Source organism: Halomonas sp. ATBC28, from assembly GCF_005937175.1.
GTDB lineage: Bacteria > Pseudomonadota > Gammaproteobacteria > Pseudomonadales > Halomonadaceae > Vreelandella > Vreelandella titanicae.
Genome location: NZ_VCQL01000020.1, coordinates 1 through 57,671, shown reverse-complemented (window position 1 = coordinate 57,671; position 57,671 = coordinate 1). Strand labels below are relative to the sequence as shown.

The window sequence follows — 57,671 nt, the reverse complement described above, 5'->3', positions numbered from 1 at the left end:
CGTGGGTTCATGACATCACGCAGCCAATCGCCGAGTAGATTGATCGACAGCACCAGTACCACCAGAACTGCACCCGGGATCAAGGTGATCCACCAGGAGCCGGACTGGATGTAGTCAAAGCCCGATTTGATCAGTGAGCCAAGCGAGGGGTGGGTCTCTGGCATCCCCAGTCCCAGAAACGAAAGCGCCGCTTCAGAGATAATCGCGTTGGCAATCTGCACGGTAGAGATAACGAATATCGGTGACATGGTGTTGGGCAGCACGTGGCGGAACATAATCCGTTTGCTGCGTAGGCCCATCACGCGGGCGGCATCAACGTACTCTTTGTTTTTCTCTGCCAACACTGAGGCGCGCACGGTACGGGCATACTGGGGCCATTCGGCCAGGCCGATAATCAGGATCAGCATCATCACCGCGTACTGGCTATAGAAGGCGCTACCCATGGTCGCTTTGACCAAAGCGCCCACCACGATAGCGACCATAAGTGTCGAGAATGACAGCTGAATGTCTGCCAGGCGCATCAAAATCGTATCGACACGACCGCCCAGGTAGCCCGCCATTAGGCCGAAGGTGACCCCTAGCAGCGCCTGCAAAATAACCGCACCGAAACCAATCAGCAGCGATACGCGGGTGCCATATAGCACAATCGACCATAAGTCGCGCCCCTGGGCATCGGTACCTAGCGCGTAACGCTCATCTGCACCGTCAATCCAGAAGGGCGGCAGTTCAGATGACATAATGTCTATCTGGGATAGGTCGTAAGGGTTCGTGGGCGCCAGCAGCGGTGAGGCAAAGGCGGCGATAACCATGCAGATAAACATAGCCAGGCAGAGCTGGGCGGTGCGGTCACGCTTGAAGCTGTACCATATATAGGAGTCGCGCAGGCGTTCCCAGCGGCTGGGTGAGGCGCTCGCTGGGGAGGAATTGTTGGTGGTGCTCATGCGGGCTTCCCAGTCAGTTTAACGGTGGGGTTCACCATGCCGTAGATGAGATCCACGATGGTGTTAGTGACGACAAAGATCACGCCGACGATCATCAGGTAGGTCACAATCAGCGGTATATCGGCGCGGTTGATCGCATCCAAAAACATCAAACCCATGCCGGGCCATTGGAAAACGGTCTCGGTCAAAATGGTGTAGGCCACCATGGTGCCGATCTGTACGCCGCCCACGGTAATCACTGGTAGCATGGTGTTTTTAAGGGCGTGAACGAAATAGACCCGGCGCATAGAGATGCCTTTTGCGCGGGCATACTTGACGTACTCCGACTGCAGGACTTCCATCATTTCGGCGCGAATCAGACGGATAAACAGCGGTAGCATAATGGAGGCCAGTGAAACCGCCGGTAGCACTAGATGCTGTAAACCGTTCCAAGTTGCCAGGTTGGTGTCCCAGTTGCCCACCACGTTAACGAGATCATAACCACGGCCGAAGGAGGGCATATTGCCTTCGGTGGAGAAGAAGTCATTCAGCCATGCGCCCCAGCCGGTACTTTCGGGGAACAGTGTGACGGTGACGCCGATGGCGAAGATTTGAATCAGTACGATCGCGGTCAAGAACACTGGAATCGAGATACCGATAATCGATATACCCATAAACAGGCGTGAAATCGGTGAGCGCGGTTTGATGGCGCTATATACCCCAATGGGTACCGAAAGCAGCACAATAATCAGCGTCGCGGCAAATACCAGCTCCAGGGTGGCGGGTAAGTGGCGAGCAATTACTTCTAACGCCGGTTCGCGATAAAAGTACGAGTAGCCAAAATCGCCTTGAACGGCGTTTTTAGCAAAACGAGCGTACTGCACCAGGAAGGGGTCATTGAGGCCAAAGCGCTCGCGAATCTCTTCACGCTCGCTCTCCGGCACTGACTGGCCAACCATCTGCTGTATGGGGTCACCCAGGTTATCCTGAATGGCGAAGGCCAGCACGCTGATGACAAACATCACCAAAATCGCGTGCATCAGCCGCTTGATTAAAAAGGCAATCATGGCGTACGCCACCTATATGAGGGGTTCATCAAAGGGAGTAGGGGCATGTTATGCAGAGTTCTCACAGACGCGAACTGCCAGCTAAAAGGCTTCGCCCCCTAAACGCTTAGGGAGCGAAGCATCCTTGCGGTTTACTTGTTGGCTGTTAACGCTGTAGTGACTCTTTTCTAGGCATTTAATCAATCAGCGCTGTGAGCGCTTAATCGTCGCTGCGATTAATGACCAAGTCACCCAGGTAGGGGAAGTCAAGGGCGTTGACTACAGGCTCAATCTCAACCCCTTCAGCGGCCGCGTAAGCAAGGTTCTGCCAGTGCAGTGTGATATAGCCGACGTCTTCATAGAGCATGGCTTCGGCTTCGCGCAGCATTTCGTTGCGTTTTTCCAAATCGGTTTCACTATCGGCTTCGGTGACGAGTGCGTCGATCTCTTCGTTGCAGTAGCCACCGTAGTTGTATTGGCCAGCACCGGTCTCTTCATCGAAGCAGAAGGTTAGATACTGGAAGAAGTTAGCGGTATCTTCGGTATCCGCGTGCCAGCCGATCATCGCCATATCCGATTGGCGGGTATCGTACTCAGGCCAGTACTGCGCCAGGGGCATGGTACGCAGGTCAACGTCAATATTGATTTGTGCCAGCATATTGGCGACCGCTTGGGCGATCTGGGCATCGTTTACGTAGCGATTGTTGGGGGCAATCATTTCAACGCTGAAGCCGTCTGCGTAGCCCGCTTCGGCCATTAGCTCTTTGGCGCGTTCAATATCGTAGCGTGGCGTTAAGTCTGGGTTGTGACCGGAGTAACCTTTGGGTGATATCTGTCCGGCGGGCGTCGCGAAGCCGCGCATTAAGCGGTCGGCAATGCCTTCCTGGTTAATAGCCAGATCAACCGCTTGGCGAACGCGGGCATCCTGGAAGGCTTCAACGCGGTCTTCGTTCATTTGGAAGCCAATGATACGCGTACCGTCAACCTCAACCAGATTAACGCCGTCGGCCTCGCGTACGCGATCCAAATCGTTGGGAGGCACGGCATCAATAAAGTCGACACCGCCAGAGAGCAGGGCGGCAACCCGTGAGGCGTTCTCAGCGATGGGTGTCAGCACGATATTAGAGACATTGCCTTCGCTTTCGGTATCCCAGTAGTCTTCGAAGCGCTCAAAATCTACCCGTACACCCTGACGGCGGTCAGTCACCATGAACGGACCAGTACCGGAAACATTGCGCGAAGCAAAGGAGTTGCCAGCTTTAACGATCTCACCTTTGTCGTTGCCGCCCTCGGTTTCACCGCTATAGAACTCGCTATCCATCGGGAAGATGTAGGTAGCCAGGTTGAGTAGCAGCGGGTAAGGTTCGGTGGTGACAATTTCAACGGTGTAGTCATCAACGGCTTCGGCGCTGGCAACCGGCTCAAAAATAGCGCGATAGTCAGGGCTCTCTTTCAGACGCTCAATGGTCCATACCACGTCTTTGGCGGTGAATTCGTTACCTGAGTGGAAGGTAACGCCTTCACGCAAGGTCATGCGCATGGTGGTTTCGTCGACCTGCTCCCACTCGGTGGCTAAGCGCGGCTCAAACTCAAAATCTTTTGTCCAGCGCACCAGCGGATCAAATGCCATATGAGAAAAGCGCAAGACGCCGCCAGAAAGCTGCTCGTGGATATCGAGGGTTTCAGGGTCGGCGGAGTAGCCAATACGCAGCGTTTCAGCACTTGCGGTCATCGGTAGTAACGTCGTACCCGCAACCACTGCACCAATAACGGAAGCCAGTAAGGTTTTCTTGAGCGTCATCATCGTTCCCTTAAATCATTGTTTATTTTTCGTTTTACCGCCGTTTTCTTGGCTAGAAGCACCCTTCCCGCCAGGAAAGCGTCGGCAAAACAGACACGGTCAGTTGTTAAGCCTATTTACAACACAAGCGCACAACCTAGGCTTACAACATAGAGAGTGCCTATCGCGTCATACAATCGAAATAATGACAGGCATCATTCGTCTACTGAATGATGGGGCTAATAGCGGCATGCTGAAGGCTTGTTTTAAGACGAAAGTAGTAAGCGAAAAGCGACACATAATAGGGCGGAAAATCTTATGTGGAAAAAAATTGGGATAGCGTTGATGGGGGGTTGGCTACCTATCACTGGTTTTGCCACTGAGCCTGTGGGGCAAAGTCCTCCTCAAGGTGGCTCTGAGCGCGCGGCGCCTGAAATAGCAGGGTCGTTGGATGATGAGTTGCGGGAGTGGTTTATTTTACACCATGGTAATGACTCAAATGCCTCATTCGTAGAGCTAGGCGACGATATCAATATTGATATCGCTGGCTCTGTTGACGATGAGAAGTGGGACGGCGAGGAGGCGCTCTCTATTAGCCTGACCGTGAACGAAGGGCAGTTGATCAATGCAGTGGTTATTTATTCCATTGGGGCTTCTATTGCCCCGCCGCTGTTCACCTCTGAAGGGGGGGAAGTAGTAGTAACACTGACTCACTATGACCGTACCAGCCAAACGGTTCGCGTAGCTGGGAAAATTGAGGGGGCGCTGGGACTGCAAGTCGAGCTAGGTGAACCGCCAAGCCAGGAAGAGGGCATTGAGATCGACGTGGTGTTCGATGTAGAGGCGCAAAAAGTAGAGTTCTAATGCCTAGGTCGACGTTTGCCGACCTGGTGACAAGACCTCAGTGGCTATCCATGTCCATCAAAAGCGCTTAACCGAACTGCTGGTGCAGCCAGGCATTAATAGTGTCAGATTCGTACATCCACTCTTCACGCCCATCGTCGTGGGTGATTCTCAAGCAGGGCACTTTGACTTTGCCACCCCCTTCCAAGAGCGCCTGCTTATGGGCAGGATCAAGTTGAGCATCACGTACCTCAATGTTTAAACCCAGCCGCGCTATCTCTTTGCGCACCTTGATGCAGAAAGGGCAGGTGCGAAATTGGTACAGCGCAAGGTTCTGGCACGCTTGATCCACCTTGGCTTGCTCTTCAGGCGTACGCTCTACTGACTTAGGCGTGGAAAGCTTCTCGGAAATCAGCATGACCGGGGCGAGCACCAAGCGAAGACCACGAAAGAAATAGCGAATTAAAATGCGCATCGAAAAAGGCTCCTGTGCTGAGATGTTGGCTTACATCAGCGTGACAAATGGGAAGAAAGGGATCGTCATCATTAGTAAACAGTGGCCGCATCCTGCAACAACTAAAGGGATTTGTCACTTGAGTGGTGCTTTGTCAGCGTTTATGGCGATGAATAGATGAGCAAATAGCCTCAACATGCTAGGCTGCTTAGCTATTTTTTAAACCGGTTTTTAAACCGGTGGCTATTTTTACGCCATTTTTTGGCTTTTAGTAAATTGGTTTACGGGCGATTAACGGGGCGAGAGCCATGCATCTGCATATTATGGGTATCTGCGGCACCTTTATGGGTAGCCTGGCACTGCTGGCGCGTGAAATGGGGCACCAGGTGAGTGGCTCCGATCAGAATGTTTACCCACCCATGAGCACCCAGTTGGTTGATGCGGGCATCACCTTAATGGAGGGCTACCACGCCGAGCATCTGTCACCAGCGCCGGATCTTGTCGTGGTGGGCAATGCCTTGTCACGGGGCAATGAAGAGGTTGAAGCGTTACTCAATAGCGGCCTGCCGTATACCTCGGGGGCGCAGTGGTTGGCGGAGCACGTGCTGCCCGGCCGACGCGTCATTGCCGTGGCAGGTACCCATGGTAAAACCACCACCGCCAGCGTATTAGCCTGGCTTTTAGAGAGTGCCGGCTTAGCGCCGGGGTTTTTAATCGGTGGCGTGCCACGTAATTTTGGCGTATCGGCGCGTTTGGGTGATCCGCAGGCGCCGTTCGTGGTGGAAGCTGATGAGTACGACACGGCTTTCTTCGATAAACGTTCCAAATTTGTTCATTATCGTCCGCATATCGCCATCCTCAACAATCTTGAGTTTGACCACGCCGATATCTTCCCCGACTTGGCAGCCATCGAGCGCCAGTTCCATCACCTGGTGCGCACCGTGCCTAGTCGTGGCCACTTATTAGTTGCTGATGAGCAGCCTGCCCTTGAACGTGTGCTGAGCCAGGGCACCTGGACGCCGGTAGCGCATTTTGGCGATCAGGCCGCGAGCGAATGGCAGCTTAAACTAGAGCGCGCCGACGCCAGTCGCTTCCAGGTGATTTATAGCGGTGGCGAGCCCGGCCTGGATGAAGACGGAGTCGTTGAGTGGGCGCTTACCGGCGAGCATAACGCACGCAATGCGCTGGCAGCGCTGGCAGCGGCGCATTTGTGTGGGGTTGATCTAGCCCGTGGCTGTGCGGCGCTGGCGCGTTTTGAAACGCCCAGGAGGCGTCAGGAAGTGCGTGGTGAAATCAATGGCATTCAGGTGATCGATGATTTCGCCCACCACCCCACGGCGATTGCCGCGACGCTCAAAGGTCTACGTGCGGCCACCACGAAAGGACGCCTGCTGGCGGTCATCGAGCCGCGCTCCAATACCATGCGTTTAGGTGCTCTGCGCGAGCGGTTACTCGAGAGCGTGGCTGACGCTGATGGCGTTTTTTGGTTTCAGCCCGCCGGGCTCGACTGGTCGATGGACGAGCTGGTTGCCACGCAAGGTGCGCATGCCCAGCTGTTTAGCGATATTGATACGCTGGTGGCAGCAGTGGTCACTCAAGCGTCACCGTTGGATCGCATTGTGGTGATGTCCAACGGTGGCTTTGAGGGCGTGCATGAACGCTTGCTCGCCGCATTAGCCGCAGCCAAGGAGGGGAATGCGTGACAGATAGAGCCGACGCATCGTTCAAAAAACCGATTACCGTGGCACTCACCGGCGCATCCGGGGCTCAATACGGTTTGCGCTTGATCGATGTACTAGTCGCCGCAGGCCATGAAGTGTGGGTCATGATTTCGAAAGCTGCGCACATGGTCATCGCCACAGAAACAGATATTGAGCTACCCGCCCAGCCCCAGCGTTTAGCCGAGGCGCTGAGTGAGCGCAGTGGGGCACAGCCTGGTCAGATCCGCTGCTTTGGCCGCGAAGACTGGATGGCGCCGGTGGCATCAGGCTCTGGCGCGCCCTCCACCATGGTGGTGTGCCCGTGCTCTACCGGCACGCTTTCTGCCGTCGCAACGGGGGCTAGCAATAACCTGATTGAGCGGGCGGCGGACGTGGCGATTAAAGAGCGCCGAACGTTGGTGCTGGTGCCACGAGAAAGCCCGTTTTCGCCGATTCACCTAGAGCACATGCTGACATTGAGTCGCTTGGGAGTGGTCATCTTACCGGCAGCCCCAGGATTTTATCACTGTCCACAAACCATTGATGATCTGATTGATTTTATTGTCGCGCGTATTCTTAACCAGTTGGGAATCGAGCATTCGCTGGTGCCTCGCTGGGGAGAGGTTGGAGATAAGGATGAGTGATCTATGATGTCGTGGGCCACGCTGTCGGTTTTTGTGCCAACGTTTCTGTTTGTCTCGCTGACCCCAGGTATGTGCATGACCCTCGCCATGGTGCTGGGCATGACCCAAGGCGTTAAACGCACGCTGTGGATGATGGTGGGCGAGCTGCTGGGCGTTGGTTTAGTGGCTGCCGCCGCAGGCGCGGGGGTAGCTGCGTTGATGCTGCGTCAGCCAGAGCTGTTTGTGCTGTTTAAGTGGGTGGGCGGCGCTTACCTGGGTTATTTGGGTATTATGATGTGGCGTTCCCGTGGGCGCATGGCGATTCCCAGCGAGCTGGATGCGGGTCCACCCGCTAGCCCCCTGCAGTTAGCCATGCAAGGGTTTGTTACCGCGGTGGCAAACCCGAAAGGGTGGGCATTTTTTATGGTGCTGCTGCCGCCTTTTTTGGATAGTAGTCGCCCACTGCCGGGGCAGCTCAGCCTGCTGATAGCGGTCATTTTGACCATTGAGTTTGTCAGCATGCTGGTCTATGCCACCGGCGGCAAAACGCTACGCAATGTGCTCGGTAAAAGCGGCAATGTCCGGCTCCTGAATCGCATCGCCGGAACACTGATGATTGGGGTAGGCCTGTGGCTTGCCTTGGGGTAAAGCGGTGTCGATTTAAAGCTAAACCGGTGGGAATAAGCCGACGCGAGCGCTGATAAGCACTAGCGATGCCAGGCTGAGCAGAAGCCACGGGCAGGGTCGCATCGACGGGCGCGACTGCTGCTGCCAATGAAGTAGCGTGAGTGCGCAAACGACCAAGCCGAGTAGCGCGCCTCCCACCAGATCACTGAACCAGTGCACGCCCACCACCAGTCTTGATAGCGCCATGGGCAGCGCAAGCGCTAGTGCTATCCAGTACACCCAAAAGCGTTTTTGACGGGGTATCTCGGCCGCAACGAACGCCGCTGTAAGGCCAACGAGCACCACGGCGGTGGAAGTGTGGGCGCTGGGGTAGGAGAACGAGCCCATTAAGTAGTCCGGTGTCTCTGGGCGAGCACGACCAAACAGCCCTTTGCCTACTGTGTTTAGCAAGGCGACGCTGGCAAAGGCGCCACTCCAGTGCAGTAAAGCCTCCCATCTCTTGCTCACCAGCATCCATGCTGCCCAAGGCAGTGTTAAAGCGATAATGCCTAGGGTGTCGCCAATGCGTGCAAAAACATTCCCCGCTCGGTACAAAACATCGCTTTGCAGCCAGGAGAACAGTTGCTGAATGAACAGATCAATCTCAAGCGGTTCATGGTGGGCGATGACCAGCAGTGTCCAGCCAGACAGACTGCCTAGCGCTATGACCAGTAACAGTAGTGAAGCCAAGGGGACATCGCCGGTTTGACTCATGGCCAGCCATGGCCTGCGTAGTAGCGGCATACGGCGAACGCTGACAGCAATAGCCCGGTAAAGTCGCCCATGCCGTGTCGCTTGATGCCGACCCCAGGAGAAAATCACCGCGAGCACGACAATGATCGCTGCGAGGATAAGCAGCGCAGCCTCTATGCCTGGCGGTAGATTCAAATGGTGCTGCCAGGTACGCCCCAACAAATATCCGGGCAGTATATAGGCAGGCGCCCACAGTGCTGCAGAAGTGACGTTAGCCCAAATAAAGGTGCGTGGTGGCATACGCATCATGCCTGCTACCAAGGGAATAATCGGTCGCACTGGACCGACAAAGCGGCCGATAAACACTGACCAAATGCCATAGCGCTCAAAGAACCGTGCCCCGCGGCCCAACCATTCGGGATGCAGGGAAAGGGGCCATCTCTGAGTGACCTGCTCGTGATGTTTAAAGCCCAGCGAAAAACTGACGCCGTCGCCTAAAATAGCGCCTATGAAGGCAGCACCGATTAACCATGCCAAGCCAAGATCCTGATGTCCCGCCAGGGAGGCTGCGGTAGTGATTAACACCACGCCCGGCACCAGCAGCCCGATCAAGGCAAGTGATTCTACTAATGAAATCGCCAGCACCAGACAGACGATCAACGCAGGCGATGGCGTTAATGAGTGGAGCAGATCGGCTAGCGGCAAGGAGAGTACTCCAGCGTCAGATAAGAGACATTGAAAAGGCAGACTAGAGGTTGGCGAGGGCGGCGCCGCGGGTTTCCAGGCGCTTTACATAGTGTGCAAAGTGCTCGGTGCGACTGGGTAAGCAGGCGGCAATGCGCGCTTCCAGTTGACCGGTTTCTACCAGTACACGCTGTGAAAGAGCTCTTTGTAAACGCTCGCGTACCAACAGAGCGCCGCTTTCACTAGTGTCAGGTAGAACCAGCCAAAAAGTGGCGCTGTCCGCGCGCCCCAGCACATCATGATCGCGACAACGGCTATTCACTTCACCGCATAGCGCTCCCAGCAGCGCCGTTTGCGCACGATGGCCAAACTGCTCTGCTGCCATATCCAACTGCGGTAAATGCAGTACCAGCACTGCCAGTTGCTGATTGAGCATGGCAGCGCGCTGGAACTCGCTGTGTAAGCGCTCTTTTAGCGTGTCCATGTGGAAAGCTTCACAGTCGCTGTCGTTGGGGTCGGTAGCTCTTAAGAGTGCACGGCGACGAGCATGCTCCCAGCGGGGGAGGGCAAGTAACAGTGTTAAAGCAGCATAGCCCACGATAATCGCCGGTGGCGCAGAGGCGACCGAAGGAAGCAGCCACCACAATGGCCCAATGGCAATATTAATCAGCATTGCGGCCCATAGCGGTAGCAGTAAAAACGCGGCGGTAATCGGCAGGCCTAACCATAGAGGTGATACCTGCGGCTGAAAATAGAAAGCGCCGAGCACTACCGAGTAGGTACTGCAGAGTAAAATAATGCGCGGCAGGTAGCTTTTCACGCCCTGCCCTATATGCATTAGCAGGGCGGCCATTAGCAGCAGGGTCATAAAGGTGGGAATCAGCAGGTCGCGGTAGTCACCCATGGCATACAGCCATAGCGCGTAGCCCACCATCAACGCGATACTGGAAGTATAAGCCAGGGTCATTAATCGTTTGGGGAGGTGCTCGATCATACCGTCTCCCGCACCCGCTCAGCCGGAAGTTTGCTGATCTCAAACACCGAAAGCGTTGCCGGTTCGATATCGATTAATTCAAGGTGTTCACTGGTAATATTGTCGGGTAAGTCGGCGAGTAGTAGGCTGCGTCGTTGAGCGGCTTCTCTAGGTGAGCGGGCAAGAATGAGTGTCACCAGCGTTGTGCTGCTTAAGCGGTAAACGTTTTCAAAATCATAGGTTAATTCGCACAGCTTTTGCGCCATTGGCCACAGTTGGTGGCGTTTTACGTGCAGAATAAACAGTTCCGCATGAACGCCTTCACGCTCGCAGCGCGTTTGTTCACGGGCGATATCGCGCAGCAACTGCTCACCGGCCCAAAGGTTAAGGCCGGGAATCAGTCGCAGGCGTTGGCGAATGGAGCCGTTCATATCAATAAGCTGCTGTGCTCTGGATAAGGCCAGCAGACCAAGCACCAGCAGTGAACAAATCAGCAGCACAAGCGCTGACGCCTCCAATTGAGGTGCTACCATTACAGCGCTAATCAGTGCAGCGCTGAGGTTAAAAGCGGCGACCCCATTGTTTTGGGGCAGCATCAGCATTGCGGCCCACGCCCAGATTAAAATGCCGTGTCGTTCTGGAGCAGTGGCAATTAAACCCAATAGCAGTGCACCCGGTACAATTTGCCATGGCAATCCTCGCGAACGACGGTGGCTAAAATCAAGCATCAGTGCGGTGATGAGTAACCAGCCGACTGATAGCCACAGCACTAGGGCAGCAGCAGGGGGTGTAGCGGGTGTCCATAGTGCCAAAGCGACGGCAGCAGCTAAAAGATTGGCACGTAGCAGGCGGATTTTGTACTTGCTTTGCATGGTGACTTACTATTCGTCCTGAATGACCAGATGTATCTCATCAAGTAAAGTAATTGTAGGATAATAAATGTACGCGAGACATATTAGTGCCTTAATCGTCCCCAGTATAACGATGAAATGACGTAACATAAGCAAAACATGTAAAACGCGATACATGGTTAATTAAAAAATTAAAGTATCCTTCCGTACGGAGACACTATGAGCGCTTCAACACCGTTCCAAGACGAGGCCCATCAGCACTTAATTGCCGGGAATGTGCCCGCCTACATGCAGGCCTTGGGGCAAGCGGCGCGCCGTGCCGCCAGTGAACTGCGGCGGGCGGATACCGGGTTGAAAAACCGTGCGCTAATGGCTATGGCGCAGCGCTTGACCGAGGCGCGAGCCAAAATACTGGATGCCAACACCGAGGATTTACAGCGTGGCCGCGAGAACGGTTTGGAAAGCGCGCTGCTGGATCGCTTAGCTCTGAACGACGCGCGTATCGACGCCATGATTGAAGGGCTACAGCAGGTAGCGGGCTTGCCTGACCCGGTGGGCGAAATTGGCGATATGCGTTATCGGCCTAGCGGCATCCAAGTGGGCAAAATGCGCGTCCCGCTGGGCGTCATCGGAATTATTTACGAGTCGCGCCCAAATGTAACCCTGGAAGCCGCCAGCCTATGTTTGAAGTCGGGCAACGCCTGTATTTTGCGCGGCGGGTCGGAAGCCAGCCAGTCAAATGCCGCCATTAGCGCCTGTATCCAAACGGGGTTAGCTGATGTAGGCCTGCCAGCGGGTAGTGTGCAGGTAGTCGCCACCACTGATCGCGCGGCGGTGGGTGAAATGATTAGCATGCCGGAATATGTCGACGTGATTATCCCCCGCGGTGGAAAGTCGTTGATTGAGCGTATCAGCCGTGATGCCCGCGTACCGGTTATCAAACATCTCGACGGTGTTTGTCATGTGTATATCGATACCACCGCTGATCCCGCCAAAGCGCTAGCCATCGCCGTCAATGCGAAAACTCATCGCTACGGCACCTGTAACACCATGGAAACGTTGCTGGTTGATGCGCCGATTGCTGACCTGCTGCTGCCGGAACTGGCCCGCGCTTATGCCGAACATGAAGTTGAACTGCGTGGCTGCCAGCGTACGCAGGCATTGTTGCCACAGGCGGCAGCTGCTGAAGAAGCCGATTGGTATGCCGAGTATTTGGCCCCCGTGCTGGCAATCAAAGTGGTCGATGGTATCGATGAAGCGATTGCCCATATTGAACAGTACGGCTCTCACCACACTGATGCGATTGTCACCCAGGATTATTCACTCGCACGCCGCTTTATGGCGGAAGTCGACTCCAGTTCGGTGATTGTGAATGCCTCTACCCGGTTTGCCGATGGTTTTGAGTACGGGCTTGGCGCTGAGATCGGAATTTCAACCGATAAGCTTCACGCCCGTGGGCCTGTCGGTTTGGAAGGGCTAACCACTCAGAAATACGTCGTATTTGGCGATGGCCAGGTGCGTGAATAGGGTGGTGGCATGAGTCAAACGGAGCAGCGTATCGGCATGTTGGGCGGCACCTTTGACCCTGTTCATCTGGGGCATTTGCGCAGCGCGGTAGAGTTGCATGAGGCGCTGTCGCTTGATCGGCTACATATGATACCGGCTCAACAGCCACCGCTACGTGGGCGACCCCAAGTCTCGGCGAAACAGAGATTGGCGTTATTAGAAGCGGGTATCGGTGCGACACCTGGGCTGATCGCCGATGACCGCGAGCTGCGCCGTGACGGCCCCTCTTATAGCGTCGATACACTGGCTGAGCTGCGTGGGGAAGTTGGCGAACAGGCCCGTCTGGTGATGGCGATTGGTTTTGATGCCTTTTTGCGGCTCGCCCAGTGGCACCAGCCGGAGCGCTTGTTTGAGTTTGCTCATCTAGTGGTGATTGCCAGACCGGGCTATGACGATCCGTTACCGGCATCATTAATGGAACTGGTAGCGCATCGCAGAGTCGATAGCGTAGACGCATTGATGCAGCGGCCTTGCGGCGGCTATCTGCCATTGGAACTGCCATCACTGATGGCGATCTCGGCGACGTATATCCGCGAGCGTTTGGAGGCCGGGAAAAGCGTGCGCTATTTACTGCCAGAAGCCGTTGAATTGGCCATTACGCAGGACGGACTTTATCGACAACGCGAATAGCGCTGGCAGTCATCAAAGAAGCCGTTACAATGGCCGGCTTTATTGACCGATTAACCAATAAGGTTGTCTTTAGGAGTCATGCACATCGATACATTGAAAAATCTAGCGGTTGACGCGCTAGAAGAACTGAAAGCACGTGACATTACACAGTTGGATGTTGCCAAATTAACCGAGGTTACCGACCTCATGCTGATTGCCAGTGGCACTTCGACCCGCCATGTGGCTGCCCTGGCGCAAAACGTCGTGGAAAAAGCCAAGGCTGCAGGGCTTGGCCCGCTGGGCGTTGAAGGTGGCGATAACGCCGATTGGGTACTGGTCGACCTGGGGGATGTCGTTGTCCACGTGATGATGCCCGAGGCACGCACCCTGTATGACTTAGAGCGGCTGTGGGCCGATCTGCCCAGCGACTCGGGTGCCATTGGCGACTCTCTTGAGCGCTTCCAAGAGCGAGCCGGCATGTCATGAAGATCCGGCTGTTAGCGGTAGGAAGCAAAATGCCTGGCTGGGTAGAAGAGGGCGTCAATACTTACCGCAAGCGGCTACCGAGAGATTTTAATCTCGAGATAGAAGAAATTGCCCTCGGTCAGCGTGGCAAAAATGCAGATATCGCGAAGGCGCGTGCCCAAGAGGCGCAGCGAATTCGCGACAAGTTGCGTGGCGACGAGTATCTAGTCGCGCTGGAAGTCAAAGGTAAGCCTTGGACCACCGAACAGTTAGCGCAAGAAGCCGATGCCTGGCGCATGGCCGGGCGAGATATTGTCCTGCTTGTGGGGGGGCCAGACGGTCTCGAGCCCTCGCTCTCTGCGACGGCTGACAAAACCTGGTCGATCTCCCCGCTGACGCTGCCTCACCCGCTGGTGCGGATTATGCTGGCCGAGCAGCTCTACCGTGCCTGGACACTACTGGTAGGTCACCCTTATCACCGCTGACGGCTAACTGAGATGGTGAGCGATCACTGTTATGGACTGCTGCGCCTTTTGTTTGATTTGATTGTTTGATTTGAGAGTCATCGTTACCATGCTCAAGCGCCCCAACACGCTAAAAAACTCCGAGCAAGAACTGCGTATTTTTCGTGTTAGAGCGCTACTCGCGGTGTTAGTAGTTTTTACGCTTGCAGGCTTGCTAACGAGTCGCTTGGTTTATTTGCAGATCGTCCAGCATGATATGTACAGCACGCGCTCCGAAAACAACCGGGTTCGCGTCGAGCCGCTGCCGCCGAACCGCGGTTTGATCTATGACCGTAACGGGGTGCTGCTGGCTGAAAACCGTCCCACCTACAACCTCACGCTGGTTCGCGAGCGTGTCGATAACCTAGATGAAACCCTAGCACTATTGGTCGACCTGCTTGAACTGCCTGAAGAGGAGATCGAGGCGTTCAATGTGCGTTCACGCCAACGCCAGCGTCCTTTCCAGCCAGCCCTCCTTACCAGTGACTTAAGCGAAGCACAAATTGCCCGTTTGGCGGTTAATCGTCATCGTCTGCCTGGAGTCGAAATAGAGGCTCAGCCGCTGCGCTACTATCCCGATGCCGAAATCATGGCACACACACTGGGCTACGTTGGGCGGATTAACGCCGAAGAGATGGAAACCCTGGACGCGGGTCGCTACGCAGGGACTCATTTTATCGGTAAGACGGGGGTTGAGCGTTTTTACGAAGAGGAGCTGCACGGTCAGGCAGGCTTGCGCAAAGTTGAGACAAACGCTCGCGGGCGAGTCTTGCGGGAGCTTGGGCGAACCGATCCGGTGCCTGGTAAGAACCTAACCCTAACCCTGGATAAGTCGCTGCAAACACTGGCTTACGAATTGCTGGATGGTCGTCGTGGCTCCATTGTGGCTATCGTGCCGGGCACTGGTGAGATCCTCGCCATGGTATCGACACCGGGTTTTGACAGTAACCAGTTTGTCACCGGTATTGATGTTGCGTCTTATCGCGCTTTGCAGCAAGACCTTGATCTCCCTCTGTTTAACCGCGCGACTCGCGGTCACTATCCTCCCGGCTCTACGATTAAGCCCTTTCTAGCGCTCGCGGGTTTGGTGGAAGGGGTAATCACTCCAGACAGCACCATAAACGACCCTGGTTACTACCAATTGCCTAATGATTCCCGACGCTATCGCAACTGGCTGCGTTGGGGGCACGGGCGGGTCGATTTAGAACGAGCTTTAGCGGTATCTAATAACACCTATTTTTATACCCTTGCGCACGATTTAGGCATTGATGACTTACATGATCAAATGAGTAATTTTGGCTTTGGCCGGCGTGTAGCCCATGACGTTCAGGGAGAGAGTGGTGCTTTGATGCCTTCGCGAGATTGGAAGCGTGGCCGCTTTAACCAGCCCTGGTATCCCGGGGAAACCCTCTCGGTGGGGATTGGACAAGGCTATTGGCAGGTAACACCTCTCCAGCTAGCCAGTGCTACGGCAACGCTGGCCAATCGGGGCCATTGGGTGAAACCAAGGCTGGCCCGACAGATTGGTGATACCCCTGTGCCGCGTGATCTGCCGGATACGTTAGATGATATTGTGCTCGCCAATGATAGCTGGTGGGATCGTGTATTCAGCGGCATGGAAAAGGTGGTTAGTGGCACGGAAGGCACTGCCCGGCGAACCGGTGTGGGCCTTGAGTACCGCATGGGCGGCAAATCAGGCACCGCACAAGTATTTTCGCTGGGGCAGGATCAGCGCTACAACGCCGATGAGCTGGCCGAACGACTGCGCGACCACGCTCTGTTTGTGGCCTTTGCGCCGTTGGATGACCCCCAGATTGCCGTCTCGGTTATTGTTGAGAATGCCGGTGGTGGCAGTACCCACGCAGCGCATCTGGCCCGTGCAATGACCGATGCCTGGTTACTTGAGGATGAGGCCCCCGACGTAGAGGAAGTGCGTGAAGTGTTGGAAGAAGATGATGCCAATGTGGAGGGAAACTAAGCCATGCCTTGGCATTATATAGCCCGTTCGATGCGTGGCCATCCTGTTCGCCCGCCTGAGAGTGGTATCGCCCGGCGGAAAAGTATCTGGGAGCGAATCCATCTCGACCCTTGGCTGCTAGGTTTGCTATTGCTGCTGATGGGGAGCGGTTTAATCGTTCTTTACAGCGCTTCCGGACAATCTATTGATGCAGTGATTGGCCAAGGCGTGCGTTTTCTTATCGCGCTGGTAGGCATGGTAATTATTGCCCAGTTCTCGCCCTCAACCTTTTTGCGCTTTGCTCCATTGGCCTATTGTGTTGGCGTAGCCATGCTGATTGCCGTTGATGTAGTGGGTGATGTGGGCATGGGGGCGAAGCGCTGGCTAGTGATTCCTGGTGTGATACGTTTTCAGCCATCGGAAATGATGAAGTTAGCTGCCCCGTTAATGGTTGCTGCCTATCTAAATCGCTGCGAACTACCGCCCCGCCTGCGCGATATTGTCGTGTGTGGGGTCATTATTGGCGTGCCTGTGGTACTAACCGCGATCCAACCCGATTTGGGTACTTCGCTGCTGGTATCTAGCGCGGCCCTGATTGTCGTGCTACTGGCGGGCTTGTCGTGGCGTTTGATTGGATTTATTACCGCGCTGGGGGCTGCCGCAGTGCCGCTGCTCTGGATGAATATGCATAACTACCAGCGTCAGCGGGTATTGACGTTTCTCAACCCTGAAAGCGATCCGTTGGGGGCAGGCTGGAATATTATTCAGTCGACCACGGCCATAGGTAGTGGAGGGCTATGGGGCAAGGGGTGGCTGCAGGGTACCCAGTCCCAACTAGAGTTTTTACCTGAGCGACACACCGATTTCATCATTGCCGTCCTGGGCGAGGAGTTTGGTTTGGTGGGTATGCTTGTGCTGCTGTTCCTATATCTATTGATTGTCAGCCGAGGTTTGTGGATGGCTAGCTCCGCGCAGGATACCTTTGGGCGTTTGGTGGCAGGCAGCATCATTTTAACTTTTTTTATCTACGTGTTCGTCAATATGGGCATGGTGAGTGGCATTTTGCCCGTGGTGGGGGTGCCGCTGCCATTGGTTAGTTATGGCGGCACCTCTAGCGTGACCTTGTTAGCGGGTTTCGGTATTCTCATGTCGATACATGCGCATCGTCGGTTACTGTCGCGCTAGCGATGCTGTCTGCTTCAGACGCTAATGTTGCTCGGTAATGGATAATTCAGGATTGAATAGCTCAGGAGTGGAGAGCCAATGAACAAGGTTCAAGGGAAGACGAGCAGCTATGTGTTGGCCGCGCTGATGTGCTGGGTGACCCCCATGGCGTTTGCTGATCAGCCTTCACCGCAGGCTCAGTTTGAGACTCCTCACCACTTTGCTCCCCAGCAAAATGCTGACAGCCAAGCGCTGGTGGAAGAGCTGGTCGAGCAAGGGTTGCCGCAAGACTGGTTGGCAGAAGCGCTGGGTCAGGCGAGCTATACCCAAAGCGTATTAGATGCCATGGAAGGAGCTGCTGAGCGGCGTCTGAAGTGGTACGAATATCGTGCTATTTTTCTGACCCAGCAGCGCATTGAAGAGGGCGTGGAGTTCATCGATGCTCATGCCGACGCCTTGGCGCGCGCGGAAAGCACCTATGGTGTGCCCGCTGAAATCATTACCGCTATTATTGGCGTTGAAACTTACTATGGTCGCCATAAAGGCCAGCATCGCGTGCTGGATTCGCTAGCCACACTGGCGTTTCATCATCCGGCAAGGGGGGCTTTTTTTCGCGGTGAGCTAGCGGCCTTTTTACGTATTGCCTACGAACAGCAGGTCGACCCTACCGAGTTGCGCGGTTCCTATGCCGGTGCGATGGGTTACCCGCAGTTTATTCCCACCAGTTATCAAGCCTATGCCGTGGATTTTGATGGCGATGGACGACGTGATCTTTGGGAGAACCCGGTTGATGCGATTGGCAGCGTCGCGAATTACTTTGCCGAGCATAACTGGAAGCCGGGAGCTGATATCTACCACCAGGCCACTGGGCCAGACGTAATGCCCGTAGAGTTACTCCAGGAACTCTCATTTAACCAAACCTCACCTCCTGCGGTGAGCATTGCTCAGTTGGCCACTCATGGGATTGAGCCCAGCGAGCCACTTGATGATAATTTGCCAGTGGTGCCGTTGGCGCTTGAGTTCGCCAATGGAGAGACCCGTTACCGGTTTGGCGAGTATAATTTTTACGTGATTACCCGCTACAACCATAGTCACCTCTATGCCATGGCCGTAGCCGAGTTGGCAGAAGCGATTGCTGAGCTGCACGAGGATGAGGGATGAAGAGCAAATTGAGGATTAGCCAGCGGGCGGTTGGCGCGATTGCCTTACTGGCGCTGGTCAGCGGCTGTGCCAGCAATGACACTCAGCGGGTAGATGCCTCCGGTTCCGCGAATCAAACGGCGGCTCCGGCTTCAACGGCGGCCAACACTAGTGGTGGCCGCTATGCCATGAGTGGTGATGCCTATCCGCTCGAGCCGCCGGATGTTACCAAGGTGCCTGATGCAGAGCCCCGCATCGAGCAGCCTTCCAGAGCGGGCAACCGCTCTAGCTATGAAGTGTGGGGGAAAACCTATCAAGTGCTGCCTGATGCAACGGGTTATGAGAAACGTGGTACGGCCTCCTGGTATGGCGAAAAATTCCATGGCTACGCGACCTCAAACGGTGAAATCTACGACATGTATAAGATGTCGGCGGCACACCGTTCGCTGCCTCTACCCACCTTTGCGCGAGTCACAAACCTGGATAATGGGCGATCGGTCATTGTGCGAGTGAACGACCGTGGCCCCTTCCACAGTGACCGTGAGATCGATCTCTCCTACGCGGCAGCCGCCCGGCTAGGCTTCCTCGACAATGGTACCGGTTCCGTGAAAGTGGAAGCGATCAACCCTGAGCAGTGGCTAGCCGAGCACGGCAAGGGCGGTGGCGGCGCTTCCCCCCAGCCTCGCGTAGCCGAGGCACAGCGGGTTGCTGCAAATGCTTCTTCTATGCCCGTTCCGCCGGCGGCGTCTGCTGCATCTGCGGCTGATCCTTCACCACAGACACAAACAGCGCAGCCGCCAAACGAAGGGGAAGCTGGCGACGCAGTGTATCTGCAGATCGCGGCACTGGGTAATCCGGAAGGCGCTCAGCAGTTGCAGCAGCGTTTACAAGGTGAGCAGCCCCATGCGGTGCGTATTATGAACGACGCTGACGTTTATCGTGTTCAAGTGGGGCCCATCGCTCCGAGCCAAGAACCTCAAGCGCGAGAAACACTGCGCCAAGCAGGGTTCCCCCAGGTCTTTGTTGTGCGATAATTCACCCCCTGTTTATTTCCGGTGGCGCGCCTTACGCGCCGCCGTTTTTTAAAATAAGCTTTTCAAGTAAGCTTTCAAGTAAGTGAGACTGACGTTATGAACGTGTTTACATCCATTGGTCGCTCTGCACGCCTGTGCCTCTTCGCTGCCATGGCGACGGTTGCTGTGCCTGCCAGTGCCCAGCCAACGCCTCAGCCGGTAATTCCGCAGCCGCAAACCATTATCCCTTCAGCCCCTCAGTTAGCGGCAAGTTCGTGGATTCTGATGGATGCTAACAGTGGCCGTATCTTGGCCGAGCATAATTCCGATGAACGTTTGCCACCAGCAAGTTTAACCAAGCTGATGACCGCCTATTTGGTAGAGCGTGAGCTCAATCGTGGCACCATTAAGCTCACTGATATGGTTAATATTAGCGAGAATGCCTGGCGCACCGGCGGCTCGAAAATGTTTATTGAGGTGGGTGATCAGGTTTCGGTGGATGATTTACTCCACGGTATCATAATTGTGTCGGGCAACGATGCCAGTGTCGCCATGGCAGAGCATTTGGCGGGTGGTGAGGTGCCCTTTGCCGATCTGATGAATCAGCATGCCACGCGGTTGGGCATGAATAACACCAACTTCCAGAACGCCACTGGCTTGCCCGCCGACAATCACTACTCAACGGCCCATGACTTGGCGCGTTTATCCCAGCACATTATTAATGATTACCCTGATCACTACGAAATCTACTCCCATCGTACGTTTTCCTATGGCGGTATTGATCAGCCCAACCGCAACCGTTTGCTGTGGCGTGACCCTTCGGTGGATGGCCTGAAAACCGGCTGGACAACGGAGGCGGGGTTCTGTCTGGTGTCTTCAGCTAAGCGTGACGATATGCGCTTGATTTCCGTAGTGATGGGCACCAACTCTGATGAAGCACGCGCTCAAGAAACCCAAAAGCTGCTCAGCTACGGTTTCCGCTTTTTCGAAACCATGAAGCTCTATGAGCGCGGTGCCGTATTGGCAACGCCGCGGGTTTGGGGCGGCGATATCAATGAGCTGCGTGTTGGTGTCGATGAAGAAGTCTTTATGACCCTGCCACGCAACCGCAACGAAGAGCTGCGTGCGCGCCTAAACCTCAATCCAGACCTACAGGCACCGATTGCCATTGGCGACGAGGTTGGTACGCTGGAAGTGCATTTAGGTGATGAAGTGGTCGGTGAGCGCCGCTTAGTGGCGCTGGAAAACATCGAAGAGGGTGGTCTCTTTAAGCGCTTGTTCGATCAGGTGCAGCGCTTCTTTAGTAATCTGATTAGTAATTTTACGGATTGATTATAGACTTACAGCCGGTAGGTTGATGGGTTCTAGCGTATATCTGTGATGAACCCAGTCTTTGTGAAAATCAGTCTTTACGAAATAGGTTTGTTATGAAAAAAGGTGCTCCGGGACTTCGTGATTTGCGCCAACCGGCGGCTCAGGAGCCGCCTAAAATCACTTTCCCATGTGATTACTCGTTAAAAGTTGTCGGCGATGCGGCCGAAGATTTTCCTGCCTGTGTGTGCCAGGTGATTGTGCGCCATGACCCTGACTTCGATGCAACGGCAATGCAGGTGGTCGATAGCCGCAATGGCCGTTTTCAATCGGTACGTGTGGTGATTAGAGCGACCGGAGAGCAGCATATTAAAGAGTTGTTCGACGACCTCAAGGCTACTGGCCGTGTGCATATGGTGGTGTAACCGTGGAAAACACCGTGCCGATTGAGTTGCACGATTTGGGTCACCAAGCCTACCTGCCAGTGTGGGAAGCTATGCGCACGCTAACCGATACACGGGATGCGCAAACCCCTGATCAGTTCTGGTTGGTCGAGCATGACCCGGTGTTTACCCAAGGCCAGGCTGGCAAGCCCGAACACCTGCTGCTGCCCGGCGATATTCCGGTGGTGCACGTTGATCGGGGGGGGCAAGTCACTTATCACGGGCCAGGGCAGGTGGTGCTGTACCCGCTGCTGGATGTACGGCGGGGAAAAATTGGCGTGCGCGATTTAGTCACTGCATTGGAGAATGCCGTGATTGACGTCTTGAGCCACTATGGCGTGAGCGCCCGAGCTTGGCCCGATGCTCCAGGGGTTTATGTGATGACAGAAGCGGGTGAGGCGAAGATTGCCTCACTGGGTCTGCGTATTCGGCGGGGGGCGAGCTTTCACGGCGTGGCGCTGAATGTAAACGGTGACCTGACGCCTTTTTTGCGCATTAACCCCTGCGGCTATGCAGGTATGCCCATGGCGAAGTTGGCTGACCTCGTCTCGTTGCCAGGGGATCATCGGGTGGGTGAGCAGCTGGCCGAGGCGCTAGCTAAACGGCTAAACCGCGAATTGGTCAGTGTCGAGAACACGCCACTGTAAAAATTGGGTCACCTTTATTAAAAAAACGGTTCAAAAAAACGAGGCTTATAAAGCGGGTCTTAAAACCCGCTCCATACATATTAGCAAGCCCCGTAGAACGCTTAATTTAAGCCTATCCTACGTTGAGCGCTGGAATAATATTGGGGTTTGCTTCTTGCTCCTGACCGGGAATCGCGGCAGGTGAGGCGAGCCCCAGATTGTTTTTCTCAAACACGCGATCAGCGCGGTAGCTTGAACGTACCAGCGGGCCAGAGGGCACTTCCATAAAGCCTTTTTCCAGGCCAATCACGCGGTAGCGATCAAACTCTTCAGGCGTTACCCAGCGCTCAACCGACAGGTGATTTTTGGTCGGGCGAAGGTACTGGCCAAGCGTGACAATATCGACGCCGATCTCACGTAAATCATCAAACGTTTGCAAAATCTCTTCGTCGGTTTCACCCAAGCCCAGCATCAGGCTGGTTTTGGTGATGATATCTGGGCGGTAGCGCTTGGCATGAGCAAGGACATCGAGGGTTTTGCGGTAACCTGCCCGCCGGTCACGCACTCGGCCTGTCAGGCGTTCCACGGTCTCCACATTTTGGGCAAATACCTGTAGGCCTGAATCGACGACGCGTTCGATAGCGGCAAGGTCACCATCAAAGTCGGGCGTCAAGGCTTCGACTACCACCTCGGGTGTGCGCGCTTTGATCGCGCGAATGCAGTTGGCGTAGTGGGTTGCGCCGCCATCGTCGAGGTCGTCACGGTCAACTGAAGTCAGTACGATATAACGCAGCCCCATGAGCTCTACAGATTTGGCCGTGTTTTCAGGCTCTTCGTGGTCAAGCCAGCCCTGGGGGTTGCCGGTGTCTACTGCGCAGAACCGACAGGCGCGGGTACATACCGAGCCCATCAGCATGATAGTGGCCGTGCCGTTGCTCCAGCACTCGCCCATATTGGGGCAGTGGGATTCAGCGCAAACAGTGCTTAATCGATGGGTCGCGACGTTTTTCTTGACCGCTTCAAAACGCTCGCCACCTGGAATCTGTGCTCGCAGCCACTTGGGTTTGCGCTCAAGCTCAACAGAAGGGGCCTCTGGCTGCGCTTTGCGCTGCTTCATGCCATCCTTGATCACCGACATGCCATGTTCATTACGGTATTTTTCACCGCTGGACACGCGCTGCGAGGGGTTATTGCTCATAGTGACAGAGCCTCTCTTCTGTGCGGTAGGCCGAAGGCGTAAAAAAGGTTTAACCCTGTTCCAAGCCTGCCTATTGATACCTGGTTAATACGAAGTTTGCTCAATATTTTATCGTGCTAATGATGGCTAATGTAACATATCTCGCTGCCAACAAGACACCGTAAGCCATCACTCGCCTTCAGGAGGGAAGTATCGGCAAACAGGCTACCCCATGGCTGGGTAAGGGGCTGGCGGGCGCCTGAAAGTGACGGCGATAGTCGGGTAAGTGTTCACGGATGAAACTCAAAAATAGCTCGGCGACCGGAGTGGGTAAGCGCTCCCGCGTATAGACCGTGCACCAAGAGCGGTGGATGGGAAAGTCGGGCAACCCCAGCTCAAACAGTAACCCCTGCTCAAGCTCCAGCTGCACCGCCAAACTCGGCAGCACGGCAACACCTAAGTGAGCCATGACGCCCCCTTTAATCGCTTCATTGGTACCTAACTCAATACAGTGGGGAAGGGCGACCTGCTGACTGGCCGCCATCTGCTCAAAAGCGTTGCGTACGCCGGAACCGGGTTCGCGCATTAGCACGTAATGGCGCGCAAAGTCTGCTAAGGAGGGTTGCGGCATCGAAAGTAGCGGATGCTCGGGCCAGACGACGGCGATCAGTTCGTTATCAATAATCGGCATCACTACCAAGCGATCGTCTTCAGGCACCATGGCCATGATAACCAAGTCGTCCTGCTGCTCAGCCAATCGATCGAGTGCCTGGCAGCGATTGCATACCTTTAAGCGGACATGTACTTCGGGATAGTGAGCACGGAAGCGGGCAAGTAAATAAGGCACCACATATTGGGCTGAGGAAACCGCTGCGATGTTGAGTTCGCCGCTTATTTTGCCGTTAATATCCGATAGGTTCATTTCCAGCCGTGACAGTTGGCCAAAAATTTCGCGCGCTGAGTGGGCGAGGGTATCGGCGGCGGGAAGCGTGTGAAGCGTTTTACCCGCATAATTAAACAGAGGCTGACCCAGTGCCAACTCAAGCTGCCGTATTTGCGCGCTGACTGCTGGCTGGGTCAGTCCCAGTTGCTCAGCTGCACGAGAGTAGGAGCGCTGCCGATGCACCGCCTGGAAGACCTGGAGTTGCCGAAATGTTAGGCGATTGAGCAGATTGGGGGATGACATAAAAACCTCGTAGTGAGCACCCTTTAACTAATATCAAAATCAGGCTTCATCGCCAGGGCAAAGCATGCTAACACTGAATCTTTTAGACTGCCTAAACAGGACTTCATTAGTCACATAAGGCGTAATTGCCAGGGTTAAAGATCGACGCCGTGCGCATAGTGGCCTAGACTATATTGCATTGCAGCATCATTGCTTTCGGGTCTGATGCCTGTGCATCAACCCAACGGGAGACCCTATGAACTTTCTTGCTAACCCACTCGCCAAGACTATGTTTCCTGCTAACGCTTTCACTAGCGCATGGTTGAAGCAACAAAATGATTCCACAGCCATACCTGGAAGTGAGGCGATCGCTTCATTATTCGATCCTTTCGGGTTTGGGCGTGCAGCCTTTGGTTACTGGCGCGATAGCATGGAGCGCAGCGTTCTCTATCTGGACGTTATGCGCGAACGCGGTAATCAGTACCTCGAGCATATGGAGCAAACCAAGCCCAATGTGTTGGGGTTCGATACCGAAGTGCTGATGGATGGTCGGACGCTGCCGCGGCCAACCAACTACGAACTGTTGCGTGTGTTGCCCCACGAAGGGACAGAAATTGATCTGCAAAAGCGCCCGTTTGTAGTGGTTGACCCACGTGCGGGGCATGGGCCAGGGATTGGAGGGTTTAAGCCGGACAGTGAGTTGGGCGTGGCGCTTAAAGCGGGGCACCCCTGCTACTTTATTGGTTTTTTACCGTTTCCTGAGCCAGGCCAAACCGTTGAGGATGTGGTCGAGTCGGAGATCGCTTTTTTGCGCCATGTGATTGAGCTGCATCCCGAAACGACTGAAAAACCGATGGTGGTGGGCAATTGCCAGGCGGGCTGGCAGATCATGATGGCGGCTGCCTTGGAGCCTGACGTTTTTGGCCCTATCCTGATTGCTGGCGCGCCACTCTCCTACTGGGCTGGTGAACACGGCAAAGCCCCCATGCGCTATACCGGCGGGATGGCGGGAGGCAGCTGGATTACGGCACTCACCAGTGATATTGGCGACGGCCTGTTTGACGGGGCGTGGCTGGTGCAGAACTTCGAGCGCCTCAACCCGGCTAATACCTACTGGAAAAAGCAGTATCACCTTTACGACAATATCGATACCGAAGCGGGCCGATACCTCGATTTTGAGCGTTGGTGGGGTGGTCACGTCGTATTAGGCGGTGAAGAGATTCAGTATATCGTCGATAATCTATTTGTCGGTAATCGGCTCTCTACCGCGCAGCTGGTCACCCATGATGGCCGCCGAATCGACCTGCGTAATGTGCGTTCGCCGGTGGTTGTGTTCTGTTCGCGTGGGGATGACATTACTCCGCCGCCTCAAGCATTGGGGTGGATTCGTGATTTATATGCAAACACCGATGACATCATTGCCAATGAGCAAACCATCGTCTATTGCCAGCATGATACGACCGGCCATCTAGGTATATTTGTTTCGGGCAGCGTATCGCGCAAAGAGCATACCGAATTCACCGCCAATATGGATTACATCGACGTACTGCCGCCTGGGCTGTACGAAACCTCCATATCTCCGGCAGAGAAGGGTGAAGACGCTGAGCTGTTCGAGCGGGATTATCTGCTCGAATTTATGCCGCGTAACTTTGAAGAGTTAGACCAGGCAGTAATGCACAAGCCAGAGGATGATCGTCGTTTTGCCACCGTGGCGCGGATCTCAGAAATCAATTTGGGGATGTATCGGCTCTTTTTGCAGCCGTGGCTAAAAGCCATCATGACACCGGAGGCTGCCCGCTTGATCCGTCGTATGCACCCTATTCGTTTGGGCTACAAACTGCTTTCTGATCGTAATCCACTTTCGGTGCCGCTACCGGTAATGGCGGAAGCAGTGCGCAAAAATCGTCACCCAGTATCAAAAGATAATCTGTTCAAAACGCTTGAAACCATGGGGTCTGATCAACTGGTCGCCAGCCTCAATGCGATGCGCGATTTGCGGGATAGCAGCACCGAAAAAATGTTTATGGATATCTACGGCCAGCCGCTATTGCAGGCTGCTGTCGGTCTGTATGGCGATGCCCATGTACACCGCCGCCGTCCAGGGGCAGAGCCCGAGCACCGTCGCTTTATTGAACAGCGTCAGGAAGAACTGCGAGAGAAAATTGCTAAGGGCAGTGCCCATGAAGCGGTTATGCGCTCGCTTATCTATGTGCTCGGTGGCGCCCCAGCTACAGATGAGCGTAACTTTAAGCGGCTACGCGCCTCCCGTGCGGAGCTTGAGCCTGGTATCGAACTGAGTGATTTTAAAAACTTGGTGCGCGAGCAGTTCTTTATCTTGAAGCTGGATCGTGAGCAGGCGTTGAATTCGCTGCCTACTTTGCTAGCAGGTAGCAGCAACGATGATGTCGATGGCTATATTAGCCACCTTGAGCATGTGTTTGCCGCCAGCGGCGATCTTTCAGAGCATGCTGCTGAGCGCTTTGCTCAAATTAAAGTGTTGTTTGATAAGGCAAGACCCCGCAAATCGGTAGCGAATAAGCCGGCTGCGAGCAAGCCGACGGCCAGCAAAGCGGCTGCGACAACTAAGCCTGCCGCTAAGCCCAAAGCTGCTACTGCTAAGCTGGCCGAAACGCAAACGACTTCGTCTGCGCCAGTGGCCAAGGAGCAGCCCGTGGTGAATGAGGAGTCTGTGGTTAAGGAGTCATCGTCTAAATCTGCTGCGACTAGCGAGTCGGCCAGTGAGCCGGCGGCTAAACCCACCAGCACTACCAGACGTAAAAAGACGCCGCCTAAACGCTAAATCAGTACATTAGCTCATTGCGCCCCCGCCTATTTGGTGGGGGCGCTTTGTTTGCCTGATTACCTTTTGGGTTGCTGTAATGTCGGTGGCAGTCTAGTGTCTAGCTACTATTTGTCTGAAATATAACCCTGGTTGTCTAAAGTCTATGGATTCTCCCTACGGCTTGGTTGCCACTGGCGCTTAGCTAAGGGCTGGGGTAGGGTAGGCGCATTTTTTCATCCGTATCTTTTTTAACGGGCAGTTTCAGCCCGTCGATACGGCACCGAATTCAGAGCACGCGCTAGACAGTCCGTGCATTAGGAAAGTGGAGCACTATGGGCAAGTCACTGGTCATCGTCGAGTCGCCAGCGAAAGCGAAGACGATTAACAAATATCTCGGCAACGATTTCATCGTGAAGTCGAGCGTGGGCCACATTCGTGACCTGCCGACCAGCGGCTCAGGTAAGGCAGCCTCCGACCCCAAGGAGCGCGCGCGCCAGGCCGCAGCGACACGCAAGATGTCGGCGGAAGAGAAAGAAGAATATAAAAAACGTAAAAGCCAAGATCAGCTGATTCGGCGGATGGGGATTGACCCCAACAACGGCTGGGAAGCCCGCTATGAGGTGCTGCCTGGAAAAGAGAAAGTCGTTGCCGAGCTAAAGAAGCTGGCTGAGAAGGCTGACGCTGTCTACCTCGCAACGGATTTGGATCGCGAAGGGGAAGCCATTGCTTGGCACCTGCGCGAGACCATCGGTGGCGATGACAGCCGTTACAAACGCGTGGTGTTCAACGAAATCACCAAAAACGCGATTCAAGACGCTTTCAAGGCGCCTGGCGCGCTCAATATCCCCCGGGTAGAGGCGCAGCAGGCAAGGCGTTTCCTGGATCGCGTTGTGGGCTTTATGCTTTCGCCTCTACTGTGGGCGAAAGTAGCGCGCGGGCTGTCGGCTGGCCGCGTACAGTCAGTCGCGGTACGTCTAATTGTTGAGCGCGAGCGCGAAATCCGTGCCTTTATTCCTGAAGAGTTTTGGGATGTGCACGCGGATTTGGCCTCTCCTGAGGGTGAACTGGTGCGTTTTGCCCTGGTTCGTCAGGATGGCAAGGCCTTTAAGCCTACCTCCGAAAAAGACACCCTTGCGCGTATTGAGCAGCTTAGAAAAGCCAAGCTGGCGATTACCTCACGGGAAGACAAACCCACCAGTTCAAAGCCCACGGCACCCTTTATTACCTCTACGCTGCAGCAAGCGGCGAGTGGCCGGTTAGGTTTTTCTGTGAAGAAAACCATGACCATGGCTCAGCGCCTCTATGAGGCGGGTTACATCACCTATATGCGTACCGACTCCACCAACTTATCGAAAGATGCGGTTGAGGGTGTGCGTAGCTATATCGGTGAAGAGTTCGGCGAACGCTACCTGCCCGAAGCACCTAATCGTTATAGCAGCAAAGAGAGTGCTCAAGAGGCCCATGAGGCGATTCGCCCTTCCAGTGTCGAGCGTAAGGCTTCCGATCTGGCCGGAATGGAGCGGGATGCCGAGCGTCTCTACGAGCTGATCTGGCGTCAATTTGTGGCCTGCCAAATGACCCCTGCAGAGTACCTTTCAAGCACGCTGAGTGTTGAAGTCGATGGCTACGAGCTACGTGCCAAAGGACGTGTACTGAAGTTTGATGGTTATACCCGGGTGATGAAGCCTAGTGGTAAAAATGAAGATCAGAGCTTACCGGACTTGCCAAAAGGTACGCCTATGGCACTGGAAGCGCTCGATCCTCAGCAGCACTTTACCAAGCCAGCACCACGCTACACCGAAGCAAGCCTGGTCAAAGAGCTTGAAAAGCAGGGCATTGGCCGACCGTCAACCTACGCTTCAATCATCTCAACGATCCAGGATCGCGGCTATGTGAAGCTGGAAAACCGTCGTTTCTATGCCGAAAAGCTGGGCGATATCGTCACCGAGCGGTTGAAAGAGTCCTTCCCTGATTTGATGGACTTCTCGTTCACTGCCCGCATGGAAGATAGTCTGGATGAGGTCGCCGAAGGCGAACGCAACTGGCAGGCGCTGCTGGATGCCTTCTACGAAGAATTCCGTGAAGAGCTGGCCAAGGCTGAGAGCGAAGATGGCATGCGCCCCAATCAGCCGGTGCCAACGGATATCGACTGCCCAAGCTGTGGTCGTCATATGCAAATTCGTACCGCTTCCACCGGGGTTTTCCTGGGTTGTAGTGGCTACAATTTGCCGCCCAAAGAGCGTTGTAAAACCACCATTGACCTGATTCCTGGTGAAGAGGCGGTGGCCGAAGACGCGGGAGAAGAGGCCGAAACCAATGCGCTGCGTGCCAAGCGTCGCTGCCCCAAGTGTGGCACGGCGATGGACAACTACCTAATCGATGAAACGCGTAAGCTGCACATCTGTGGTAACAGCCCCGATTGTGACGGCTACGAAGTTGAAAGCGGCAAATTCAAGATCAAAGGCTACGACGGCCCGATCATCGAGTGCGATAAGTGCGGCTCTGAGATGCAGTTGAAGTCAGGCCGCTTTGGCAAGTATTTTGGCTGTACCAATAGCGAATGTAAAAACACCCGTAAGCTATTGAAAAGCGGCGAAGTGGCGCCGCCAAAAATGGACCCGATCCCGATGCCGGAACTGGCTTGCCAAAAAGTTGACGACCATTACGTGCTGCGTGATGGCGCAAGCGGGCTGTTTTTGGCTGCCAGCAAGTTCCCTAAAAATCGTGAAACACGGCCGCCGCTGGTGAAAGAGCTGAAAGCGCACGCCGATGAGCTGCCCGAAAAGTATCACTTCATTCTTAAAGCGCCGAGTGAAGATCCGGATGGTCGCCCGGCGCAAATCCGCTACTCGCGGAAGAGCAAAGAGCAGTACGTGATGACCGACGAGGAGGGCAAGGCCACAGGCTGGAAAGCCATGTTTGATGCCGGTAAATGGCACGTGGAGGACAAACGCAAGTGAATGCACGGTCACGAACCAACCAGCTGCTCTATCAGGCGGAGCTATTAGTCACCTTGCCCGCGGGAAGTGATGAGCATGCTTCTGCGCGGCAGATGGCGTTGGAAGAGAGTGCGCTGGCGCTTTTTGAGCTGGCGCTTGAGTCGTTACTGCGCGAAGTTACTGAACACGCTCGGCTGTCGGAGCATCGCTGGACTGTATTGCTGGCCCAGGATGGCCCTGCCTTGGCCGAGCTGCAACGTCTGCGCGACTTGAAAGCCCAGCCGGAAAGCTGGCTGAACTGGTTGGAGGGGCAACTTGAGCGCCTACATAGTGACGAAGGTGCTGCGCGGCGCGAAACTCACAACCCCGCTATGATTGCCGTGGGTAATCAGGCCGGTTTGCGCCAGCAGTTACTGGATAATCTTCAGGCGGCCAAGCGTGAAATAGGCGCGCTGCGCGAAACTAGCCTGGAGTGGTAGTGTTTATTGTTATGCATCGCTCAAGTCGTTAAGAAAGGAGATCATGATGCGCTATAACCAGGTGAAAGATTTAATCGAATGGGCGGCGGGTTTTCATGCCCGGATGGCGCGACAGTATAGCGAAGCCGCTGAGGATGCTGAGAATCAGCGCTTAGAGATGGCGTTTAATTACTTGGCCAGCCGTGAGCTAAAAATGAAAACGGGGCTTGAAGATCTCTTCCACGATGGCTCTGACCATTCAGAAGTGCTGGAGTTATGGTTCGATGATTCCAGCGATTTCCCCCAGCCGCCTGAGTTGGATCGCTTGTCGGAACAAACCATCACCGGCTCGATAGAGGATGCGATGAGAACTGCCACATCGTCGCATCAGCGCCTTCAAGCGCTCTACGAGCATCGCGCGGCACGAGCGAAAATTGAGCCTGAAGAGGAGTTTTTCAATGCCCTGGCTCAAGGACATAATTCCGAGATACGCAATATAATGGCGAGTATGGAAGAGTTTCAGGGCGTTTGATGGGGTCTCTACTAGTGGATTATCGGTTACTGCTCTTCGGGGCGTCAGTCGTGTACATGACGAAATTGCTAACGGCGAATGTGGGAATAGGGTATAACAGCCACCAGACGCGCAGAGTCGGTCAATCGCGGGCTAACTTGTTTCGAGAGCTGTCATGTTTTTAGTTAATCGCCGTCGATTTTTAGCCATGGTGTTGAGCTTGCCAGCCGTGGCCAGTGCTGCTGTTACTGCGCCCAGTCAGGATACCGCCACTGATCTCGTAGAAACGATACTGAGTCGCGCTCATGTGCCGCGTCATAGCAACGAACTGTGGGTGCTGGTGGACGATAAAGAGGCCACCCTTAGCGTGTTTCGGGGTAACGCGCTGCTGGAGCGGTTTGCGCCCATATCACTTGGCCGTGCTGGGGCTAAAACCCAACGGGTTCGCGGCGATAATGTGACTCCCATGGGGGAGTTTCATGTCAACCGTTTTAATTACGAAAGCCAGTGGCGTACCTTCATAGGCATTGATTACCCAACCCCAGCGCACGCTAGAATGGCGCTGGAAAAAGGGATTTATACCCAAGCTGATTATGATGACTACTTCGACTACTATCGACGTTATGGTCACCCCCCGCAAAATACCGCACTGGGTGGGGCGATTGGAATTCATGGCCTGGGTAGCGCAGACCCCGATATTCATGGGCGCTATCACTGGACCCAGGGGTGTGTTGCCGTTACCAACGATCAAATCGATCGCCTGGCAGCGCTAGTGGGTGTTGGCACTCGGGTAGTGATCCGTTAAGCTAACGCCGTTGATGGAAGTTCGAGGTTTTAAACAAGTGGCTATAGACAACCGCTGTGGTCTATTATAAAACAGCGTTTGACTTGCGTGCTTTGCAGCACAAGTCACTGAAAAGAACCTGCACCGCAGGTAGACAAATTTAAGCTAAGAACTTATTCTAATTTAAGTGACTAGCCTTACCTTTGTCATACCCTTAACGTAGTACCCAAGGACGACTCAAGGAGAACATTATGACTCTGAAAACTACTCTGAAGATGACTGCTGCTGCCGCTTCTCTGGCAATTCTTGCTGGTTGTGCTTCTACCAGCGCGCTGGAAGAAGTTCGCATGACTGCAGAATCTGCACAGGCTGACGCTGCAGAAGCACGCAGCATGGCTTCACAAGCTATGAACACTGCAAACCAAGCCCAGCGCGACGCGCAGGCTGCTCTGCAGATGTCTGAGCAGAACCGTGAAGAAATGAACCGTATGTTCCAGCGTTCCATGCAGAAGTAATTCTGCTTGGGCTGCTGAGGGAGTCGTCTGACTCTCTCAGCAGCTGCTGGAAGAAAGCTGTAGTTAGTTAATATGCCGTAGTAAGGCGCTGTACGTTAAAGCGTCAGACCAGTAGGTTTTGATACTAGCTACGCAAAAACCCCGCCTTGGCGGGGTTTTTTGTTGCTAGGTGTTCGGTTAAGCGTCTTTATCGTCGTCAGTGGCGGCGCTGAGCTTAAGCTCGTCAATCAGCTCAACAGGCTCTGGTTCTGGCTCGGGAGCCTGAGGGCCATATAGCGCGATAAATTGGCCGTCAGGAGCTTCTACGGCGCGCTGAATCTGATCCGCGTCTATTTCAACGTCACTGCCAGTTAGCTCAGTGACGCGTTCAAGGGCATTAAGCAGTGGCTCAAAGCCTTCCGCGTTCTCTTCCAGCTGTGGGAAAGATTGCACAAACAGCGTGCCATCGGCTGCAAAGCCCGCTTTGAACGGTGCATCCATCAGGTTGACCTGAGTACCGCTAGGCAAACGCTCGTAGAGCGATTTGATATCTTCCGGGTACATGCGGATACAGCCACGGCTAACGCGCATACCGACGCCATCAGGGCGGTTGGTACCGTGAATGAGATAGCTCGGCATGGCCAGCAGAATTGCGTGCTCGCCCAAGGGGTTGTTAGGGCCGGGCGGTACCACGGAAGGCGCTGGTTCGCCGCGTTCGGCTGCTTCGCGACGCATAGATGCCGGTGGAGCCCAGGCGGGGTCTTTAACCTTAACCGTGGTGCGGGTGATGCCTACGGGGGTAGCGAACTCTTCACGCCCCACGCTAACCGGGTAGGTTTCGACGATGCCGGGTTTGTCGGCAGGGTAGTAGTAGAGACGTAGCTCAGAAAGGTTAATGACAACGCCTTCCCGCGGCGCAGGCGGAAGAATGTATTGGGCGGGGATCACCACTTCGGTACCTACGCCAGGTACCCAGAGGCTGACACCCGGGTTGGCCATGCGAATCTCTTCATAGCCAATGTTGTGGCGTCGGGCGATATCGATCAGCGTCTGCTTGGGGTCTTCGACAACGACGGTGTAGCGCTCGCCAATGACATCGCCTTCTTCGGGTAGGCGGAAGTGACCACGGGGTAGCTCATCCTGATCAGCAACCTGAGCGGCGCTATCGACGGCGTCTATGCTGATTTCCTGTGCTTGCGCCTTTGGCGATTCTTCTGAGCTTTCTTGAGTCTGCTGCTCTTGCGCCTGTGTTGGGCTGTCGGCTTGCTCGTTAGCTGGTTGCGCAAAAGCGGGGCTCACCAGGCTAGCGGCGAGTAGCACGGCCAAGCTGGTAGGGCCCCAAAGGGTAAAGGTATTGCGAATGTTCATGATCGTTCCTAATGTGTTAATTCACTGCTGATGCGCGTTGCTGGGCCACTGGGATCAATAAACGGCTGTTGATCAACTGGGCCATGGCTACTGGCAAGTTTGCCCCAAGCTTCACGCCGCCGCTACTTTTTGGTTAAGGGTGCTAAGTAGGTTTTCAAGTTGCTGGAAGCGCTTGTCGACACTTTCCATTGGTAATTCAAACCGTAAGGTGTCAGAGCCATCTAAACGATAGTGCTTTGGTGACGTCTGAATGAGGGTCACCAGGGTTAAGGGATCCACCTGGGTGCTGCTATCAAACAATACTCTACCGCGGCTCTCGCCAGCCTCGATTTTGCTGATTCCCAGTTGCTCGGCACGGTGGCGCAGCTTGGTCTGGCGAATCAGGTTTTTCACCGGGTTGGGCAGCAAGCCAAAGCGGTCGATCAGCTCAACCTGTAACTCTTTAAGTTCGCTATCGCTCTGGGTGTTGGCAATCCGCTTGTACATCACCAGGCGCTGCTGAACATCGTGAATATAATCACTTGGAATCAGCGCAGGCAGGTTGAGGTTGATTTCCACGCCGGTATTGAAGGGGGCATCGATATTGGGCGTTTTACCCGCGCGAATGGCCTTCACCGCTCGATCCAGCATCTCCATATAGAGGGTGTAGCCGATGGTTTCCATCTGGCCGCTCTGTTCATCCCCCAGCAGTTCACCCGCGCCACGGATTTCCATATCGTGGCTGGCCAGGGTAAAGCCAGCGCCTAGATCATCCGAAGCGCTAATTGCTTCCAGACGCTTGATAGCATCACGGGTCATCGCTTTGGGCGGTGGCGTTAATAGGTAGGCGTACGCCTGATGGTGACTACGGCCGACCCGGCCCCGCAGCTGGTGCAGCTGGGCCAAGCCAAATTTATCAGCACGTTCGATAATAATGGTGTTGGCGCTGGGTACATCAATGCCGGTTTCAATGATGGTCGAACACACCAGCACGTTAAAGCGTCGGTGGTAGAAGTCCGACATAATGCGTTCCAGGCTGCGCTCGGGAAGCTGGCCGTGGGCAACCGCTACCCGCGCTTCGGGGATTAGTTCACGAATCTGTTCGGCACTGTTTTCAATGGTTTTGACTTCGTTATGCAGTACATAGACCTGCCCACCACGCAGTATTTCACGTAGCAGGGCTTCCTTGATGATACTGGTGTCGTGCTGCTGAACAAAGGTTTTAACCGACAGACGACGGGCGGGCGGCGTAGCGATAATCGACAGATCACGGATGCCGCTCATGGCCATATTGAGCGTGCGCGGAATAGGGGTCGCGGTCAGCGTCAAAATATCGACTTCGGCACGCAGCGTTTTGAGCTTCTCTTTTTGCGCCACCCCGAAGCGGTGCTCCTCATCGATGATCAGCAGGCCCATTTTGGGCAGCTCAACGCTTTTGGCGAGCAGTTTATGGGTGCCGATGACGATATCCGTTTGGCCGCTTTTAATGCTCTCTAGTGTCTGGGTGACCTCTTTGCCGCTGGTAAAGCGCGAGATCAGGCCAATATTGACGGCGGTGTCAGCAAAGCGGTCACGGAAGTTCTCGAAGTGCTGGCGCGCCAACAACGTAGTGGGCACCAATACCACCACTTGGCGGCCAGACTGTACGGCCAAAAATGCCGCGCGCATGGCCACTTCGGTTTTGCCGAAGCCGACATCGCCGCACACCACGCGATCCATGGGCTGCGGGGAGGTCATATCGCTGATGACCGCTTCAATCGCCGCGTGCTGGTCAGCGGTCTCTTCAAATGGGAAGTTACCCGCAAAACGCAGATACTCCTCGCCTGGCGCCTCATAGACCACCCCTTGCTGGGCTTCCCGGCGGGCGTAGACATCCAGCAGCTCTGCGGCGGTATCGCGAATTTTTTCGGCGGCTTTGCGGCGGGCTTTTTCCCACTGGTCCGAACCGAGCTTATGCAGCGGGGCCAGTTCGTCACCGGCCCCGCTGTAACGGGAGATCATATGCAGGCTGTCGACAGGCACATAAAGCTTGGCACCATCGGCGTAGGAGAGCGCCAGGAACTCATTTGCCTGGCCACCGGCCTCTAAGGTTTCCAGCCCTAAATAGCGGCCCACGCCGTGGGCCTGGTGAACCACTGGCGCACCTTCGCGCAGCTCCGACAAGTGGCGTACTGCAAGCTCATTGTCATCCGTGGCTTTTTCGCGCCGACGGCTCTGACGTACCACGTCACCAAACAGCTCGGTTTCACTAATTACCGCAATACTTGGATTATTTAGCCATAAGCCGCTGTCGACCAAACCTTCCGTAATTGCATAGGTATGATCGCTAGCGAGAAAGTCGTGGAAGCTATCGGTATGCGGAAGCGAGAGCTGAAGTGGCGACAGGATCTCTTCCAGGGCTTCCCGGCGACCCCGCGACTCCGCCACAAACAGCACCCGGGTTTGGGCATGGGAGTGCAAAAATGCTGACAGCTCCGCCAATGGCTGCTTGGCGCGGGCATTAATAGAGAGTGTGGGAAGCGGTGCGGCTTCAGGCTGTTGCGCATGGCGCTGCTCGCTATCCTCGGTTAACTCTATTCGCGGGCAGGCTTTGATTGCCGAGAATACATCGTTGACCGGGAAAAACGCTCGGTGCGGTGGCAGCAGCGGGCGGGTTGGGTCAACGCCCAAGTTTACGTAGCGAGCGTCGATCGACTGCCAGTGCTGCTCGGCGGCAGCAAAAACTCCCGGCAGCAGTGCGACTCGTGTATCGTCGGTCAGGTGGTCAAACAGCGATGCGGTGTGTTCAAAAAACAGTGGTAAATAGTGCTCAAGCCCCGGTGAAGGAATGCCTTTCAACGCATCGTTATAAAGAGGGCATTGCCGCGGATCAACGTCGAACAGGGTTTCAAACTGCTCACGAAAACAGGCAATCGCGCTGCGGCTTAGCGAGTACTCGTGGGCGGGTAGCAATTCTAGCGATTCAAGCTTATCAGTCGAGCGCTGGCTGCCAGGGTCGAAGTGGCGCAGCGAATCGATCTCGTCATCGAACAGATCAATACGGATCGGCTCATCCATACCCATCGCAAACAGGTCAATCAGCGCGCCGCGCATGGCGTATTCGCCGGGCTCATAGACCGTTTCGACAGCGCGATAGCCCGCTCGGGAGAGCGATTCCCGAAACGCTTCGCGATTCAAGCGCTCGCCAGTTTTGAGTGTCATGACCCGCCCGGCAATGTACTCAACCGGGGGCAAGCGCTGCATCAACGTGTTGATCGGCACCAGCACAATGCCGCGCACGCCATCTTGCAGTTGGCGCAGGGTACGCAGTCTCGCCGAGACAATATCCTGATGGGGTGAAAAGCTGTCGTAGGGCAGCGTTTCCCAGTCGGGGAAGGGCAGTACCGGTACGTCGCTATAAAAATAGAGATCTTGTTCAAGACGCTGCGCGCTGGCCGTATTGGGAGTGATCACCAATAGCGGAGCTTTCGCAGCAACGCGGGAGAGTGCCAGCGCAGTCGCGCTACCCGGCGGCGATGTCCAGTAGAGCGTATCGCGAGTCCCTTGGGGCTGGGGCGGTTCGAGCAGAGAGAATGTCGGCATAAGCAAGATATCGTTTTGCGCTGAAACGGAAGGGAGATCATACACGATCACCCGTTTCAGTTAGAGTGCCGCGGCTTAAGGTAGCGGGTTAATCTGTACTGAAAGAGGTTTTGTAGTGAGATTGGCATTTCTGTAATACCCCTACATGTTGTGCGACTATCCAGTCATTGCGACCGCTGCGCTTGCCCCGGATAATACACTCTCCGTTCCCACTACCTGATGAGGCCGCACGTGAGTCAGCAAGCGCTCGAAAACGTTTTTCAAGAATGGCAAGGCAACGAAGCCTTGGCGGAGCAGATGATCCCGTTAGTAGGGCAGCTCTATCGTCAGAATAACGTCGTTGCCACCATGTTCGGGCGTTCACTTATTAAACGGTCGGTCATCCGCATTCTTAAAGACCACCGCTTCGTGCGTAAAATAGAAGGGACTGAGCTCTCCGTTGAGGATACCTACTCTATCGTGAAGGGGATGGTCGCTTTGAACCTTGGCCCCGCCCATGTGGATGTAGGTAAGCTGGCGGTGATGTTCAAGAACCGAGGCGGTGGCGATGTCGAAGCCTTCCTGCGTAAAGAGCTGCAAGAGGTTATTGATGGCTACCAGCCGGGGGCTAGCACCGGTGAGCCGCAAGACGTGGTGCTCTACGGTTTTGGTCGTATTGGTCGTTTACTGGCACGAGTGATGATAGAGAAGGCCGGGGGCGGTAATCTGCTGCGTTTGCGCGCTATTGTGGTGCGTGGCCGTGGCGATGTGGCTAAAGACCTTGAGAAGCGCGCCAGCCTGCTGCGTCGTGACTCAGTACATGGGCCTTTTGACGGCACCATCATGGTCGATGCAGAGGCCCGCACGCTGACGGTCAACGGCAATGTTATTCAGGTTATTTACGCCGATTCGCCCAGTGAGATTGACTACACCGAGTATGATATCGATAACGCGGTGATTGTTGATAATACCGGTATCTGGCGCGATGAAGAGGGCTTGGGCCAGCATCTGCAGTGTAAAGGTGCTGCCAAAGCGCTGCTAACGGCACCGGGTAAAGGCGATATTAAAAACATCGTTTACGGTATTAACCACGAATCCATTGGCGACAGCGATCTCATCGTCTCTGCTGCCTCTTGCACTACCAATGCGATCGTTCCGGTATTGAAGGTACTCAACGACGAGTACGGTGTGGTGAATGGGCATGTGGAAACCGTGCATGCCTATACCAACGACCAGAACTTGATCGACAACTACCATAAAGGTGACCGTCGTGGCCGTAGTGCGGCGCTGAATATGGTATTGACCGAGACAGGAGCAGCCAAGGCCGTATCGAAAGCGCTACCTGAGCTAGAGGGAAAGCTGACCGGCAACGCCATTCGTGTGCCAATCCCTAATGTCTCTATGGCCATTCTCAATCTGACCCTGGATAAAGCGACAGATGCTGTAGCGCTAAATGACTACTTGCGCCGTATGTCGATCGAGTCTGCCTACCAGAAGCAAATTGACTTTGTCGATTCAGCAGAAGTGGTGTCGTCAGACTTTGTGGGCAATCGTCATGCCGGTATCGTGGATGCTAAAGCTACCATCGCCAACGGCCATCATGCGGTCATTTATGTGTGGTATGACAATGAGTTCGGTTATAGCTGCCAGGTTGTACGTATTTTGCAGCAAATGTCTAACGTACGGTTTTTAAAACTTCCTCGCTAGTTAAACTTAGCAAAGCCCGCATGCCGGGTGTTAGAGCTAAGAGAATGCGTTGACGCCACCTTCGGGTGGCGTTTTTTTGGTCTCAATCTCATCTTTTGCCAATGTATATAGCACTTTTGGTGGTCATCAGGGATGTGGTCATTGGACGCGCTTATCTTTATAATACGATGGATTTTTCGGGGTGGTTCAAGTGCTGCTTGGGCCGGACTGGTAACAATCTGAGCAGAAAATAACAATTCGCTGAGCAGAAAATAAGCATTCGAACCCCATACCTTCGTATATCCGATCCAACAACTGGGCGAGACTATGATCGAAGTCAAAAAAGGCCTGGATCTCCCCATCACGGGAGCGCCCGAGCAGCGTATTGAAGATGCGCGGCCTGTGCGCCACGTGGCAATCCTGGGTACCGACTACGTTGGCATGAAGCCGACGATGGAAGTCCAGGAAGGGGATAAGGTCAAACTGGGCCAATTGCTCTTCACCGATAAGAAAATTGATGGTGTGCGCTATACAGCGCCCGCTGCCGGTGAAGTGCTTGCAATAAACCGTGGCGAAAAACGTCGTTTACTGTCTGTCGTAATTAAAGTAGACGAAACTGAGGAAGCGGTCGAATTCGCTGCTCATGATCGTAATGCCTTAGCGCAGCTTGAACGTCAGGTCGTTGTCGACCAACTGGTAGAATCGGGACTCTGGACAGCATTGCGCACTCGTCCTTTCTCGCGCACCCCGGCCATTGATAGCACCCCGGCCGATATTTTTGTAACCGCCGTGGATACCCATCCACTTAGCCCTGACCCTGCGTTGATCATTAACGAGCAGTCGCAGGCATTCGAGGATGGCCTCAAGGTGTTAGCGCGCCTGACCGAGGGCAACGTCTTCTTATGTACGGGCGAAAATGCCTCAGTCCCGGGTGGCGATGTTGACGGCGTAAAAACCGAAAGCTTTGCCGGCCCTCATCCTGCGGGACTTGTCGGCACGCATATTCACTACCTTTCTCCAGTCGCACTGCACAAAAAAGTGTGGCATATCGGCTACCAGGACGTTATTGCGTTCGGTAAGTTGTTTGTAGAAGGGAAGCTGGATATGAACCGTGTGGTTGCCATTGGTGGCCCGCGTGCTGAAAATCCGCGTCTGATTCGTACCCGTGTCGGCGCTAGTACAGATGAACTCCTGACCAACGAAGTCATCAAACCCGAGGACACTCGCGTAATTTCTGGTTCGGTATTCTCTGGCTTTGCCGCTGAAGGTAAGTTGACCTACCTTGGCCGCTTCAGCAATCAAGTGAGTTTGCTGGAAGAGGGCAACAAGCGCACGTTTATGGGTTGGTTGTCTCCTGGTGCTAATCGTCACTCGGTCTTGGGTATTTATATCTCCAAGATTAAGGGGCTCAGCAACTATGCTCCGACGACCTCTACCAATGGTTCCGAGCGTGCTATGGTGCCGGTAGGTGCCTATGAGCAGGTGATGCCGCTAGATATCATGCCGACTCAGCTATTGCGTTCGTTGATCGTGGGCGACATTGAGGTTGCCATGCAGCTTGGGTGTTTGGAGCTGGACGAAGAGGATCTGGCGCTGTGCACGTATGTTTGCCCTGGCAAATACGAATATGGCCCCATCCTGCGTGATAATCTCACCATGATCGAGAAAGAGGCCTGATAATGGGTATTCAACAGACACTCCAAAATATCGAGCCGCATTTCCACAAAGGCGGAAAGTACGAAAAGTTCTATCCGCTGTTTGAAGCGGTAGATACTATTTTTTACACGCCACCGAGCGTGGCTAAAACCACCGCGCATGTGCGTGACGGTATCGATCTTAAACGCATCATGATTACCGTGTGGATGTGTACTTTTCCGGCGATGTTTTTCGGCATGTGGAGCGCTGGTTGGCAGGCCAACACGGCAATTGATGCGGGCTATGCCTCTATGGGAGGCTGGCGCGAAGCGATTATGATGACGCTGTCGTCCGGTCATGATGCGAATAGCCTGTGGGCTAACTTTGTCCTTGGCGCTACCTACTTCCTACCTATCTACCTGGTCACCTTTGTGGTCGGTGGTTTCTGGGAGGTGCTGTTCGCTATCAAGCGCGGTCACGAAGTCAACGAAGGCTTCTTCGTCACTTCCGTACTCTTCGCGCTGGTACTGCCCGCCACCATTCCCCTTTGGCAGGTTGCCTTGGGTATCACCTTTGGTGTGGTGATCGGTAAAGAGATCTTCGGCGGCACGGGTAAAAACTTCTTGAACCCCGCGCTGACCGGTCGTGCATTCCTTTACTTTGCCTATCCCGCGCAAATCTCTGGTGACTCTGTATGGGTTGCCGCTGATGGCTATACTGGTGCGACTGCACTCTCGCTAGCGTTCCAGGACGGTATGTCTGCGTTGACCGACACCTTTAGCTGGTGGGATGCCTTCATCGGTTTTATCCCTGGCTCGATCGGGGAGGTCTCGACACTAGCCATCTTTATCGGCGGCGCTGTGTTGCTGTGGACGGGAATTGCCTCTTGGCGAATCATGCTGGGGGTACTCCTGGGCATGGTGGTGACCAGTACGCTGTTTAATCTAATCGGCTCTGATACCAACCCAATGTTTGCCATGCCGTGGTACTGGCATCTGGTGATCGGCGGTTTCGCTTTCGGTATGGTCTTCATGGCAACCGATCCGGTGTCGGCGTCGATGACCAATCAAGGCCGTCTGCTGTTTGGTGCGCTGATTGGTGTGATGACTGTTTTGATTCGCGTTGTGAACCCGGCTTTCCCGGAAGGCATCATGCTGGCGATTCTGTTCGCTAACCTGTTTGCACCGCTGATTGACCATTTCTTCGTCCAGGCCAACATCAAGCGTCGCGTGAAGCGAACCGCCGTACCGGCCGAGGAGACTGCCTAATGGCACAAGGTAACAACTCCATCAAGAAAGTCCTGATTGTGGCGTTTGCACTGTGTATCGTGTGCTCCGTCATTGTCTCGACCGCGGCGGTCGCCTTGCGACCCATGCAGCAGCTTAACCAGGAACTCGACCGTAAAACCAACATCTTGAACGTTGCCAAGCTTTATGAGCCGGGTATGGACGTTGAAGAGGTGTTTAGCGATGAGATCATCGCACGGGTCGTTGACCTGGATACGGGTGAGTACTCCGATGAGTTCGATCCCGATACCTACGATAGTTTTGAGGCTGCCCGTGACCCGGCCTCGGGTCGCACGCTTTCTGGCGATCAAGACATCGCGGGCCTTTCACGGGTTGAAAACTACGCGACTGTTTATCTGGTCGGCAGTGAAGACGATCCGGAACAGATCGTGTTGCCGATTCGTGGTCAGGGGCTTTGGGGCTTGATGCGTGGCTTCCTGGCCGTAGAGGGTGATGGCAATACTATTGTCAGTATCACCTACTACGAGCACAGTGAAACGCCAGGTTTGGGCGCAGAAGTTAACAACCCGCGCTGGCAAGCCCAGTGGGAAGGCAAGAAAATTTACGATGAAGAGGGCGACCTCTCACCGGAGATTCACCTGACCAAAGGCGGCGCCAGTGACGAATACGAAGTCGATGCGCTATCTGGCGCTACGCTGACCAGTAACGGCGTGACTAATATGCTGCAGTTCTGGTTGAGCGAAGAAGCTTTCGGTCCCTATTTGGCTAAATTCCGCAGTGGCACTGAGCCGGAAGACGCCGAAGAGACCGATACCAACTTCGAAGACGTTGAGGGGGCCTGATCATGGCGGACGTAAATGCAAAAGGCGTTTTAACAGCGCCGATTTTCCAGAACAACCCTATTGCGCTGCAAATTCTGGGGATCTGTTCGGCACTTGCGGTAACCACCAGTATGAGCGTATCGCTCGTTATGGCGCTGGCGGTTATTTTCGTAACGGCATTCTCAAATTTGTTCGTATCGTTGATCAGGAATCATATTCCCTCTTCGATCCGTATCATCGTGCAGATGACCATTATTGCCTCGCTGGTTATCGTGGTTGATCAGATTCTCAAGGCGTATGCCTATGAGATGTCTAAGCAGCTCTCAGTATTTGTGGGTTTGATCATTACTAACTGTATCGTCATGGGCCGCGCTGAAGGCTTTGCGATGTCCAATACGCCGGGCATGTCGTTTTTAGACGGTATTGGTAACGGCCTAGGCTATGGCTTTGTACTCATGGTGGTGGGTTTCTTCCGTGAGCTGCTGGGTTCGGGCAGCGTATTTGGCATTACCATCCTCCAGACCGTGCAAAATGGTGGCTGGTACGTGCCTAACGGCTTGCTATTACTACCGCCTTCAGCGTTCTTTATTATCGGTCTACTGATCTGGGTAATGCGTTCCGTTAACCCTGAGCAAGTAGAAGATAATGAGTTCAAAATGAAGGAAAACACCAAGCCCAAGGAGGCCGTGTAACATGGAACATTATCTGAGTCTTTTTGTTGCCTCGGTGTTTGTTGAAAACATGGCACTGGCCTTCTTCCTGGGGATGTGTACTTTCTTGGCGGTGTCCAAAAAGGTCTCCTCAGCGATTGGCTTGGGCATTGCGGTGATTGTGGTATTGACCGTCACCGTGCCGGTTAACAACCTTGTCTATACCTTCTTGCTACAGGAAGGTGCGCTGACCTGGACCGGTATTAGCGGTGCTGAAAACATCGACCTCTCCTTCCTTGGGTTGCTCTCCTACATCGGTGTCATTGCGGCGCTGGTACAGATCATGGAAATGTTCCTTGATAAGTACGTACCGTCGCTCTACAACGCGCTAGGGGTCTTCCTGCCGCTGATTACCGTTAACTGCGCCATCCTGGGTGGCGTACTGTTCATGGTGGAGCGTAGCTATAACTTTGGCGAAGCCGTGGTCTATGGCTTTGGCGCGGGCACCGGTTGGGCATTGGCCATTGCCGCCCTGGCGGGTATTCGTGAAAAGCTGAAGTACAGCGATGTGCCGGGTGGCCTTCAAGGGCTGGGCATTACTTTCATCACCGTGGGGCTGATGTCGTTGGGCTTTATGTCCTTCTCGGGCATTCAGCTTTAATCGGAGCCGGTTTTTCCCGGCGGTGGCAAACATCGCCGGGTAATAGAAAACCTCCAGCAATAGGAAACCGACATGGTTGATACAACAGTCATCTTGCTCGGTGTTGTCATGTTCACGGTCATCGTTATTAGCTTGACGGCGATCATTCTGGCAGCGCGCAGCAAGCTTGTGAGTAGCGGGGACGTGACCATTGAGGTCAACGGCGACCCTGAGCACACTTTGAAGACCCAGGCTGGTGGTAAGCTGCTAAACACGCTTGCCGCTAACGGCATTTTCCTCTCGTCCGCCTGCGGTGGCGGTGGTTCTTGTGCCCAGTGTAAGTGTCGGGTTGAAGAGGGCGGCGGCTCTATTCTGCCGACCGAAGAGTCGCACTTCACGATGCGTGAGAAAAAAGAGGGCTGGCGCCTCTCTTGTCAGGTACCTGTGAAGCAGGACATGAAAGTCGAAGTGCCTGAAGAAGTCTTTGGGGTGAAGAAGTGGGAATGTGAGGTTATTGCCAACCCCAACGTTGCCACCTTTATCAAAGAGTTAAACCTGAAACTGCCAGAGGGCGAAGAAGTCGCCTTCCGCGCCGGTGGCTATGTACAGCTCGTTGCACCGCCTTACGATATCAAGTTCTCTGATTTTGATATCGACGAGGAGTATCGGGGTGATTGGGAAAAATTTGATATGTTCAAAATTTCCCACAAGAACAACGAGGAAGTGATTCGCGCATACTCCATGGCGAACTACCCAGACGAGAAGGGTATCCTCAAGTTTAACATCCGTATTGCCACGCCGCCTCCCGGCACTGACCATCCGCCTGGCTTGATGTCGACTTATGTCTTCAGCCTTAAAGAGGGCGATAAGGTCACCGTAATGGGACCGTTCGGTGAGTTCTTTGCCCGTGATACTGACGCCGAGATGATCTTTATCGGTGGTGGTGCGGGTATGGCACCGATGCGTAGTCACATCTTCGATCAGTTGAAGCGCTTGAAGTCTGATCGCAAGATTACCTTCTGGTACGGTGCTCGCTCCTGGCGTGAAACCTTCTACAACGAAGAGTACGACCAGTTAGCCGAAGAGTTCCCTAACTTTGAGTGGCACCTGGCGCTATCTGATCCTCAGCCGGAAGATAATTGGGAAGGGCCGACAGGCTTTATCCATAATGTGCTGTACGAAAACTATCTGAAGGATCACCCAGCACCTGAAGATTGCGAGTACTACATGTGTGGGCCGCCGATGATGAACGCATCGGTTATCAAGTTGTTGCTTGATATGGGCGTTGAGCCGGAAAATATCCTGTTGGATGATTTCGGTGGCTAAACGGTCGGCGTAAGTCGATAGTAGCGTTAAGCGGGGCTGGCCTTTTGGGCTGGCCCCGTTTGTTTATATAACCTTGTGAAGGGAATGACTTATCACCGCGCTGATAAGAGGGGCTTGGCTAAGGTATAATCACTTTAATGATGAATGACCGTGAGGCACTTATCACGACGACTGTTGTCGTCAGGTAAGACCAATAATTTAAAGCGAAGCAATGTGAAGCGGGGAGGTTGATATGACTATTTGGCTACTGGTATTCGGTTTCATGGCACTGATTATGGGTGCGATGGCTGTGGGCGTCATCATGGGCCGCAAACCAATTGCCGGTTCTTGCGGCGGTTTGAATCAAATCGGCATGAAAGATGGCTGTGATATTTGCGGTGGCAAAGATGAGGTTTGTGAAGAAGAGAACCGCAAGCGCGGAGGTGTGCGCCGCCGTAGCGATGAAAGCCGTGGTGCCGATTTGGGCTATGATGCTACACGTCGCTAACAAGACTGCGTTGTATGCAACGGGATGATTGACCAAAAATAGCAAGGGGACGCAGAGAGCATGGCGGTTCACAATTACGATGTTGTGGTGATCGGTACGGGGCCTGCAGGAGAAAGCGCTGCTATCAACGCTGCAAAGCATGGCAAGCGTGTAGCGATTATTGAGAAACAGGTTCAGGTAGGTGGCAATTGTACTCACTGGGGTACCATTCCTTCCAAAGCGCTGCGCCATCAGGTGAAACAGATCATGGCGTTCAACACCAACCGTATGTTCCGCGATATTGGTGAGCCGCGCTGGTTCTCCTTCCCCAAAGTGATGGAACGCTCAAGGGGTACCATCGATAAACAGGTAGAGATGCGTACCACCTTCTATGCGCGCAACCGCATTGATCTGTTTCATGGCGTCGCCCGATTTAAAGATGAGCACACCTTGTTGGTGCGTGACCGCCAGGAAGGCATGGAAGAACTGGTGGCGAAGAAAATCGTGATTGCCACTGGTTCTCGCCCTTACCGCCCGGCGGATATTAACTTCCGCCATCCGCGTATTTACTGCTCTGACACCATATTAAGCCTCTCGCATACCCCGCGCACGCTGGTAATTTTTGGCGCCGGGGTGATTGGCTGTGAATATGCATCGATCTTTTCGGGCTTGGGCGTCAAAGTTGATCTCATTAATAACCGTGACAGCCTGCTGTCGTTCCTGGACGATGAGATTAGCGATGCACTCTCCTACCATTTGCGTAAGCACGGTGTGCTGGTTCGCCATAATGAAGAATACGAGAGCGTTGAGGGCGATGAGTCAGGCGTCGTCGTGCGTCTCAAGTCAGGCAAGAAAATTCGCGCTGATGCATTTTTGTGGGCCAATGGGCGAACCGGTAATACCGACAGCTTAGGCCTTGAGAACATTGGCTTAACCGCCAATGGGCGTGGCCAGCTAAGCGTTGATGAGCACTACCGCACTGCGGTTTCCCATATCTACGCAGCGGGCGATGTAATTGGCTGGCCGAGTTTGGCGAGCGCGGCTTACGACCAAGGCTTGAACTCGTGCAATGAGTTGCTCGATAAAGAGTATCGCTTTGTGAGTGATGTACCTACCGGAATCTACACCATCCCTGAGATTAGCTCGTTCGGCCCCAATGAGCGTGAACTTACCGAAGCCAAAGTGCCCTATGAAGAAGTTGCCTTTGTCGTAGACGTTTAAGAGTCACTGGATTCGCGAATAAGCGTATGGCCGTAAGCTTGTGGTTTGTTATCAGGTGACGGCTCAGTGGGGGGCAACAGTTTTTCAACGCGGTTGCGCCCCAGTGCTTTAGCTTGATAGAGCGCTTTATCGGCAAACGAATAAAGCTGCTCAAACGTCAGCGAGCCGACTTGGCACGTCGTCACGCCAATGCTAATAGTCGGGTTGGTTTGCTGCTCTATACCGCTCAGCGTATTAACTTCGACCTCTCGGCGCAGCCGATCTGCTACCTGAAGTGCATCATGGGTAGCGGTGTTGGGCATCAATAAACAAAACTCCTCTCCACCAATCCTCGCTAATGTATCCGATGGACGGCTAAGCTCGCGAAGCTGCTTACTGATCTGGCGAAGTACCTCATCGCCGGTTGGGTGCCCGTAGGTATCATTAATTTGCTTGAAGTGATCAAGATCTAACAGCAGCAGGCTAAGCGGTGCTCGATCGCGCTGGGCTTGGGTAAGCGCAGCGGATGCTATATTGACCAAATGGCGCCGGTTATATAGCCCGGTCAGTTCATCGGTTAGCATTAGCTGATGCATGACGTTGCGCTGACGGTGGAGATGAATAACCGCTAGGCAGAGTGTAATTGCAGCGCTGACCATTAACACCAATAGCGCACTCACCGCAATCGAGAGTCGCTGCATCACCAAACGTTGCTGAACAGAGGTGTCGCGCACTTCTTCTAGCAGCTGGTTGTATAGCCAAGCCTGAGCGCCGCCTACCTCCATGGCAACCCGTTGTAACGGATCAATCAGCTCTGGGCGCTGTTGGGCTTGCTGTGACTGCTGGGTTAAGTCTGAAAGGCGATTGTTAAGCTCGCTGAAGTGATTATGCAGGTATTCAACGTCCGAGATGAGATATCGGTGGCGTTCAATACTGCTCTGTATGTTATTTAAATGCTGTTTGGAAAGTGAAATAAAATAATCGATGTATTTAATGTGTTCGCTGCTAGGCTGGCGGCTGCCTTCCTCTAATGCGGCCCGTAACTGAGGCGTGGCCTGTTGGGCTAGAACAATATCACTCACTAGCGTGGTGTAATCGGCGCTAGCTTTTTGGCACGCACTGTAAACATAGCTGCCCATTACTGCGGACATAGCGCAAAGAAGGACGGCAAAAATGGATGCTAAGCGCCCACCGGGCTGACGAAGAAAGTGGCGCATCATCATGAGATAATCAGCAAGCAGGCAGTGATGCCGCCCCTCTCTGTATACTGCCGAGCAGGCGAGAGTACGTTTGGTAAAAACACGTAATCATCAAAAGAGTGCTTCCGTTGCAAAGGGCAGTTCTGCATGGCACCTCTCCGTTAATGGGTAGGTAATCCAATGAACAGCTTAAAGACTTCATCCTTATGCAACTTAAGCACTCACCCGCCGAGTCTGCCATCCCACAACTTTACTAATTGCAGGATCATACTTGTGCTCGTTATTATTAATAACGCTGTTAGTGATTGATATTTAATCGTTATTTAGAGAGTCTAAGGCTAAGCTTGCTTTTTCTCGCCAGCTACCATCAAGGGAGGCAGCGTGGGTTAATGCTTCGCGCGCGTCTTCAGGCGCATCGCTTTGCAGTAGTAAAAGGCCTAGATTTAGCCATGCAGCGCCCATTGACTCATCCAGCTCGGTTGCCCGTTCAAACGCCTTGCGTGCGTTGTCGGGTTGTTGATCTGCGTAAAGCGCATTGCCTAACGTAAACTGCCCCATAGCGTTAGTGGGATGGCGTTTTGCAAACGCTTGCCAGCTTGAAAGCGTGGCGCGTGGCCCATGGGCCTCTTCGTAGGCGCTAAGCGCTTCTAAGGCGTTGCGGGCAGTAATACCTGTAGGCAAAGTACCTGGTTCGGCCACCACAAATCCCCAGCGCTCTGTGCGTGCCCAAGTGGCATCGAAACGGCTGAACGACATGGTATGGCGCTCAATCTCGCCGCTGCGCAGAATAAGCGTTTCACTGGGCAAATCGTAACCAATGGCCACAGCGTAGTGCCACATTGGATAAATCGGCAGCGACAAATTCTGCATAACGACCACCGGGTCGCCCGCTGCCAAATGGTTTAATAGGGCGTCCATGGTGCCGCGAATAGGAAACGCGAGCTGCTCATGCCGTCTCACCGTTGCCAGCATTTCTGGCTGCACACTGCCATCGCGTCCGGGCAGAAATACTTGAGGAATCAGCTCCTCAACGTCGGTGTCGACACCCTGGTGATTGAGTACCATTGCCAGCGTGGCAGGGCCGCACTGAAATTCTGTTTGGGCGTAAAACGGTACGCTGGTGATTTCTGTATGGGGCGGTAGGGCTTGATAGGTGCTTTGCAGTAATACCGGATTTCGCGCACAGCCGCTGAGCAGTAGTAGCATAATAAAAACGCCCGCAAAGCGGGCGTTGGAAAACAGGTAGGTCATGAGCGGCCTTGTATTAGCGAGTAAACGGGTAAACGTCGGTTAGGCCGAGAATGTCGGTTACCAGCAAAATAATGAAAACGGCAAATAAAGCGCCTACAACGCCGGCACCGGCTGGCAGTTGCTCAAGCTGATCGGCCATTTGCTGTGCTTCAGCATCACTGAGTGATGCAACGCGAGCCTCGACTTCGTCCAGATCAACACCCTGTTTTACCAGCTGATCTTGCACATCGGCGCGGGCCAGGATCTCGTTAATCCGTTCGCGATCAGCGCCAGCACGGTCAGCTGCCAAAACAGATTGGGTGGAGACTAAATCCATTGATTGGGGCGCAGTGGGTGCAGCGGCAACGGGTAAGCTGGTAATAACCAGCGCTGCAATCAGTAGGGTAGAGAGGTAAGCACGCAATGTTTTCATCGTCTTCTTCCTTATAGACTAGTCGGGGTGGTAAGGAATGAGTATAGAAACAAATGGTTTGATTTTTAAGCGTAATATGCAAAGTGCTAATTATTTGCACTAATGCGATAGGTCCAGGCGGATTCTGAGAGCAGCCCGCGGCCCCCGGCCATGGTCATGGCTAAATCGTGTAAGCCGGGCCATAGTGGCACCGCTGCTGCCCCCTTGACGGCTAAGTCGAGCCGCTGGGCCATTAATAGCAATTTATGTAAGCGCTTCATGGGCAGGCGGCCAATGGCTTTCTGGTAAGCGGGGCGGCGCTTATCAAAAATCATCGGCTTTTGGGTTTTGCAGGCGTGCTCAAAACTCTGCCCTTGATCCAGGTGCTGATGCAGCGAGAGCAGCGTGCGTAGCTCTCGGCTAAGCGCCCACAGCACGATAGGCGCCTCAACGCCTTCACTGCGTAAGCCATTCACAATGCGCGAAGCGCGGCTGGGTTCGCCTTTCAGGCAGGCATCGGCCAAATTGAAGACATCAAAGCGGGTGCTGTCTTCTACTCCCTGGGCAATACTTTCCACGTTCAAGCGGGTGCCTTGGGGGTGAATCAGCGCCAGCTTTTGCAACTCTTGGTCAGCGGCCAAAAGATTGCCTTCGGTGCGCTCTCCCAGCAGGCGAGCGGCTTCCAGATCAATTTGTAGACCGTGCAATGAAGCACGATCCCGTAGCCAGTAGCCCAAGCGGGAAGCGTCCACGGGCCACACGGGAACAAACAAGCCGTGCTTATCCAGCGCTTTGAACCAAGCGCTTTTTTGCTGCTTGGCATCAAGCTTGCCCATACCAATGAGCAGAACGTCATCGCTGTTATCCAGAGTTTCGGCGTACTGCGCTAACGCTTTGCTGCCTTCTTGCCCTAACTTGTGATTGCCTAAGCGCAACTCCAGTAGCTTGCTGGTCGCAAACAGCGAGAGGTTGCTCGACATTTCCATCAAGCGACCCCAGGCAAAATTGGGCTCGACATCGAGTACTTCACGCTCCTCGACACCACCCCGGCGAGCTGCGGCCCTTACAGCATCGCAGGCGTCGCGATGCTGTAAGGGCTCATCCCCCGCTACGATCACTACGCGGGGTAGCTTTTTTGCTAACGCAGCGGGTAGCTGATCAGCAAATACCTTCACTGCATGCCCTCAACGTAAGTAAGGCGCTCAATGATTTGCTGAGACAACTGGCGTGCAAGCGTCTGTTCTGCTTCCATCATGAGCGTTTCGCGGTTAAGCAGGTCGTCATCGCTAACGCGAATGCGGGTATCCGTCGACAGCGTTTCATTATTGATGTGGTAGGCATTCGATGCTCGCTCCTGAACTGAGAGTCTGGCGCTGAGCGTTAGCTCGTGCTCGCGGCTTGCTCTGCCATCACCGCCGAGTCGACGCTCGGTTAAAACAGGCGTGCCCAACGTGACCCTCCAAGGCGCATCAGCGGCGACCTGGGTGCCTAACTGCTGAAGACGTGAGGCGATCTGCTGAGCGACGGCACTGTTGGTGTCGCCTTCTAAAGCAAGGGGGGGCAGCGTAGGCAGCGATTCAGAGCCGCGTAGCCGAAACCCACAGCCGCTGAGCAGCACCGCCGCCGAGGCGGCGATGCTAGCGGTTAAAAATGTGCGTCGGTTCATCCACTCACCACGATATTAACCAGTTTGCCGGGCACTACGATCACTTTACGTACGGTGTTGCCCTCGAGGAAGCGCTGAACGTTTTCATGCTCCATCGCCAGCTTTTCAATAGACGCCTTATCTGCGCTTGCCGGTACTTCAAGTCGAGCACGCAGTTTACCGTTGACCTGTACCACCAGCTCAATGCTGTCGCGGGTAAGGGCGGATTCATCTACTACCGGCCAGGTTGCTTCAATGGCCGGGCCTGAATGGCCAAACGCTTCCCAGAGACTATGGCACAGGTGCGGCGTAATCGGCGAGAGCAGCAATACGCAGGCTTCCAGCGCTTCACGGCTAACCGCCAGGCCAAGTTCGGAGCTATCGTCGAACTTACCGATAGCGTTGGACAGCTCCATCACCGCAGCAATGGCGGTATTGAAAGTGGTGCGGCGGCCAATGTCGTCGCTGGCTTTCTTGATAGTCTCGTGGGTTTTCCGGCGCAGCGTCTTTTGATCGTCGTTAAGTGCATTGACGTCCAGCGTGCCGGGCGTGCCCGCTGCCAAGTGCTCATTGACTTGACGCCATAGGCGCTTCAAGAAGCGGTGCGCGCCCTCTACACCTGAATCCGACCACTCCAGGGACTGCTCGGGGGGGGCGGCAAACATCATAAACAGGCGTACGGTATCGGCACCAAACTTGTCGATCATCGACTGCGGATCAACGCCGTTGTTTTTCGACTTGGACATCTTTTCGATGCCACCCATTTCCACCGGCTCGCCGTCGCTCATAAGGATTGCGCTCAGCGGGCGGCCTTTCTCATCACGCTTCACTTCCACGTCAGCGGGGTTAAACCACTGCTTGCCACCGTTATCAGTGGAGCGGTAGAAGGTTTCCGCAATGACCATGCCTTGGGTCAGAAGCTGCTGGAAGGGCTCGTCGGAATCCACCAAGCCAAAGTCACGCATCAGCTTGTGGAAGAAACGCGCATACAACAGGTGCAGGATGGCGTGCTCGATACCGCCAATGTAGAGGTCAACCGGCAGCCAGTAGTTGGCGCGCTCATCCAGCATTGCTTCGGTGTTATCCGCACAGCAGAAGCGCGCGTAGTACCAAGACGACTCCATAAAGGTGTCGAAGGTGTCGGTTTCGCGCGTCCAGCCATCGCCCAGGTCAGAAAACGCTGGCATCTTCTTCAGCGGCGAGCCCGAGGCGTCTACGGTGACTTCCATGGGTAGCGATACCGGCAGTTCATCATCGGTGAGCGGAACGGTTTGACCTTCCGGGCCGTATTTGACCGGAATTGGCGCGCCCCAGTAACGCTGGCGGGCAACGCCCCAATCGCGCAGGCGGTAGTTGGTTTTGACTTCACCACGACCAAGCTCAGCTAGTTTGGCGGCAATGGCATCAAAGGCTTGTTCAAAATCAAGGCCATCAAATTGACCTGAATTAACCAGCTTGCCGTATTCGGCGTAGGCCGCCTCAGAAACGTCGGCAGGCTGGCCGCTTTCATCGGCGATGACCGGTTTGATGGCAATCCCGTACTTGGTGGCAAATTCCCAATCGCGCTGGTCGTGGCCGGGTACCGCCATCACCGCACCGGTACCAAACTCCATCAGTACAAAGTTAGCCACGTAAACGGGCACTTCATCGCCCGTTAGCGGGTGAACCGCCGTATGCCCGGTGAGCATGCCTTTCTTCTCTTTGGTGGCCATCTCGGCTTCGGAAGTGCCACCCCTGGCGCACTCATCGCAGAAAGCTGCAAGCTCACTGTTCTGCTCCGCCGCCTGCTTGGCCAGCGGGTGGCCAGCGGCAACCGCCACATAAGTAACGCCCAACAGGGTATCCGGGCGGGTGGTGTAAACCGCTAGCGGCTCATTGGCTTGGCCATCAGCGCCTTTAACATCAAAGGTCAGCTCGACACCGCGGGATTTGCCAATCCAGTTGCGCTGCATGGTTTTGACCTGTTCTGGCCACTCCACTTTATCCAGGTCAGCCAGCAGTTCATCGGCGTAATCGGTAATCTTCAAGAACCACAACGGGATCTCTTTACGCTCAACCAAGGCACCAGAGCGCCAGCCGCGACCTTCGATAACTTGCTCATTGGCGAGCACGGTTTGATCCACCGGATCCCAGTTAACCGTCGACATCTTCTTATACACCAAGCCTTTTTCTACCAGCTTGGTGAAGAACCACTGCTCCCAGCGGTAGTAGCTGGTATCGCAGGTGGCGAACTCGCGGCTCCAGTCATAGGCAAAGCCCAATGCCTTCAACTGATTGCGCATGTAATCGATGTTTTGGTAAGTCCACTTGGCAGGCGGCACCTGATTCTGAATGGCGGCGTTTTCTGCGGGCATGCCGAAAGCATCCCAGCCCATGGGCTGCATGACATTTTTACCCTGCATGCGCTGGAAACGGGACACAACGTCGCCGATAGTGTAGTTACGCACGTGGCCCATGTGCAGCTTGCCGCTGGGGTAGGGGAACATGGAGAGGCAGTAGAACTTCTCGCGGTTGGCGTCCTCTACGGCTTTGAAGCACTGATGTTTGTCCCAGTACTGCTGGGCGTCGCGTTCGATATCACGAGGGCTGTAGTGTGCGTCCATCGGTTTATTAATGCCTTGGCGTATTCGCCCAAAAGGGGCGCAAAGTGAATGTTAGATGACATCTGTCAGATAAGTGAGGTCGATTGTATCCTATGCGGGTGTATCCTTGAACGGTAAGCCGATGATAGGTAACTGCACGCGTCGACAAAAGGAGAGGCACCATGAGTGAACAGCAGAATGACAATCGCCTACGCGAAGGCTATGAGCGCTTGCTAGAGCGGATGCAGGGGGGCGCCAATGAGCTAACCTGGGAAAACTTGCAGAAGGATTTGGACGACGCGGTCGAGTTTGAAGCGGAGCTAGAGGAGTACACCAAAGATGAGCTAGCCCTGCTGCGCGCCTGGGTAGAGCGTGACCTGAAAGATATGCGCTACTACATGGCAGATACCGGCAAGCAGGTAGCCAGCTGGCTGGGCATCGACATTGACGGCCTTTCGCGCCGCGTGGCGGAGTCGCTGCTTTCGATTGCTGACCGCAGCGTGGTCGAACGCGAGCGCTTCGAAGAAGATTTAGAAGCTGCCCGCGCTGACTACTGCGAAGGTGAGATGGCGGCGCCTGGCCTAATGGCCTGCACACACTGTGATGCCCAGGTGATGCTGCCTACCGTTGCGCGCCTGGAGCCTTGCCATCAGTGTGGCCATCGCTACTTCTACCGTTTTCCCAATAAAATCATTGAGACCTGATCGATTAGGTAACCAGTAAGCTGACGCCTGCGATCGCCCCTAGCGAGAGCAGGCTCATGACTGCTGCATAGAGCAGGTTATTTTTCATCATGCGGTAGCCGCTCACCCCATAGCGCCCCTGCAGTGACAGGTTGATCCCCGAAAGCGGGCCCACGCTGGTGCCCACTGCCCACGAGGTTAACGCCACAAACGCAAACACGGTCTGTTCTCCGTTCTGCAGGTTCAGTATCGAGGCCAACACCGACACCCCAATAATGGGATGAAGCCCTGCCAGTGCGCTTAGGGTAATCGCTGCAAAGCTAAGCATCGCCTGAGGTGTGCCAAAGCGGGTGAACAGCGTCCAGTCGCTGCCAGCTGCCGCTGTTACCAGGGTTGAAAGACCAATCGTTAATAGCCCCGCGGCTAAAAACAGCGAAATTTCCCCGCGCATGGCGGGTAGCCGCGTGGTGGTGTGCTGGCGAATGCGTCGCAGGGTAAAACGGGGCCCATGGGGTAGGTTGCTCAATACCGCCACGCTGGGCAGCAGAAAGGTAATAATGCTGACAATGGTAAGGGCAGGGGTGAGCACAAAGTGAAAAAGCATCACCAACGCTGCCATACCCACTGGCATAAACAGGCTACGTGGCGCCAGGGAATAGCCATCCACCTCGCTGAGATCAAACCGGCGCCGAAGTTCCAGCGTGGTTAATAGCCCTGACAGCATCGCCATGGGAAAGCCCACCACGGCAATTTGCGCGTACTCAACGTCGGGCACCAGCGCAATCACCACGCCCATGGAGGCAAAAAACGGCGACCACAGCGCCGCGCTGCTCAGCCCACGGTTAAGCGCCAACAGCTGCGGCGTAGTGAGCGGCCCACGCCGGGATAGCTTATCGCCCACCATAAACACGGTAGAGAGATTTAAAATCGTGCCCAGAAAGTGCACTCCCAGCCAGGTACGTAAAATACCCCCCGCCCCAGTCACTCGGCTGCCTGTCGCGCCCTTGTTGCCTTGCTTCCCAATCAGCGAAATAAAACTAACGCCCACCAGCATCGCCGCCACAAACGAATTGCCCTGCAACATAGCGGGCCAATCCACCTCGGCGCCATACACAAACCGCGCCACCAGCAGCATGCCAGCGCCCAGCGCAATCAGCACGCCCGCCTGTATACGCGAACGCTTAGGAATATCCCGCCACAGCAACACAACTGCCACCCACAGCAAATAGCTCACCGCATTCGCAGTGCTCAACCAACTGGTAAAACCGATAATTTGTGCGATAAGCCCAAGCAAAATCAGCACGCCCGCCAAGCGCTGCCGAGAAGTCGTCTCTTGCATGCCAACCCCTTAATAGTGAATTAGCAGGCTAATAGGATTTGCAAAGGAAGGCCAGCGGCAACGAGTTATGAGGCAAGAGCATTTTGTACACTGGCACCATTACTTGCGTAGCCACATTTCGTAGCGCGTGGTAACGAATCTGCGAGGAACGAGCAAATGAGGCACCCGCGGGAGCATCGCGAAGCGATGCCAGATCCATGCAACTAACGAGCCGTTGCCCTCAGAGAGGAAACACTTTTTTTCATCGATACGTGACCTAATCCAAATTTATGAATAAGGTATGATTAATTAGTCAGATTCGGTCGCAGCTGGAGCGTTTTATCGTAATCTAGGTGCGCCTTGGCGGTAGCGTGGTTTCGTTTAAGCTCATTAGCCTAAAGGGCAGCGCACACCTGCAAATTCCTTCCCTATTACATGCGTATAAATTTGCGTTGTCTCGATACTTTTGTGGCCTAGCAATTCTTGTACTGTGCGAATGTCCGTGCTTGGGCTCAGTCATTGGGTAGCGAAACTGTGCCGTAAGGTATGGCAAGAGCCAGGACGTGGCAATGATGCAGATTTCATCGCCTGCTTCACGGCCTTTTGCACAGCCGATGAATGAATATGGTGAAGAACGACGTTCCCGGCATCATCACAGCAAGGGCGGCTGGCAGGAAACAGCCATTGCCAACCTAGGGAAATGCCGGCGTTTGGGTACTTACGATCCAGAGCATGAGGTAAAGTTACTGGTACGCGACCACGTGCTAGCCGATAGGCAAGTTGCCGTTCAGCCGACTCAATTTGCGCCTCTAATGCGGGAAGACAGACAGCGGGTTAAAGTGGTTCGGTCTTTATCACCTTTCCCTGCCCTGACGGTGATGATATGGCGTTCGGTATCAATATCTCTTACGCGCAAACGACACGTTTCGATGAGTCTCAGTCCTGAGCCATACATCAGGGTTGCCATCAAATTCATAGGCCCAGACAATTGATTTAATACGCGCATAACCTCTTCGTGAGAAAGCACGACAGGTAATCGACGCGGGCGTTTAGCTCGTGAAAAGGTACCAATATCACCTAATGGCATATCAAGGATATGGCGATACAGAAATACTAAAGCATTAAGCGCTTGGTTTTGTGTAGCTGCAGCCACATATCGCTCTACGGCAAGGTGCTCCAGAAAAGCCTGCACTTCAGAAGGGCCCATACTGGCAGGGTGACGCACCCCATGATAACGAATGAAGTAACGTATCCAGTAACAGTATGTTTTTTCAGTACGCGGGCTATAGCGCTTTACCCGCATAACAGCTTTCACACGATCCATTAGTTTAGGAGGCCTGCTTTGCATATCCATTTGGTTTCTATCTCCTGATGGTGGATATGCATACAGTATTATTGGGATTTGCAAAATGCGCAAGAATGCGAATTCTGCAAATAGAGTCTAATTGATATTAATTTAATTTAAAATCATGTGGTTATGCACGAAAAGGTAGGCTACATTTGCTAAGTAAACATGCTGGCACGTTCATCCAATCATAGGACGCGCCGTCTAATACCTGTTGAACTAAACCGCTTCGCGGTAGCTGTCGACGAACCACGTTTTTTGCCTCATCGGGCCACACTGTTGATTGACCCACGTGGGTCATACAACAGGAGTGACGACGATGACTGCCTTGCGACAGA

Annotated in this window: 50 protein-coding genes and 1 pseudogene (1 of these 51 running past the window's edge); 31 read left to right on the top strand and 20 right to left on the bottom strand. The window is 54.3% G+C overall.

Annotated elements, in window-relative coordinates; genetic code table 11:
- The 3 genes from E0L35_RS20230 to E0L35_RS20220 form a co-directional block, all read right to left on the bottom strand.
- Nucleotides 1-941 carry the 5' portion of an ABC transporter permease gene (locus tag E0L35_RS20230; RefSeq protein WP_138801270.1) on the bottom strand. It extends 16 nt beyond the left edge of the window, so the window shows 941 of its 957 coding nt (coding positions 1-941); it begins with the start codon at nucleotides 939-941; its stop codon lies off the left edge, out of view.
- A complete protein-coding gene (locus E0L35_RS20225) occupies nucleotides 938-1,987 on the bottom strand; it encodes an ABC transporter permease (protein WP_039859109.1) in 1,050 nt (349 codons plus the stop codon). The genes E0L35_RS20230 and E0L35_RS20225 overlap by 4 nt, the downstream gene beginning before the upstream one ends.
- Before the next feature lie 199 nt (nucleotides 1,988-2,186).
- Nucleotides 2,187-3,767 (bottom strand): ABC transporter substrate-binding protein, encoded by a 1,581-nt coding sequence (locus E0L35_RS20220; protein ID WP_039859107.1) that lies wholly within the window; start codon nucleotides 3,765-3,767, stop codon nucleotides 2,187-2,189.
- A gap of 297 nt (nucleotides 3,768-4,064) precedes the next feature.
- Here E0L35_RS20220 and E0L35_RS20215 point away from each other — a divergent pair, with 297 nt between their 5' ends.
- Complete coding sequence (locus tag E0L35_RS20215; RefSeq protein WP_022523150.1) at nucleotides 4,065-4,610, top strand: hypothetical protein; 546 nt, start codon at nucleotides 4,065-4,067, stop codon at nucleotides 4,608-4,610.
- Between the two features lie 67 nt (nucleotides 4,611-4,677).
- On the opposite strand, the gene E0L35_RS20210 is transcribed toward E0L35_RS20215, so the two are convergent.
- Entirely contained in the window at nucleotides 4,678-5,064 is a 387-nt protein-coding gene (locus E0L35_RS20210; protein WP_022523151.1) for a glutaredoxin, read from the bottom strand.
- Nucleotides 5,065-5,351: 287 nt separating this feature from the next.
- On the opposite strand from E0L35_RS20210, the gene mpl reads away from it, so the two are divergent.
- The 3 genes from mpl to E0L35_RS20195 are packed head-to-tail and all read left to right on the top strand — an operon-like array spanning nucleotide 5,352 to nucleotide 8,014.
- Nucleotides 5,352-6,746 carry a UDP-N-acetylmuramate:L-alanyl-gamma-D-glutamyl-meso-diaminopimelate ligase gene (mpl, locus tag E0L35_RS20205; RefSeq protein WP_022523152.1) on the top strand — a complete coding sequence of 465 codons (1,395 nt, stop codon included), beginning with the start codon at nucleotides 5,352-5,354 and terminating at the stop codon, nucleotides 6,744-6,746.
- On the top strand, nucleotides 6,743-7,387 hold the full coding sequence (locus tag E0L35_RS20200) for a flavin prenyltransferase UbiX (protein ID WP_009287003.1): 645 nt from the start codon (nucleotides 6,743-6,745) through the stop codon (nucleotides 7,385-7,387). The genes mpl and E0L35_RS20200 overlap by 4 nt, the downstream gene beginning before the upstream one ends.
- A 3-nt stretch (nucleotides 7,388-7,390) precedes the next feature.
- Nucleotides 7,391-8,014, top strand: coding sequence for a LysE family translocator (locus E0L35_RS20195; protein WP_009287002.1), 624 nt, complete (start codon nucleotides 7,391-7,393; stop codon nucleotides 8,012-8,014).
- Between the two features lie 18 nt (nucleotides 8,015-8,032).
- Here E0L35_RS20195 and E0L35_RS20190 read toward each other — a convergent pair whose 3' ends face one another.
- Genes E0L35_RS20190 through E0L35_RS20180 form a run of 3 tightly spaced genes read right to left on the bottom strand, consistent with a single transcriptional unit; the run spans nucleotide 8,033 to nucleotide 11,254 of the window.
- Complete coding sequence (locus E0L35_RS20190) at nucleotides 8,033-9,430, bottom strand: bifunctional DedA family/phosphatase PAP2 family protein (protein ID WP_022523153.1); 1,398 nt, start codon at nucleotides 9,428-9,430, stop codon at nucleotides 8,033-8,035.
- A 43-nt stretch (nucleotides 9,431-9,473) separates the two neighbouring features.
- On the bottom strand, nucleotides 9,474-10,403 hold the full coding sequence (locus E0L35_RS20185; RefSeq protein WP_009287001.1) for a diguanylate cyclase: 930 nt from the start codon (nucleotides 10,401-10,403) through the stop codon (nucleotides 9,474-9,476).
- Nucleotides 10,400-11,254, bottom strand: a complete 855-nt coding sequence (locus E0L35_RS20180) for a hypothetical protein (protein WP_009287000.1) — start codon at nucleotides 11,252-11,254, stop codon at nucleotides 10,400-10,402. The genes E0L35_RS20185 and E0L35_RS20180 overlap by 4 nt, the downstream gene beginning before the upstream one ends.
- A 198-nt stretch (nucleotides 11,255-11,452) precedes the next feature.
- Between E0L35_RS20180 and E0L35_RS20175 the strand changes: the two genes are divergently transcribed.
- The 11 genes from E0L35_RS20175 (at nucleotide 11,453) to lipB (ending at nucleotide 22,051) form a co-directional block, all read left to right on the top strand.
- A complete protein-coding gene (locus E0L35_RS20175) occupies nucleotides 11,453-12,760 on the top strand; it encodes a glutamate-5-semialdehyde dehydrogenase (RefSeq protein ID WP_022523154.1) in 1,308 nt (435 codons plus the stop codon).
- Between the two features lie 9 nt (nucleotides 12,761-12,769).
- A complete protein-coding gene (gene nadD, locus E0L35_RS20170; protein WP_022523155.1) occupies nucleotides 12,770-13,429 on the top strand; it encodes a nicotinate-nucleotide adenylyltransferase in 660 nt (219 codons plus the stop codon).
- A gap of 78 nt (nucleotides 13,430-13,507) precedes the next feature.
- Complete coding sequence (gene rsfS / locus E0L35_RS20165) at nucleotides 13,508-13,894, top strand: ribosome silencing factor (protein WP_022523156.1); 387 nt, start codon at nucleotides 13,508-13,510, stop codon at nucleotides 13,892-13,894.
- Nucleotides 13,891-14,358 carry a 23S rRNA (pseudouridine(1915)-N(3))-methyltransferase RlmH gene (gene rlmH / locus E0L35_RS20160; RefSeq protein ID WP_009286999.1) on the top strand — a complete coding sequence of 156 codons (468 nt, stop codon included), beginning with the start codon at nucleotides 13,891-13,893 and terminating at the stop codon, nucleotides 14,356-14,358. The genes rsfS and rlmH overlap by 4 nt, the downstream gene beginning before the upstream one ends.
- An 88-nt stretch (nucleotides 14,359-14,446) precedes the next feature.
- Nucleotides 14,447-16,354 (top strand): penicillin-binding protein 2, encoded by a 1,908-nt coding sequence (mrdA, locus tag E0L35_RS20155; protein ID WP_022523157.1) that lies wholly within the window; start codon nucleotides 14,447-14,449, stop codon nucleotides 16,352-16,354.
- A 3-nt stretch (nucleotides 16,355-16,357) separates the two neighbouring features.
- Nucleotides 16,358-17,518 carry a rod shape-determining protein RodA gene (rodA, locus tag E0L35_RS20150; protein ID WP_041158541.1) on the top strand — a complete coding sequence of 387 codons (1,161 nt, stop codon included), beginning with the start codon at nucleotides 16,358-16,360 and terminating at the stop codon, nucleotides 17,516-17,518.
- Nucleotides 17,519-17,596: 78 nt separating this feature from the next.
- Complete coding sequence (gene mltB, locus E0L35_RS20145) at nucleotides 17,597-18,658, top strand: lytic murein transglycosylase B (RefSeq protein ID WP_009286996.1); 1,062 nt, start codon at nucleotides 17,597-17,599, stop codon at nucleotides 18,656-18,658.
- Nucleotides 18,655-19,671 carry a septal ring lytic transglycosylase RlpA family protein gene (locus E0L35_RS20140; RefSeq protein WP_022523159.1) on the top strand — a complete coding sequence of 339 codons (1,017 nt, stop codon included), beginning with the start codon at nucleotides 18,655-18,657 and terminating at the stop codon, nucleotides 19,669-19,671. Before mltB ends, E0L35_RS20140 begins: the two co-directional genes overlap by 4 nt.
- A gap of 96 nt (nucleotides 19,672-19,767) precedes the next feature.
- Entirely contained in the window at nucleotides 19,768-20,982 is a 1,215-nt protein-coding gene (locus E0L35_RS20135; protein WP_022523160.1) for a D-alanyl-D-alanine carboxypeptidase family protein, read from the top strand.
- A gap of 95 nt (nucleotides 20,983-21,077) precedes the next feature.
- Entirely contained in the window at nucleotides 21,078-21,386 is a 309-nt protein-coding gene (locus E0L35_RS20130; RefSeq protein ID WP_022523161.1) for a DUF493 domain-containing protein, read from the top strand.
- Nucleotides 21,387-21,388: 2 nt separating this feature from the next.
- Nucleotides 21,389-22,051 carry a lipoyl(octanoyl) transferase LipB gene (lipB, locus tag E0L35_RS20125; protein WP_022523162.1) on the top strand — a complete coding sequence of 221 codons (663 nt, stop codon included), beginning with the start codon at nucleotides 21,389-21,391 and terminating at the stop codon, nucleotides 22,049-22,051.
- Between the two features lie 112 nt (nucleotides 22,052-22,163).
- On the opposite strand, the gene lipA is transcribed toward lipB, so the two are convergent.
- Nucleotides 22,164-23,228, bottom strand: a complete 1,065-nt coding sequence (lipA, locus tag E0L35_RS20120) for a lipoyl synthase (protein WP_022523163.1) — start codon at nucleotides 23,226-23,228, stop codon at nucleotides 22,164-22,166.
- A 178-nt stretch (nucleotides 23,229-23,406) separates the two neighbouring features.
- A complete protein-coding gene (locus E0L35_RS20115; protein WP_022523164.1) occupies nucleotides 23,407-24,393 on the bottom strand; it encodes a LysR family transcriptional regulator in 987 nt (328 codons plus the stop codon).
- Nucleotides 24,394-24,628: 235 nt separating this feature from the next.
- Between E0L35_RS20115 and E0L35_RS20110 the strand changes: the two genes are divergently transcribed.
- From E0L35_RS20110 to E0L35_RS20085, 6 genes are all read left to right on the top strand, one after another.
- Entirely contained in the window at nucleotides 24,629-27,172 is a 2,544-nt protein-coding gene (locus E0L35_RS20110; protein ID WP_022523165.1) for a DUF3141 domain-containing protein, read from the top strand.
- Nucleotides 27,173-27,486: 314 nt separating this feature from the next.
- Nucleotides 27,487-30,114 carry a type I DNA topoisomerase gene (gene topA / locus E0L35_RS20105; protein ID WP_022523166.1) on the top strand — a complete coding sequence of 876 codons (2,628 nt, stop codon included), beginning with the start codon at nucleotides 27,487-27,489 and terminating at the stop codon, nucleotides 30,112-30,114.
- Complete coding sequence (locus E0L35_RS20100) at nucleotides 30,111-30,572, top strand: DUF6586 family protein (protein ID WP_022523167.1); 462 nt, start codon at nucleotides 30,111-30,113, stop codon at nucleotides 30,570-30,572. Before topA ends, E0L35_RS20100 begins: the two co-directional genes overlap by 4 nt.
- Before the next feature lie 46 nt (nucleotides 30,573-30,618).
- Entirely contained in the window at nucleotides 30,619-31,083 is a 465-nt protein-coding gene (locus tag E0L35_RS20095) for a hypothetical protein (RefSeq protein ID WP_022523168.1), read from the top strand.
- A 154-nt stretch (nucleotides 31,084-31,237) separates the two neighbouring features.
- A complete protein-coding gene (locus E0L35_RS20090; RefSeq protein WP_022523169.1) occupies nucleotides 31,238-31,867 on the top strand; it encodes a L,D-transpeptidase in 630 nt (209 codons plus the stop codon).
- A 230-nt stretch (nucleotides 31,868-32,097) separates the two neighbouring features.
- A complete protein-coding gene (locus E0L35_RS20085) occupies nucleotides 32,098-32,361 on the top strand; it encodes an Lpp/OprI family alanine-zipper lipoprotein (protein WP_022523170.1) in 264 nt (87 codons plus the stop codon).
- Between the two features lie 177 nt (nucleotides 32,362-32,538).
- Here E0L35_RS20085 and E0L35_RS20080 read toward each other — a convergent pair whose 3' ends face one another.
- Nucleotides 32,539-33,708: a L,D-transpeptidase family protein gene (locus E0L35_RS20080; protein ID WP_022523171.1), complete on the bottom strand. Its 1,170-nt coding sequence runs from the start codon at nucleotides 33,706-33,708 to the stop codon at nucleotides 32,539-32,541.
- A gap of 111 nt (nucleotides 33,709-33,819) precedes the next feature.
- Nucleotides 33,820-37,269 carry a transcription-repair coupling factor gene (gene mfd / locus E0L35_RS20075; RefSeq protein ID WP_022523172.1) on the bottom strand — a complete coding sequence of 1,150 codons (3,450 nt, stop codon included), beginning with the start codon at nucleotides 37,267-37,269 and terminating at the stop codon, nucleotides 33,820-33,822.
- A gap of 231 nt (nucleotides 37,270-37,500) precedes the next feature.
- On the opposite strand from mfd, the gene E0L35_RS20070 reads away from it, so the two are divergent.
- The 9 genes and pseudogenes from E0L35_RS20070 to sthA all read left to right on the top strand — a co-directional run.
- A complete protein-coding gene (locus tag E0L35_RS20070; RefSeq protein ID WP_022523173.1) occupies nucleotides 37,501-38,955 on the top strand; it encodes a glyceraldehyde-3-phosphate dehydrogenase in 1,455 nt (484 codons plus the stop codon).
- Between the two features lie 306 nt (nucleotides 38,956-39,261).
- Entirely contained in the window at nucleotides 39,262-40,611 is a 1,350-nt protein-coding gene (locus E0L35_RS20065) for a Na(+)-translocating NADH-quinone reductase subunit A (protein WP_022523174.1), read from the top strand.
- A 2-nt stretch (nucleotides 40,612-40,613) separates the two neighbouring features.
- Nucleotides 40,614-41,837 (top strand): NADH:ubiquinone reductase (Na(+)-transporting) subunit B, encoded by a 1,224-nt coding sequence (locus E0L35_RS20060; protein ID WP_022523175.1) that lies wholly within the window; start codon nucleotides 40,614-40,616, stop codon nucleotides 41,835-41,837.
- Nucleotides 41,837-42,658, top strand: a complete 822-nt coding sequence (locus E0L35_RS20055; RefSeq protein ID WP_009286986.1) for a Na(+)-translocating NADH-quinone reductase subunit C — start codon at nucleotides 41,837-41,839, stop codon at nucleotides 42,656-42,658. Before E0L35_RS20060 ends, E0L35_RS20055 begins: the two co-directional genes overlap by 1 nt.
- Before the next feature lie 2 nt (nucleotides 42,659-42,660).
- Nucleotides 42,661-43,329, top strand: a complete 669-nt coding sequence (locus tag E0L35_RS20050) for an NADH:ubiquinone reductase (Na(+)-transporting) subunit D (RefSeq protein WP_009286985.1) — start codon at nucleotides 42,661-42,663, stop codon at nucleotides 43,327-43,329.
- Nucleotide 43,330: 1 nt separating this feature from the next.
- Nucleotides 43,331-43,948, top strand: coding sequence for an NADH:ubiquinone reductase (Na(+)-transporting) subunit E (nqrE, locus tag E0L35_RS20045; protein ID WP_009286984.1), 618 nt, complete (start codon nucleotides 43,331-43,333; stop codon nucleotides 43,946-43,948).
- A 72-nt stretch (nucleotides 43,949-44,020) separates the two neighbouring features.
- The gene (nqrF, locus tag E0L35_RS20040) at nucleotides 44,021-45,253 is read left to right on the top strand and encodes an NADH:ubiquinone reductase (Na(+)-transporting) subunit F (protein WP_009286983.1); all 1,233 of its coding nucleotides are present in this window, start codon (nucleotides 44,021-44,023) and stop codon (nucleotides 45,251-45,253) included.
- 232 nt (nucleotides 45,254-45,485) lie between these two features.
- Nucleotides 45,486-45,740, top strand: coding sequence for a (Na+)-NQR maturation NqrM (nqrM, locus tag E0L35_RS20035; RefSeq protein ID WP_022523176.1), 255 nt, complete (start codon nucleotides 45,486-45,488; stop codon nucleotides 45,738-45,740).
- 60 nt (nucleotides 45,741-45,800) lie between these two features.
- A pseudogene (sthA, locus tag E0L35_RS20030) lies at nucleotides 45,801-46,913 on the top strand (Si-specific NAD(P)(+) transhydrogenase); the annotation flags it as partial.
- Nucleotides 46,914-46,936: 23 nt separating this feature from the next.
- Here the strand turns inward: sthA and E0L35_RS20025 are convergent.
- The 6 genes from E0L35_RS20025 to leuS all read right to left on the bottom strand — a co-directional run bounded on the left by E0L35_RS20025 (nucleotide 46,937) and on the right by leuS (nucleotide 54,008).
- Nucleotides 46,937-48,142, bottom strand: coding sequence for a GGDEF domain-containing protein (locus tag E0L35_RS20025; RefSeq protein ID WP_027957526.1), 1,206 nt, complete (start codon nucleotides 48,140-48,142; stop codon nucleotides 46,937-46,939).
- 288 nt (nucleotides 48,143-48,430) lie between these two features.
- Complete coding sequence (locus tag E0L35_RS20020) at nucleotides 48,431-49,369, bottom strand: PA2778 family cysteine peptidase (RefSeq protein WP_138801269.1); 939 nt, start codon at nucleotides 49,367-49,369, stop codon at nucleotides 48,431-48,433.
- A 13-nt stretch (nucleotides 49,370-49,382) separates the two neighbouring features.
- The gene (locus E0L35_RS20015; RefSeq protein ID WP_009286979.1) at nucleotides 49,383-49,781 is read right to left on the bottom strand and encodes a PA2779 family protein; all 399 of its coding nucleotides are present in this window, start codon (nucleotides 49,779-49,781) and stop codon (nucleotides 49,383-49,385) included.
- 86 nt (nucleotides 49,782-49,867) lie between these two features.
- Entirely contained in the window at nucleotides 49,868-50,935 is a 1,068-nt protein-coding gene (gene holA / locus E0L35_RS20010; RefSeq protein WP_138801268.1) for a DNA polymerase III subunit delta, read from the bottom strand.
- The gene (locus tag E0L35_RS20005; protein ID WP_009286977.1) at nucleotides 50,932-51,426 is read right to left on the bottom strand and encodes a twin-arginine translocation signal domain-containing protein; all 495 of its coding nucleotides are present in this window, start codon (nucleotides 51,424-51,426) and stop codon (nucleotides 50,932-50,934) included. The genes holA and E0L35_RS20005 overlap by 4 nt, the downstream gene beginning before the upstream one ends.
- Entirely contained in the window at nucleotides 51,423-54,008 is a 2,586-nt protein-coding gene (gene leuS, locus E0L35_RS20000; protein ID WP_022523180.1) for a leucine--tRNA ligase, read from the bottom strand. Before leuS ends, E0L35_RS20005 begins: the two co-directional genes overlap by 4 nt.
- Before the next feature lie 161 nt (nucleotides 54,009-54,169).
- Here leuS and E0L35_RS19995 point away from each other — a divergent pair, with 161 nt between their 5' ends.
- Nucleotides 54,170-54,691, top strand: coding sequence for a zinc ribbon-containing protein (locus E0L35_RS19995; RefSeq protein WP_009286975.1), 522 nt, complete (start codon nucleotides 54,170-54,172; stop codon nucleotides 54,689-54,691).
- 4 nt (nucleotides 54,692-54,695) lie between these two features.
- Here the strand turns inward: E0L35_RS19995 and E0L35_RS19990 are convergent, their stop codons facing one another.
- The 3 genes from E0L35_RS19990 to E0L35_RS19975 form a co-directional block, all read right to left on the bottom strand.
- Complete coding sequence (locus tag E0L35_RS19990) at nucleotides 54,696-56,009, bottom strand: hypothetical protein (RefSeq protein ID WP_022523181.1); 1,314 nt, start codon at nucleotides 56,007-56,009, stop codon at nucleotides 54,696-54,698.
- Between the two features lie 369 nt (nucleotides 56,010-56,378).
- Nucleotides 56,379-56,468 carry a hypothetical protein gene (locus E0L35_RS26895; protein ID WP_272946853.1) on the bottom strand — a complete coding sequence of 30 codons (90 nt, stop codon included), beginning with the start codon at nucleotides 56,466-56,468 and terminating at the stop codon, nucleotides 56,379-56,381.
- 316 nt (nucleotides 56,469-56,784) lie between these two features.
- Entirely contained in the window at nucleotides 56,785-57,342 is a 558-nt protein-coding gene (locus E0L35_RS19975) for a phage integrase N-terminal SAM-like domain-containing protein (RefSeq protein ID WP_022523182.1), read from the bottom strand.
- Nucleotides 57,343-57,671: the final 329 nt, after the last annotated feature.

Coding starts and splice junctions, on each gene's coding strand:
- E0L35_RS20015 (WP_009286979.1), bottom strand. CDS start 49,781: ATGAAAACATTGCGTGCTTACCTCTCTACCCTACTGATTGCAGCGCTG.
- E0L35_RS20135 (WP_022523160.1), top strand. CDS start 19,768: ATGAACGTGTTTACATCCATTGGTCGCTCTGCACGCCTGTGCCTCTTC.
- E0L35_RS20175 (WP_022523154.1), top strand. CDS start 11,453: ATGAGCGCTTCAACACCGTTCCAAGACGAGGCCCATCAGCACTTAATT.
- mltB (WP_009286996.1), top strand. CDS start 17,597: ATGAACAAGGTTCAAGGGAAGACGAGCAGCTATGTGTTGGCCGCGCTG.
- rsfS (WP_022523156.1), top strand. CDS start 13,508: ATGCACATCGATACATTGAAAAATCTAGCGGTTGACGCGCTAGAAGAA.
- rodA (WP_041158541.1), top strand. CDS start 16,358: ATGCCTTGGCATTATATAGCCCGTTCGATGCGTGGCCATCCTGTTCGC.
- E0L35_RS20220 (WP_039859107.1), bottom strand. CDS start 3,767: ATGACGCTCAAGAAAACCTTACTGGCTTCCGTTATTGGTGCAGTGGTT.
- E0L35_RS19995 (WP_009286975.1), top strand. CDS start 54,170: ATGAGTGAACAGCAGAATGACAATCGCCTACGCGAAGGCTATGAGCGC.
- E0L35_RS20080 (WP_022523171.1), bottom strand. CDS start 33,708: ATGAACATTCGCAATACCTTTACCCTTTGGGGCCCTACCAGCTTGGCC.
- E0L35_RS20215 (WP_022523150.1), top strand. CDS start 4,065: ATGTGGAAAAAAATTGGGATAGCGTTGATGGGGGGTTGGCTACCTATC.
- E0L35_RS19990 (WP_022523181.1), bottom strand. CDS start 56,009: ATGCAAGAGACGACTTCTCGGCAGCGCTTGGCGGGCGTGCTGATTTTG.
- E0L35_RS20195 (WP_009287002.1), top strand. CDS start 7,391: ATGATGTCGTGGGCCACGCTGTCGGTTTTTGTGCCAACGTTTCTGTTT.
- E0L35_RS20025 (WP_027957526.1), bottom strand. CDS start 48,142: ATGATGATGCGCCACTTTCTTCGTCAGCCCGGTGGGCGCTTAGCATCC.
- E0L35_RS20085 (WP_022523170.1), top strand. CDS start 32,098: ATGACTCTGAAAACTACTCTGAAGATGACTGCTGCTGCCGCTTCTCTG.
- E0L35_RS20140 (WP_022523159.1), top strand. CDS start 18,655: ATGAAGAGCAAATTGAGGATTAGCCAGCGGGCGGTTGGCGCGATTGCC.
- E0L35_RS19975 (WP_022523182.1), bottom strand. CDS start 57,342: ATGGATATGCAAAGCAGGCCTCCTAAACTAATGGATCGTGTGAAAGCT.
- nqrM (WP_022523176.1), top strand. CDS start 45,486: ATGACTATTTGGCTACTGGTATTCGGTTTCATGGCACTGATTATGGGT.
- mrdA (WP_022523157.1), top strand. CDS start 14,447: ATGCTCAAGCGCCCCAACACGCTAAAAAACTCCGAGCAAGAACTGCGT.
- E0L35_RS20130 (WP_022523161.1), top strand. CDS start 21,078: ATGAAAAAAGGTGCTCCGGGACTTCGTGATTTGCGCCAACCGGCGGCT.
- E0L35_RS20020 (WP_138801269.1), bottom strand. CDS start 49,369: ATGACCTACCTGTTTTCCAACGCCCGCTTTGCGGGCGTTTTTATTATG.
- nqrE (WP_009286984.1), top strand. CDS start 43,331: ATGGAACATTATCTGAGTCTTTTTGTTGCCTCGGTGTTTGTTGAAAAC.
- E0L35_RS20060 (WP_022523175.1), top strand. CDS start 40,614: ATGGGTATTCAACAGACACTCCAAAATATCGAGCCGCATTTCCACAAA.
- E0L35_RS20115 (WP_022523164.1), bottom strand. CDS start 24,393: ATGTCATCCCCCAATCTGCTCAATCGCCTAACATTTCGGCAACTCCAG.
- E0L35_RS20005 (WP_009286977.1), bottom strand. CDS start 51,426: ATGAACCGACGCACATTTTTAACCGCTAGCATCGCCGCCTCGGCGGCG.
- E0L35_RS20225 (WP_039859109.1), bottom strand. CDS start 1,987: ATGATTGCCTTTTTAATCAAGCGGCTGATGCACGCGATTTTGGTGATG.
- lipA (WP_022523163.1), bottom strand. CDS start 23,228: ATGAGCAATAACCCCTCGCAGCGCGTGTCCAGCGGTGAAAAATACCGT.
- E0L35_RS20065 (WP_022523174.1), top strand. CDS start 39,262: ATGATCGAAGTCAAAAAAGGCCTGGATCTCCCCATCACGGGAGCGCCC.
- E0L35_RS20095 (WP_022523168.1), top strand. CDS start 30,619: ATGCGCTATAACCAGGTGAAAGATTTAATCGAATGGGCGGCGGGTTTT.
- rlmH (WP_009286999.1), top strand. CDS start 13,891: ATGAAGATCCGGCTGTTAGCGGTAGGAAGCAAAATGCCTGGCTGGGTA.
- topA (WP_022523166.1), top strand. CDS start 27,487: ATGGGCAAGTCACTGGTCATCGTCGAGTCGCCAGCGAAAGCGAAGACG.
- E0L35_RS20210 (WP_022523151.1), bottom strand. CDS start 5,064: ATGCGCATTTTAATTCGCTATTTCTTTCGTGGTCTTCGCTTGGTGCTC.
- E0L35_RS20090 (WP_022523169.1), top strand. CDS start 31,238: ATGTTTTTAGTTAATCGCCGTCGATTTTTAGCCATGGTGTTGAGCTTG.
- E0L35_RS20185 (WP_009287001.1), bottom strand. CDS start 10,403: ATGATCGAGCACCTCCCCAAACGATTAATGACCCTGGCTTATACTTCC.
- E0L35_RS20050 (WP_009286985.1), top strand. CDS start 42,661: ATGGCGGACGTAAATGCAAAAGGCGTTTTAACAGCGCCGATTTTCCAG.
- nqrF (WP_009286983.1), top strand. CDS start 44,021: ATGGTTGATACAACAGTCATCTTGCTCGGTGTTGTCATGTTCACGGTC.
- E0L35_RS20180 (WP_009287000.1), bottom strand. CDS start 11,254: ATGCAAAGCAAGTACAAAATCCGCCTGCTACGTGCCAATCTTTTAGCT.
- E0L35_RS20110 (WP_022523165.1), top strand. CDS start 24,629: ATGAACTTTCTTGCTAACCCACTCGCCAAGACTATGTTTCCTGCTAAC.
- mfd (WP_022523172.1), bottom strand. CDS start 37,269: ATGCCGACATTCTCTCTGCTCGAACCGCCCCAGCCCCAAGGGACTCGC.
- leuS (WP_022523180.1), bottom strand. CDS start 54,008: ATGGACGCACACTACAGCCCTCGTGATATCGAACGCGACGCCCAGCAG.
- E0L35_RS20055 (WP_009286986.1), top strand. CDS start 41,837: ATGGCACAAGGTAACAACTCCATCAAGAAAGTCCTGATTGTGGCGTTT.
- mpl (WP_022523152.1), top strand. CDS start 5,352: ATGCATCTGCATATTATGGGTATCTGCGGCACCTTTATGGGTAGCCTG.
- nadD (WP_022523155.1), top strand. CDS start 12,770: ATGAGTCAAACGGAGCAGCGTATCGGCATGTTGGGCGGCACCTTTGAC.